Source organism: Streptantibioticus ferralitis, from assembly GCF_029223525.1.
GTDB lineage: Bacteria > Actinomycetota > Actinomycetes > Streptomycetales > Streptomycetaceae > Streptantibioticus_A > Streptantibioticus_A ferralitis.
On the sequence record NZ_JARHTQ010000004.1, the window covers coordinates 229,775 to 287,445 of the forward strand.

Sequence of the window (57,671 nt, forward strand, 5' to 3'; positions counted from 1 at the left end):
CCGCCGACTCACCGCTCGCCGTACTCCCGGTGGTGGCCCACGCGGAGCGCTACCGGGTACTGGCCGGCGCCGGAGTCGAGCCGAGCGACCCCGCCGACTCCCGGCACTGGACCACCCGCCGCGCCCGTCAGGCCATGAAGGCAGCCTTCGACTGGTGGCTGGAATGGGACGACGACCACCACCACCATCCACGGCGCAAGGTCGACCTCAACTACCTGGCGCACGCCAAGTTCCACGAAGGCCGGACCGCCGAAGCGGCCGCGCTGTTCACCCGTATCGGCCCGCACGCCACGCACGCCCCGTGGTCCTACCCGGACCGCGACGCCAAGAAGGCATTCCGTGCCGTGCGCAGCGCCGCGCTCGGCTCCTCGTAACCGTGCCCACCCCCCTCGGAAGGCAGACCACCGCATGTTGACGGGCAGCACGAGCGAGATCAGCACCTATCTGGGCCAGGAGCGACGGCTGCGGGCGGACCGTCTCGGCATGCCCGGGCTGCTGCTGTCAGTGGTCGCGGCCAGCGCGAGCTGGGTTGCGGCCGGTTCGGAACCGCCGGACCACGCCGTGGGGGTTGCTCGCCGCGTCGGCGGTGCCTTTCTTGGGGGCAAGCCCCCACTCCCGCTTGCTCGCGGCGGCTCGTCTTCTTGGGGGCAGGCCCCATTTGCCCGCGGTGGCGGGCTTTCTTGGGGGGCGAGCCCCCCCGGGGTGCCCTCGCCGAATGTGCGCGGCCCGTGCGTGCTGGCCCGCAGGCTGCGGCAAGGCATCGTGAGGCTGGGCGCCGCCGTCAACTGCCCGAACGGTGGACCGGGTGGAGGCCGGACAGGTCGCGCAGCACGGTGTGGTTGCGGTCGGCGGCGGTGCCCAGTGTGTAGTGCGGCCAGGCGCCGAAGTACTCGGCGCGGGTGCGCTGGCTCCACCGGCGGGCCAGCTCGGAGCGGGTCTTGTAGAAGTTGACCTGGTAGCCGCCGGTGTGGCAGCGCACCAGCGCATAGCCGCCCGGGTACTCCTTGGTCGCCGCGACCTCCAGGAACTCGACGGCCTGGCTCTCCTGCGCGAAGGTGCGCTTGTTGCGGTGGGTGTGCCCGGCATGGTGGAAGAAGACACCCGGGGTGCGGTGGTAGAGCGCCTCCAGTTTGCGGGCCTTGCCCTGGTCCAGGTCGAAGGCGGGCCCGGCCGCGGTGGTGACCGCGGACTCGAAGGTGACCGGATGATGGCCGAACAGCAGCGTCGGACGGTCCCGGTCGTGGCGCAACACATGCTGCAGGTCGGCGAGTTGGCTTTCGTCGAGGGTGCCGCCCGCGGCGTCCAGCATCGTCGTGTCCAGCCCGATGACCCGCAAGCCGCCCACCTCATGGCTGGACAGCGTCTGCCGCCGGTACGGGAAGGCGTCGCCCCAGCAGTCGTGATGGTCCGCGGCGCTCGGCACCGGCGCGCACCCGGCGTAGTCCGGACCGACGTGCGGACGGTCGTGGTTGCCGCGCGCCACGAAGTAGTCCCGGTTCAACGTGCCCCAGCCGTCCAGCAGTTGCCGCACCCGGGCGACGTCCCGGGGCTTGGCCTCCGCCGTCAGATCACCGGCGACCAGTAGCACGTCGGCGCCGCGGTCCGGCTTGCGCAGGTCGTCCAGCAGCGCGCCGAGCATGACCTCCGGATACGGCGGCAGGCCCGGGTCCTGCTGGAACGACGGCGGCCAGTCGCCGACGATGATGCCGCTCGTCTGCTCGCCCATGTGGAGGTCGTTGCAGAGCGCGACGGTGAACAGATACCGCCCCGGCGGCGGGACCAGGGTCGTGAACACCCCGGGGGCGTCCATCGACCCGCCGCTGCCCGGGAACTGCAGCATCGACTGCTGTGCGGCCTGTCCGGCCGAGCGGCCCATGAACGCATAGGTACGGCCGGGTTCCAGCCCGTGCACCTCGGCGTAGTGGAACGCGGTCGGACCGGTGTCGTGCAGCACTGTGCGCAGCGAGCCGGGATTGCCCGGCTCGCCCAGCAGCAACTCCGTGTCGGTGGGCACCGGCGCGGGCGCTCCATAGCGGTCCACCTCGGCCTTCGATCCGGTGAACCAGGTGATCACCGCACTGGTGTCGGTGACCGTCACCACTTCCAGGTCCGTCACCAGCAGGGCACCGGAGCGGACATCGGCCGCCGACCGGGTGGCGGCGGAGGCGGTGCCCGCCCCCATGGCCGAGTCGGCGAACGGCAGCGTTGCGACCAGGCCCGCCCACACCAGGGCCTGCCGACGAGAGGAGGGACAGCAGTCCATGGCTGGGAAGTATGCTCCTCGGCCTTGAACAGAGGGAGACGCCGGGATGACGGGAACGGCGATACGACCCGATTGCCGTACGCGGCCGGGCGGTTGCCGGGACGGCCGCGCACCACCGGGGCCCTCCGGTCAACGGCAGCCCGCGGGGTCCGCACCGCCCCCGCGCCAACAGCCCGCGGGCATCGCGACCGCGTCCACCTGGACCCGCGGGCCGTACCGGAAACGCAGTGCGAACCGCACCCGTTGGCCGGTGCGCAACGCCGACGGGACGGTCACGACGAGGTCCCCGGTCATCGGTGCCATCGCCAACTCGCCCCGGGCGGGTACCGGGAGCGCGGCCGTCGCAAGCGAGCGGCCGGCGCTGCCCAGGTGCTGATGCCGGCGCAGTGCCACCGGCCCGGGGAACTGCCAGCTGGCGCCGGTGAGTTGGTCCGAGACGTCACCGGGGTTCCGTACGGTGAAGAACACCGCGGTCTCGGCGCCCGCTCCGCCCGTGGGGATGAGGATCACCCCGTCGGCCACCCGGACCGGCCGGGCCCGTCCGGCGCCGCCCGCCATGACCCATCCGCACAGCAGCGCCAGCGCGGCGGCTCCGGCGATGAGCGGTGCGAGGGCGGTACCCGCCCGGACCGCCCGGCTCACCGCGGGTCCCCGGCGATCGGGGCGCGGCGGCGACCGCCCGCGCGGCCCGGCGCCCGGCGGGGCAACGGCTGCCAGGTACGCAGCCGCAGACTGTTGCCGACCACCAGGAGCGAACTGAGCGACATCGCCAGCGCCGCCAGCATCGGGTTGAGCAGACCGACAGCGGCCAGCGGTATCAGAACGACGTTGTAGCCGAACGCCCACACCAGATTGGCGCGGACGGTCGCCAGGGTGCGCCGGGCCAGCCGCACCGCGTCGATCAGCGCCTCGATCTCGCCGCGTACCAGGGTGAGTCCGGCCGCGCCGATCGCCGCGTCGGTACCGGTGCCCAGGGCGATGCCCAGGTCGGCGGCGGCCAGCGCCGCGGCGTCGTTGACCCCGTCGCCGACCACCGCGGTGGTGTGGCCGGCCGTCCGCAGTGCCGTGACCACCTCGGCCTTGTCCTGCGGCGAGGCCGAGGCATGGACCTGCTCGATGCCCAGCTGCCCGGCCACCGCGTGTGCCGTTCCCGCTCGGTCGCCGGTCAGCAGCACCGTCGCCAGGCCCATGGTGCGCAGCCGGTGGACCGCGCGGTAACTGCCGGGCCGTACGGTGTCGCCCAGCGCGAAGACCGCCGCCGGGCCGCCGTCCACCTCGGCGAGCACCGCCGTGTGGCCCTGCTGCTCCGCGTGGTTCAGCGCCTGTCGCAACTCATCGGGCAGCGCCGCCACACCGTCCGGCCGCAGCACCCGGACCCGCCGCCCCTCCACCACGCCCGCCACCCCGCTGCCCGCGGTGGCCGTGAAGTCCGTCACCTGCGGCAGCGGGGTGCCGTAGCGCTGCCGGGCAGCGGTGGCCAGGGCGCGCCCGAGCGGATGCTCGGAGCGGTGCTCCACCGCTCCGGCCAGCCGCAGCACATCAGCGCTGTGGCCCGAGGCGAGCGCGGTCTCGGCCAGCCGCATCTGACCGGAGGTCAGGGTGCCGGTCTTGTCCAACACCACCGTGTCGACCCGCCGTAGGCTCTCCAGCGCCTCCGGTCCCCGTACCAGCACGCCCAGTTCGGCGCCGCGCCCCGCGGCGGCCATCAGCGCGGTGGGCGTGGCCAGGCCCAGCGCGCACGGGCAGGCCACCACCAGGACGGCGACCGCGGCGGTGACCGCCGCCTGCGCCGCCGCACCGGCGCCCAGCCAGAAGCCCAGTACGCAGACCGCGACGGTCAGCACGCAGGGCACGAACACTCCGGCCACCGCGTCCGCCAGCCGCTGCGACCGGGCCTTGCCCGCCTGGGCCTCGGCAACCAGCGCGGTGATACGGGCGAGTTGGGTGTCGGCGCCGACCGCGGTGGCGCGCACCACCAGCGTGCCGCCGATGTTGAGGGCGGCTCCGATGACCGGATCGCCGGGGCCGGTCTCCCTCGGTGTGCTCTCCCCGGTCAGCAGGGACAGGTCGACGGCCGAACGGCCGTCCAGCACGATGCCGTCGGTGGCGACCTTCTCGCCCGGCCGCACCACGAACTCCTGCCCCGGCAGCAGCCGGTCGACCGGAACGCGTACCTCCGTACCGTCCCGCCGTACCCACACGTCCTTGGCGCCGAGTTCGGCGAGCGCCCGCAGCGCCGAGCCGGTCCGTCGCCGCACCCGTCCTTCGAGGAACCGCCCGTACAGCACGAACAGCGGTACGCCGACCGCCGCCTCCAGATAGACATGCGCCCCGTCGGCGGCGCTCGCGGTGAGCGAGAACGGCATCCGCATGCCCGGTGCTCCGGCGCCGCCCACGAACAACGCGTATGCCGACCAGCCGAACGAGGCCAGCACACCCAGACTGACCAGGGTGTCCATGGTCGCGGTGGCATGTCGCAGACCGCGCCAGGCCCGATCGTGGAACGGGTGGGCGCCCCAGGTCGCCACCGGTGCGGCCAGCATGAAGCACAGCCACTGCCAGTCGCGGAACTGCAGCGACGGCACCATCGACAAGACGATCACGGGTATCGACAGCGCGGCGACCAGCGTCAACCGGATCCGGTCGGCGTCCTCGGCGGGCGGTTCGGCGTCCTCGGCACCGCGGTCCCGTACCAACCGCGCGGTGTAGCCCGCCCGTTCCACACAGGCGATGAGTTCCGCCGCGCCGACGCCCGTGGGATGCACGACCCGTGCTCGGCCGGTGGCGAGGTTGACGCCCGCCGTGACGCCCTCGATCCGCGTCAGCCGCCTCTCGACCCGTGACACGCACGCCGCGCAGGTCATACCGCCGATGGCCAGATCGGTGGTGTACGTCCCGGTCACCGGTGCGTGCCGTCCATCGTCATACCGGGCATGCTCCCGTCACCAGCCGGGGCGCCGCCCGAGGGATTCGGTCCGGGCCGTAGGCCGGGGGCGACCGGTCCGACGGACCTGCCGACCAGGAACGACGCCGCGAAGGCGATCCCCAGGGCGATGGCGAAACCGAGCAGGGCCAGTAGCGGTCGGGTGGTTGGCCGTCCGGCGCCCGCGTCCGGGGCGGCACTGCGGGACGGCGAGTACGTTGCGCTCACCTTCCGGTAGTCGGCCCGATGGTGGCGCTGGTTCCCGGGGTTCGGATACGAGTCGCAGGACGCTGGAACCGGACGGGCGATCGGTCCGACTACTGTCGCGTGGAACTCAGCAGCAAGCAGCCGGGCCAGGTCGCCACGCGGAGCCCGGACAGCGAGGGCGGCCTGGCCCTACGGCTTCGGGACGTGGTGTGCAGGCATGGCCGACTGGCGGCGGTGGGCGGTGTCGACCTCGATGTGGCCGCGGGCCAGCGGGTCGCGCTCACCGGTACCAACGGCTCAGGAAAGACCACGTTGTTGCGCGCGGTGCTCGGGCTGCACCGGCAGGTCGACGGCGAGATCCTGGTCGGCGGCCGGGGGAGCCGCAGCGCGGCCGAGTGGGCCTGGCGGCGCAGAGCGTGTGCGTGGATTCCGCAGCGTCCGGCGGCGGGGCGCTTCCCGCTGCTGGCACATGAGTTGCTCCGCAGCAGCGGAGACGGTGGGCAGGCGCTGAGCGCCGCGGAGCGGTTGGGGGTGGGCGCCCTGGTCGACCGGCCGTTGAGCAGCTTGTCCGGCGGCCAGCTGCAACGTGTGCACCTGGCGCGCGCGGTGGGCTGTGTGGCGGCCGGGGCCGGTGTGGTGCTCGCTGACGAGCCCACCGCGGCACTGGACTTCGCCGGACAGGAGGAGGCCGCCGAACTGCTCACCGGGCTGCCGGTGACCTTGCTGGTGGTGACCCATGACCGGGCGATGGCCGCGCGCTGCGACCGGGTGCTGGAGATGGCGGCGGGCCGACTGCGGGAGGTCGGGTGAGCGCGCTGGACCAGATCGGGGAACTGCTGCGGTTGGTGCCGGTGCAGCGTGCGGGCATCGGACTCGTACTGGCCGCCCTGGGGCTGCCGGTGGTGGGTGTGGTGATCGTCGGCCTGGACATCATGCCGGTGCGCTTCGCGATGATGCATGTGGCGCTGCTGGGTATTGCCGTCGGCGAACTGCTGGGTGTGGACCCGGTGTTGTGCGCGCTGCTGGCGTGCGCCGCGGCGGGTGCGGGCGTGGCGCCGCTGGCCCGTACACCTGAGGCGCTGTCCGGCGCGATGGGTCTGCTGATGAGCCTGGCGATCGCGGCGGCGCTGCTGGTGCTGGCGCTGTCGGGGGTGAACGCCAACGGGGCGTTCGCGCTGCTGTGGGGGTCCATCCTCGCGGTGCGACCGTCCGACCTGGTGGTGCTGGGCACGTTGGCGGTGGCGGTGCCCGCACTGTTCGTCTGGCGGCGCCGGGACCTCGCACTGCTGCTGCACGACCGGGAGTTGGCGGTGTGCTCCGGTGTTCCGGCGCAGCGGCTCACCATGCTGCTGCTGGTCCTGGTGGCGGTCGCGGTGGCGGGTGCCATCCGGCTCACCGGCGCGCTGCTGGTCGACGCGCTCACCTTGCTGCCCGCGCTCGCCGCGCGGCGGCTCGGCCGCTCGCTGGGTGCGATCACCCTGTGGGCGATGGGCATCGGCGTGCTGGTGAACGCCACCGGATTCCTGATCGCGCTGGGCTGGGATCTGCCACCCGGTCCCGTGCTCGTCCTCGCGGCGGGCGCGGTGGCCCTTGTCGCACACCTGCTGCCGGAAAGGGGAGCCAGCTCATGGCGCGTGCTCGATGCCGCCTCGCACGGCGGGGCACCGCACTGACCGCGGTGCGCCGCCGCCGGTGCGCCGCCGACGGTGCCGTGCATGGTTCAGTTGGTTTCCCGGCCGGTCCCCGCGGGCTGGTCGCGCGCCTTGCGTTCGGCTTCGGCGCCACGGGCGAGTACGGCCCGGGCGATGGCGTCGGAGTCGGTGAGCGTCACCGAGTTGACGCCTGGCCGTACCCCGGCGGCGGTCACCCAGTGCACCGCCTCGGTGGGCACACCGAAGGCGAACCGGCGCGGGTGCGCCCGGCCCGCCGCGTCGACGACGTGGTACGGCCGCTCGGTGACCGCCAGACCGCCCGTCTGGTACGTCTCCCCGCCGGGGCCCGCCACGGCGTACGGCCGGCACTGGCCGGTGCGCAGCAGATGTCCGAGCAGCGGGTCGGCGGTGTGCCGGAGGTCGGCCTCCGGCAGCCGCGCCTCGATGAGTACCCGGGCGTGCACCTGCGAACCGGGCACCAGCGGCGATTCGCCACGGTACGTTCCGGTTTCCGGCACCGCGGATATCCGGGTGCCCGGCCCCAGCACCGCCAGCACTCCCGCCTCGATGAGCGCCGCCATCTCCGCGATGCGTCGGGCGGGCGGTCCGATGGACAGGAAGGCGTTGAGCGGGGTGTACCACCGTTCCAGATCGTCCCGTTGGGAACCCGCGGTCAGCCCGCCGTGGTCGACGATCTGGCGTATCTCGTTGCGCAGATCGCGCAGTACGTCGAGGGCGGACTTGAGCGGGCCGCCGACATTGCCCTGCTGGGCGGCGGCCACATCGTCGCGCAGATGGTCCAGCAGCCAGTCGCGGAAGTCCTCGGGACCGGTGAACCGCCGGTCGGTGTAGGGCTGGGCGATCCGCTCCCAGTCCCAGCGCTCGGCCGGGCCGACGCCCACCTCGTCCAGCAGCCGTGCCTCCTCGGCGCTTCCCCATGGCGTGGCCAGGTACCGCTCGCGGAACGACTCGGCGTCGCCGCGCCGGGCGACCAGCGCGGTGTAGTAGACCGTTTCGGTCTCCTTGGCGATCAGCGGCCACACCTCGCGGCGGAAGTCCGTACCGGGGCCGCCGCGGCCCCGGTCCCGCAACTCCGCGACAACCCCTGGGGTCAGCACCTTCGGCTGGTGGCGGCCGTGTGCGCCCTTCTGGTTCTCGCCGCGCGCGTGGTGCGGGACACCGCGCCGGGAACCGGCGTAGAGCCGCGGCTCGCGCCCCGACGGCCGGTAGACCAGCCGATCGCCCTCGGATGCGAAGCGTCCGCCGCGGCCGACCGTCAACAGGGCCATGTGGTCGAAGAAGTTCAGCCCGAGCCCGCGCAGCAGAACGGGTTCGCCGGCCGCGCCGCCGACAGGTCGACATCGGCCGGATTGGCGGGCGGGATGTAGGTGGCCCCGTGCCGCTCGGCGAAGGCGGCCAACTCCGCCTCCGCTCCGGTGGTGCGGGACGCGGTGTGCCCCTGGGCGAGCACCACCGCGTCCAGATCGCGCAGCACGGTGCCGTCGCCGAGCCGCACGGTCTGGCCGCCGTCCGGTGCGTCGTCCAGCGCCACGGCGTGGGCCCGGTGCGTCACGACGCGGACCGTGCCGGGCGTGGTGGCCGCCGTCCGCTGGAAGACCCACTCCAGGTAATGCCCGTAGAACCGGCGGGTCGGATAGGAGTCGGGGCCCAACTCGCGTGCCTCGGCCAGGACATGCCCGTCCAGTTCCTCCAAGGTCCCCATCACCGTGAGGAATCCGGCCCATTCGTAAAGGCTGGGCCCCGGGCGCAGCGGACCTGCCAACTCCACGCTCTCGTCGGTGAACAACGTCACCTGGGAGGCGACGGTGTTCATCAGCAACTCGCCCGACTGGTCGGTGCGCCAGATATTTCCGGCGCCTGGCCGGTGCGGATCCACAAGATGCACGGAAAGTTCCGTATTCGGTTGCTCCGCAGCGGCGTTCGCGCAGATGCGTTCGAAGACCGACAGGCCGCGCGGCCCGGCTCCGATTACGCAGACCGCGAACTGCCGTGTTGTCATCCGGTTTCTCCCAGCGTCGAGGCGTCGGCGATGGCCGACATTAGACCCTGCCGAACTGTGACGCCGCGCACCGGGGTTCGACTCATCGCCAGGTAATGCGAAGGAAAAGCGTTGACTAGAGTCGAACACTAGAGTAGAACTATGGAAAGTGACCTATGGTACGGGGAGCAGCTAAACCGGACATCTGCGATGCCATCCACGGAGCAACGGGAGGGGCTTCATACGAGATGGATGCCAAAACGGGGGAATTTTCAAGGATTTCGTTGTCTTGTGAAGCGGTTGACCGGATCGGCAGGGTGGCGCTCAGCAGCGGCGTCCCCCGCCGCCACCTCGTGCAGGCGGTCGCCCTGGCCGTGCTCGCACGCCAGTCGCCGGACCGGGCGGCCACGGTGCGCCGCGGGTCCGCGAGCCTTTCTTTAGCGCTACACGCCGACGACACCGTGACCGGTGTCGCGCGGCGGATCGCCGATGCCGTCGGGTGCGCTCCAGGGCCGATCGCGATCAGTGCCGCGGGCTCCGGCTCAGGGCTGCCCAGCGGCGGGACCGTGCATGTGATCGAGGGGCCGGGCGACTCCCTGGCCCTCACCACCGACCTGTGCGAACGCCAGATCTCTCGCGTAATCACGGCCGTCGAGTCCTTCGGGCAAGCGGGTGGCGAGGGGCCCCGGATGCGGGAGTTGTGCCTGCGCAGCCCGGCCGACATCAGGGACCTACAGGGGTGGGGGCGGCGCCTCGCCAGCGTGCCCGCCATCTCCCTTGACGAACTGGTCGCACGATGGGCCCGGCAGCGGCCGAACCGTCCCGCCGCCGTCGCCGGTGCGCGCACCCTGACCTACGCCGAGGCCGACCGGCAGGCCACGCTGCTGGCCTCCGCACTGATCCGAAACGATGTGCAGCACGGCGAGCCGGTGATCGTCCGCACAGGCGACCGGCTGGGCACCGTCATCGCCCATGTCGCGGTCCTACGGGCCGGTGCCGTCTGCGTACCGCTGCCCGTCGACCGCGATCCGTGCGAGGCCGTCCAGCTGACCCGGGCCCGACTGGCGCTGTGCGACACGCCGTCGGCCGCCCACCGCGTCCCGCCGGGGCTGCGTGCGCTGTCCATGGACGATCTGCTGGAGGACGGCCGCACCGGCGCCGGTGGGATCGACCGCTCGCTGCCGCGCTCCGGATTCACCGACTGCGCCTATGCGATGGTGCGCTTGGGGGAGCACGGCCGGATCCACGGCGATTTGATCGACCACCATGCCTGGGTCAGTGCCACCACGGCACGCATCAGCCGCGCGGGGACCCCCGCCGAGCGGGTGCTGGTCGACGGCCCGCTGTGCACACCCACCGCCCTCGCGGGCATGTGGTGGGCGCTCCAGTCCGGCGGCACCGTCTGCCTGGCCGACACGGTGGCCCATGGCACGGCTGACCGACTGGCCCAAGGCGGCTTCACCGAGGCCCTGTTGGACCCCGAGGCCTATGTTCGCGCCCTGCGGCTGCTGGACGGAGCGCGGCCCCCGCAGTGCGTCGTGCTGACCGGTGGTCCCTGCCCGCCGGAACTCGTCGCCCGGCACTTCGGCCGACTGCCCGCGACCCGGCTGTTCGTCGAGTACGCGCCGGACGGCGGCCCGTTGCCCTGGGCGGCCGCCGAGGTCAAACCAGGCGACGGCGAATGGCCGGACGCCCGCACCGGACTACTGCCAACGACCAATACCCAGCTGCACGTTGTCGACGAGGAGGGGCACCCACTGGGCCCCGGCCTGGTCGGCGAGGTGTGCGCCGACGGCATGGCGCTGCCCTGCGACCGCATCGCGGGCCCGGCCGGGCCGGCACCGCTGCCGCGGTTCCAGGAGGGCGACGGTCCCGCGGTCCATCGATCGGGGCGGCTGGCCCGCTGGCGGTTCGACGGGACCCTGGAGATTCTAGAGGGCCGCACGGAGTAATTCCCGGCACGTTCCGCAGGACGATCCAATTCCGTTTCCAGGACCGTGCGATGTTCCGCTGATGGCTGGATCCCGGTGCACTCTTCGGCATTCCGCCGCGTCTTGGAAGAAAAGAGCGGCCCACGGCGTGGAAATGCTTGTGGCGCGCCTGGTGATCCATTAGGCCCGCCGTGCTTCGCGGCCGGAACGGCCGTGCGTCGCTTGACAATACGGGGGGTGTTGACGAATAGGGCTGCCGTCTGCGGTCCTAAGCGAATTGCTCGATCGTTTCGATTTCACGCATCGGACCGGCTGGCTGCCGTACCGGCCGCTGGCTCGCCATGCGCCGATTCCCCCCAACAACCCGTATTTACCAGGAGTTCACTGTGCGCAATACAACAGATCTCACCGGACCGATTCCTACCGCATCCGCGGCGGGACGGGCCACGACCATGTCCCTGCCCGGCCCAAGGCGCGCCCACGGCGCCGGAGGAGAACTCATGGCGCCGCTGGCCGGGTTGACCGCCCACGGCGCCGGCCGCAGCCCCGCCGGGCGGGTGGCCCTGCGTCACCTGATCGACCTCGGCGCCACCCCCGGCGCCGCCCGTGCCGGGCGGAACGCGTCGGCCGACGGCGAACTGGTCACCGTCACCCGGTCCGGCACCCAGCAGACCGCCCGCGTCGAGCAGCCGCTGCTCTGCTGTCGCATCGACTGGGCGTGTTCCGGCGGCGCTCCGCTCGTCGACGAGACCACCGTGCAGGCGGCGACCGGGCTGATGGCCGTGCACGGCCGCAACCGGGGCACGCCGCGCCGAATACCCGTGGACTACGCCTCGACCTGCGCCGGAGTCATCGCGGTCCAGGGCGTACTGGCGGCACTGGTGGCGCGGGAGCGGGGCGCCGCGGTGACCAGTGTGGGCACCAGCGTCACTCATGCCGCGCTGCTGACCATCTCCCAGTACCTGGCCGCCGGGACCGCGCAGGAAGAAGAGCACCTCCCGGCCGTCGAGGGCAGGCCCGGGCCGCCGTTCCGCAGCCGGGACGGTGTCTGGTTCGAGATCGAGGCTCTGGACGCGGTCCCGTGGCGGGCCTTCTGGACCGCGCTGGGGGCGCCCGTCAAGGACATCTCGCAGGGCTGGCCGTCGTTCATGCACCGCTATCCCAAGGCGGTGTCCCCGCTGGCGCCGTCACTGCACGAGGCCGTCTCGGTCGTGGACTTCGAACGGATCCTGGGGGTCGCCGAGGCGTCCGGGATGAGCGTCTGCCGTATCCGGACCATGGCGGAGCGCCGTGCCGACCGCGACGCGCTGCGGGCCGGAAGGGTACCGCCGCCCTGGCGGTTCCGGCCGTTCGGCGACCCCGGCCGCCCGGCGCCGCCCGGCACCGCACCGCACCCGGACCAGCCGCTGGCCGGGCTGACCGTGATCGAGGCCGGACGCCGGGTGCAGGCACCGCTCGCCGCGCACATGCTGGCACTGCTCGGCGCCAGGGTCATCCGCATCGAACCCCCGGGCGGCGATCCACTGCGTGGCATGCCGCCGATGATCGACGACTGCTCCGCCCGCTTCCTGGCGCTCAACCGCACCAAGGAGGCGGAGATCGCCGACCTGAAGACCCCGGCCGGGCGGCAGACGGTGCGTGAACTCGTCCGTGAGGCGGATGTGTTCCTGCACAACTGGGCGCCCGGCAAAGCGGCGGCGTTCGAGCTGGACGCGCCGGAACTGGCCGCCGTCAACCCGCGGCTGGTCTACGGCTACGCCTCGGGCTGGGGCGACGCCCTCGGCGAACGGCCACCGCTGGGCACGGACTTCATGGCCCAGGCGCATTCCGGTCTGGCCGACCTGATGGCCGACGGCGGCAGGCCGCGGCCGTCCCTGATGACCCTGCTCGATGTGCTCGGCGGCCTGGTCGCCGCCGAGGGACTGCTGGCCGCACTGGTGGCCAGGGAACGTACCGGGCGCGGTCAGCGGATGGACAGCTCGCTGCTGTCGGCATCCACCGTGCTCCAGTACCAGGCGCTGGAGCGGCCACTCAGGCGCCACGCGCCCGGATGCGGCAACACCGGACTGCCCGCGCTCGAAGGGCCGTACCCCACCGCCGACGGCTGGCTGGCCGTATCGGCCGGCTCCACTACGGCTGTTGGCCGCCTCTGCCGGGAACTCGGCCTGGACCCCGCCGCCCCGGCAGAGCTGCTCCGCCAGGAGGTCGCGGCTCGGCTGCTGGACCGCCCGGCCGCGGAGTGGGTCGGACGCCTCGCCGCCGCCCGGGTGTCCGCCGCCGTGGTGGCGACCGATCTCACCAGGCTCGACACCGCACCCGCGACCGCCCACGCCCTCACCCACGACGGGTGCACCTTCGTCAACTCCCCTTGGAGGTTCGGCGCATGACCACTCAATTCCACGATCTGGTGCCCGGCGAGGTCCGCGCCCAGTGGACCGCCGAGGGCCGCTATCCGGGCAGGCCGTTGTTCACCCTGTTCCAGGAACACGCCGAGCGGCAGCCGCACTTCCCGGCCGTGATCGACGACGAGGGCACCATCAGCTACGGCGAACTGCGGCGGCTGGCGCTCGGGTTGGCCCGTTCGCTCGCCGACGCCGGGACAGCCCCCGGCGAGGTAGTCGCCGTCAACCTGCCCAACGGGCGGCTGGCCTGCGCAATGGACCTGGCGGTGGCCGCGATCGGCGCGATCTGCCTGCCGTACCCGATCGGCAGGCGGCGGCAGGACACCCTGGCGCTGCTGCGCCGCTCCAAGGCCGCCGCAGTGGTGATCACCCGCCACGTCGGTGAGACCGACTACGGCAAGCTGGTGCAGGAGCTGCGCCCCGAACTCCCCTCGCTCCGCGAGGTGTTTGTACACGGCGACCCGCTGCCCGGCCTGCGGAGCCTCGACGCGATACTGGCCGACCTGCCCGAACCGCTCGACAAGACGGCCGAAACCGACCCGGACGCCATCGGGCGGATCCTGGTCTCCTCCGGCTCCGAGGCCGAACCGAAGATGGTCGCCTACTCACACAACGCGCTGTGCGGTGGCCGAGGGGAGTTCCTGCGCTCGCTGCACCGTGGCGACCAGCCGATGCGGAACCTGTATCTGGTGCCGCTCGCCTCGTCGTTCGGCTCCACGGGAACCGCCGTCACCCTCGCGTTCCTGGGCGGAACGCTGGCGGTGATGTCCCGCTTCGACGCCGCCGACGCCGTGACACTGATCGGTCGGCACCGCCCCACGCACATCCTCGGTGTGCCGACGATGTTCCAGATGATGCTCGCCGATCCACGACTGGCCGCCGGGGCGACCGACCGCGTCGACACCTCTTCGCTGGTCGGCGTCGTCTGCGGCGGCGCGGGCGTGGACGCCGCGACGGTGGCGGCCTGCGCGACCAGGTTCGGCTGCGCCTTCGTCAACCTCTACGGTTCCGCGGACGGGGTGAACTGCCACACCCAGATCGAGGACCCGCTGGAGATCGTGCAGACCACCGCGGGACGCCCCAACCCCAAGGTGGCGGCGATCCGCATCGTCGACGCGGACGGCGAGGACCTGCCGCACGGAGCGGAGGGCGAGATCTGGTCCCGCGGCCCGATGAGCCCGCACTGCTACGTCAACGCACCGGAACTCGACGCGCAGTACCGCAGGGAGGGCGGCTGGGTCACCACCGGTGACCTCGGGCGCATCGACCCCGCCGGGCGGCTGCGCATCACCGGACGGAAGAAGGAGATCATCATCCGGGCGGGACTGAACATCAGCCCCGCCGAGGTGGAGGGCCTGGTCACCACCCACCCGGCGGTCAGGTCCGCGGTGTGCCTGGGCGTGCCCGACGACCGGCTGGGCGAGCGGGTGTGCGTCTGGGTCGTCCCGACTCCCGGCGGTACCGCCCCCGACCTGGCCGAGCTGCGCCGCTACCTGTTCGAGGAGATGGGGCTGGAGCGCGCCAAACTCCCCGAAATCCTGCGGGAACTAGCGGAGTTCCCGGTCAGCCCGGCCGGAAAGGTCGACAAGCACGCGCTGCGCGCCTCGCTCGACGCACCGAAGGAGTCAGCCGATGCCCAGTCCTGACCGCGCCCTGGCCACGCCCCTCGATGAGTCCGGTCACCTCCAGGTACTCCGCGATCAAGTGCGGGAGTTCCTCGACGAGGAGGTCATACCCGCGGAGCCGGAGCTGGCGGCCGGCGGACCAGGCGCCCGCGCCACTTTGGCCGCACTGCAGGAGAAGGCCAGGGCCAACGGCCTGTGGGCGCTGCCGCACCCGCGTGAGCTGGGCGGCCACGGGCTGCGCCTCGCCGAGTACCTGTACATCAGCGAGATCGAGGGGCGATCCGCGTACGGCCCGGTCGCGCTCGGCTCCGACAGTCTGCTGGACGCGCTGATGCTCCAGCGGCACGCGGGCGCCGAGACCCGCGAACGCTACCTCGATCCGCTGGTCCGGGGACGGATGACACCGTGCTTCGGCATGACCGAGCCCGGGCGCTCCGGCTCCGACCCCAGCCTGATGATCACCCGGGCGCGTCCGGTGGGCGACGGCTGGGTGATCGACGGCCGCAAGTGGTTCTGCCGGGCCCGTGACGCCGACTTCATCACCGTCATGTGCCGTACCGAACCGCTGGGCGTGCCGCATGCCAAGGCGTTCACCATGTTCCTGGTGCCGCTGCCCAGCGAGGGGTTCAGCATCGTGCAGCCGCTCACTGTGCTCGGCGCCGAGGACGGCCACTGCGAGGTGGCGTTCGACGGAGTACGGGTGACGGCGGAGCAGATGATCGGCGGCCGGGGCGAGGGCTTCCCGGTCTCCGGCGAGCGGCTTTCACTCGGCCGCACCCTGCGCGCGATGCGCTGGTTGGGCCAGGCGCAGCGGGCGTTCGACCTGATGTGCACCCGGCTGCACCAGCGGGAGGCGTTCGGCGGAACGCTGGCCTCCAAGCAGCTGCTCCAGCAGCATGTCTTCGACGCGTACACCGACATCCGGTCGGCACGCTCGCAGGTGCTGCGCGCCGCCGCGATGCTGGACGCCGGTCAGGATGTGTACGTCGAGGTGGCGACCGCCAAGGTCCTCGCCTCCAACGCGCTCTACCAGGTGCTCGATCGGGCGGTGCAGGTCTACGGGGCCGAGGGCCTGTCAGATCGCACTCCGCTCGCCGAGATGTTCCGCTGGGCGCGGGCGACCCGGATCTACGACGGTGCGGACGAACTGCACACCCATATGGTGGCGAAGCGGATCCTCAAGCGGTACGAGCAGCGCGGAAGTTATGACTTCAGCGCTGGGTGAGGTGTTGCCGCGGGCCGCGGTGGTTGGTTGACCGCCGGTCCGCGGTGTGGTGGTTGCTCGCCGTCGCGGCGGGTTCTCTTGGGGGGCAAGCCGCCAAACCCCCGCGCGTTGGGGGTGGTCCCGCCTCAGCGGCGAGCAAGCACCGTGGTGTGGTCCGGCGATGCCGGGCCCGCCGCGATCCGAACGTGGGCGCTCACAGGCAGGGCCACTGGTCCCGCGGTGTGGTCAACTGGGCCAGGGCCAAGGCCAGGAAGAAGTCGCCCCAGATCAGTTCGTGGCCGGTGGCCGTCCCGCTCGCCATGTCGTAGCAGCCGTCCAGCAGCATTCCGGCGGGGCGGCCCACCGCCGACCCGTCCCGGAATCCGGTCAGATGGCCCTCCACCAGCGTCGCCACCAGTCGCCGTGCGGCGGTGCGCTGGTCCCCGTCCGGATCGGCGAGGGCCAGCAGCCCCACGGCGGCGATGGCGGCGGCCGAGGTGTCCCGGGGACCGCCCGGGTCGGTGAAGCTCCACGAAGGGACGGCCGTCGCGGCGTGCTTGGCCCAGTAGCGCGCCGCCTCGCCGGCGGCGCTGGTGAACTCCGGCATGTGCAGCGCTCGGGCCGCGGTGGCGAAGGAGAGGATGCCCCAGGCCTGACCGCGCGACCAACCGCCCGCCGGATGGGCCCCGGACGGCTCCTGGCCCGCCACCGGGGCGAGGGCAACACCGGCCCGCACGCCGCCGTCGTCCATCAGGCACAGGTCCCGATGGCGGACCGCGTTGCCACGTGCCAGATCCAGCAGCCGCGGGCGACCGGCGGTGCGGCTCGCCCAGGACAGCAGCGCGGTCACCGCGGCCACCGAGTCGATGGCGGTCGCTGACCTGCCGTCAGGACCCTGCCCCAGTGCGGTGCCGAGCGGGATGAGGCCCAGCCGCTCGTCGTAGGAGGCGGCGAGCGCCTCGGCGCCTTCTAGTGCCACGGCCAGCGCGGTGTCGTCGCCGCACAGCAGATGGCCCGGCGCGGCCCCGTACCAGAACGTCATGGCCCGGGTGACCGTGTCATCACCGGCCCGCTCCCGTAGCCGGGTCGTCCAGGCGACCGCCCGGCGGCGGTCTTCCGGGGCACCGCTGTGCCAGGCCGCCAGCCAGAGCAGCCCCGTCCAGTACCCCGCGGTCCACGAGCCGCGGCGGGTGCTCGTCCACACACCGGTGCCCGGCTCGGCGTACAGGGGGAAGCGGTCGCCCACCTCCCGGGCGGTGGCCCGTACGCGGTCGAGCATCGCCGTGAGCGCCGCATCCGGAATGAACTCATCGGCGGGTCGCGCCACTTCAGGCCTCCGATACCAGCAGGGTCTGCACCGCGAAGCCGATTCGCCCCCGGTGGTCGAGGAGCGCGGTTTCGGCGGCGCCGCCGCCGGTCGGGCCGGTGCGGGTGACGGCCCGCAGCGCGATCCACTGCCCTGCTGGCGGACGGTGGAGATGGACGGTCAGATCGACATTGACGCAGGTGTACAGATCCGGTGCCAAGGTGGCCCCGGTACCGTAGCCGAACTCCGCGGCGGCGACGGCGCGTTGCTCGGGCCGTACGGCCGTGTCGGCCAGCACCGGGCAGCGCAGTCGTACCCACGCCGTGCCCCCGGCTGGGTGCGACGGATCGTCGACCAGCCGTACCTCGACCGCGTCCCTGTTGAACGAGACCGCCTCGCCCGGATCGCACAGCCGCACGCCCGCCCGCGGTGGTGGCGGGGGGAGTTCGTCCGGCAGGCCGTCCGGGAGCCGCAGCCGTTCCGTACGCAGATAGACGGCGCTGCCGCGGGCCACCGGCGTTCCGGCCGCGGTGACGACAGTGTCAACGACGTCGAAACTGCGCCCGGAGCGCGCCAGTGATGCCACCACGCGCAGCGGCGCGGCCGGAACCGGCCGCAGGAAGTCGACCGACAGTTTGGCCGGCGCGCGGTCCGCGCCGGCTTGGCGCCTGGCGTGTTCGGCGACCAGCATCGCGACGGCCGCGCCGTGCAGTCGCTCGCCGCCCCATGGCCCGCGGGCATGCGCCGCGGCTACGAACTCGCCGCCCCGCTGGGCGAACAGCGGGCCGCTGGTGGCCTCATCCACCGCGGCGACGACGGCCGCGGCGGACGTCATGCACCCGCCTTGGCGGTGGAGCGGCGGCCGCCCCAGGCGCACAGCACCGCGATGGCGAACACCGCGGCCACCAGCGTCCAGCCCACCGGGTACCCGCCCGAGGTGTCGACCAGGAAGCCGAAGGAGAGCGGGCCGACCACGAATCCGGCGAAGAACCCCATGGACACCAGAGCGGACGCATGGCCGGTGCTCCCGAAGCCGCGGCCCTTTATGACGGCCACCATGGAGACCGCGTTCGCCGCCACCGCCGAGCCGCCGAGCCCTATGGCACCGATCCAGATCAGCCAGTGCGCGCCCGAGGCGCTCGGTACCAGCACCGCGAAGCAGACCGCGGCGATCGCCAGCACGATCAACGACGCGGACAGATTGGCCAGTCGGGCGCTGAAACGCGCCCACAGCACGCGCGCGAAGATGCCCGACACGCCCAGGGCGGCGATCAGCGCCCCTGCGGCCTGATCGCCCATGCCGAGGTGCTGGTGGGCGTAGAGCGGCAGATAGGTGTTGAGCGCGGCCAGACCGCTACCGATGCACAGCGAGTAGGCCATCAGCCAGCGGGTCGCGGTGTTGGGCACACCGGGCAGTGTCAGCCGCTTGGCCTGCCCCGCCGCGGCGTCGCGGGGCAGCAGTGCCGTCAGCACCGCGGCCAGCACGGCGACCGGTACCACCAGCGCGAGCGCCCCGCGCCAGGACAGCACCCGGGCCAGCGTCGGCAGCAGCAGCCCCGCGACGAAGGCGCCGAGCTGCACGCCCGACTGCTTGATGCCGACCGCGCCCGCCCTGCGCTCCGCGGGCAGATGCGTCGCTATGAGCTTGTTGGTCGAGGGATTGGCGAGGGCCTGCGGTACCCCGGCCAGTATCAGCGTGCCGAGCAGGAACCAGTACGTCCGGGTGGCCGCCAGCAGGGCGAAGTCCACGGCGATCAGTGCCAGCAGCGCGACCAGCGCCCGGCGGCCGCCTATGACGTCCGTCAGATGGCCCGCGTACAGCGACAAGATGGTGGCGGTGCCGAACGCCACCGCGGTGAGCAGTCCCAGTTGGGACTTGGATATGTGCAGGTCGTCGAGGATGAATGGGCCCAGCGACCCGATCGCGTACAGCACGAGCATGGACAGCCCCATGCCGCTGGTGAGCAGTGGCAGCAGGGTCCTGGGCGGGGAACCCGGTCGGCTGGCGGCCGCTTCCGTCGCGTCAGTGGTCCTTTTTTCAACCGATTCGGTGGCCATCGCTTGCGTCCCCCATTGCTTGGATGCCAATAATGGAGTGGATTTCAATGAAGTCGAACTCTAGATTCACACTATAGTAAGTAGGCGCACGATGGCGATGGCGAAGAAGACCGACGGACGGCGCGCACGGGCGGAGCAGACCAGGGCGCGGATGCTGGACGCGGCCATGCGCCTGTTCGTCGAGAACGGCTACGGGGCGACGACCATCGAGTCCATCGCCCAGGAGGCCGGGGTCGCCGTGCAGACGATGTACTTCTCCTTCGGCAACAAGCAGAAGATCCTCAAGGAGCTCATCGATCTGCATGTCGCCGGTGACGACGACCCGGTGCCCACGTTGGAACGCCCATGGGTGGCCGAGGCGTTGGCCGCCGCCGACCCCGTCGACCAGCTGCGGCTGCAGGCGCAGGGCGCCCGGGCGATCTACGAGCGGGTGGGCGCCGTGCTCGAAGTGCTGCGCAACGCCGCGGTGGTGAGCGGCGACGCGATGGAGCTGTGGCGGACCAACCAGCACCAACGGCTTGTCGTACAGGGGCACTTCGTGGACGCGCTGGCGAAGAAGCGCCCGCTGCCGGAAGGTCTCGGCCGGAAGCGGGCCGTGGACATCTGCTACGGGCTGCTCGGCCCCGAGCTCTACCACCTGCTGGTACACGAGCGCGGCTGGACCCCGCGGCAGTGGGAGCGGTGGGTGTTCGACAGCCTCTGCGATCACCTCATCGACAAGGCGTGACGCCAGCGGCGCCTGACAGGACGGTATCGATCATTCCGAGGAGTGGGGGCATGACGGTGTCCGATGAAGGCCTCGACACACAGGTCGTGATCGTCGGCGGCGGGCCGGTCGGTCTGATCACCGCGCTGCTGCTGGCCCGTTGGGGAGTGCGCACCAAGGTGCTGGAGCGGCGGACGGCGCCCTCTCCACTGCCCAGGGCCAGGGCGCTGACCGCGCGCAGCATGGAGGTGCTGCGCTCGCTGGGGCTTGAGGAGCGGGTGCGCGCGGTGGCGCTGCCCGTCGAAGTCACCGGCCGCCACTACTACTTCGGCCGCTCGCTGACCGATCCGGACTTCCGCCGCCTGGCCCGGTCGAGGGCGTCCCGGCAGACCGAGGCGAGCGCGGTCCCGCCGGCCATCTGCACCCAGGACCGGCTGGAGCCCGTCCTGCGCACCGCCGTTCGCGGCACCCCCGCCATCACCCTGCTCACCGGCGTCGAGGTGACCGCCGTCACCCGCCACGGCGACTCGGTCGAGGTGGGATACCGGCCGGTCGGCTCAGGGCCCGCGCTCAGCTCCCGGGCGTCCTACTGCGTCGCCGCCGACGGCGCGCACAGCCTGGTGCGCGATGCGCTCGGGATCCGGATGAGCGAACCCGAAGAGGCTTCGCACAACCTCAACATCCTCTTCGAAGCGGAGCTCAACCCGCTGCTTGAAGACCGCCGCAGCGCCATCTACTTCCTCGACAGCGGCGAGGTGCACGGCTATGTGATGCCGGGAGACGGCGGACGGCGCTGGCTGTTCAACCAGATCCTGGACGGCCCCTACCGCCCCGGTGCCGATGACACCGACCGGTGTGCGGACGCGGTGCGCCGGATCATCGGCGCCGGCGGTCCCGCCGTCACCGTCGTCGACCGGCAGCGCTGGACCGGGGTCAGCCGACTCGCCGAGCGGTTCGGTGCGGGGCGGGTGCTCCTGGTGGGTGACGCCGCCCATGTCGTCACCCCGTTCAGCGGCATCGGACTCAACCTCGGGGTGCAGGACGCCTGCAACGCCGCCTGGAAGCTCGCCGGTGCGGTCGGCGGCTGGGGCGGGCCCGCCCTGGTCGAGACCTACGGTCCCGAGCGGCGTGCCGTGGCGGCCTGGACCATCGACGAGGACCGCGAGACGATGCGCGCCGCCCGACCGGCGGATCCCGCCCAGGGCGCGGGCACCGGACCCGCCTCCAACGACCAGGCAGGGCTGGGCCGTTGGAGCGCCTGGTACGGCCGGATGCTGGAGCGCCGCAACGACCAGGGCCTGGTCTTCGGCTACCACTACGACTCCACCGCGGTACTGCCGGACGGCACACCGCCGCCGCGCGGCGACGACCCGTTCGGCGAGTACGTACCGACCGGACGCCCGGGGCACCGGGCCCCGCACACCATGGTCGAACCCGCCTCCGGCGCCCGACTGCCGGTCGCCGACCTGTTCGGCCCCTGGTTCACCGTCCTCGCAGCCGACGCCGCGCCCCTGGGCCCGTGCGAGGCGCTGCACGGCGCATCGGGCCTGCCCCCGCTGCGCGTTCACCAGGTGACATCCGCCGATCCGGGCACCGACTGGACGGAGCTGTACGGCATCGCCAAGGACGGTGCCGTGCTGGTCAGGCCGGACGGTCACACGGCCGCCCGGTACCACTCGCTCCCGGCCGACTTCGCCGCCGTCCTGCGGCGCGATCTGCGCCGTCTCACCGACCCGCCCCAGGGGGCGCAGCGGTAGCGGCCGCCCGGCCGCCGGTCCACCATGAGGGCATGAGCCGGTATCCGTACGTCGTCTACGCCTGGGACGGCCACAGCCCCTACCGGCTGGTCATGTTCCCGAACGAGAGCTACCGGCAGGTGCACACCCGAGCCGAGCTGGAGCGACTGGCCAGGGACTGGGGGCTGGACCTCGACGATCCCGACCAGGTGGTCTGGGAGGGCGGCGACCGCTGGCCCCCACCACCGTCAGACCAGTGATCCGCCGGCCGTGGCGGGCGCGTCGTAGCGGACGGCCAGCAGCGCCGCGTCGTCGTTGAGCCCGCCCCCGGTGTAGGCCCGTACATCGGCGATCAGCTCGTCCAGCAGCGCCTCGGGGTCGTCCGCCCGCATACCGGCGACGCGCTCAAGCAGCGGATAGAACCGGTCCGACGCGTCCCGCGCCTCCGAGACGCCGTCCGTGTAGAGCAACAGCAGTTCACCGGGGCCGAAGCCGATGGTGCTGGCGGTGTAGGTACTGCCCACCATGGAGAGCAGCGCGAGGGGCGGGGCGTAGCGGGGCGGATCGAGCTCCTCCGTCCCGCCGGCCGCGTTCCGCAGCAACGGCGGCGGATGCCCGCAGTTGAGGACCGAGGTCGGGCCCTGGTCGGGGACGCTGACCAGCACCGCGGTCACGAACTCCTCGCTGCCGGGCCGCCGGGCGAGCGCTCCGTCCAGTCGGCTCGCCACCGCCGACAGATCCCCCTCGGTCTGCGCGGCGTCCCGGAACACCCCCAGGACATCGACCGCCGCCTCCACCGCGGCCAGCCCCTTGCCCCGCACATCGCCGAGCAGCATCCGCGCCCCGTACGGCGTGGACAGCACCTCGTACAGATCTCCGCCGATCCGGGCCTCGGCAGCGGCGGCCACATAGCGCACGGCGATCCGCAGCGCCCCGAGGCGCCGGGGGACCGGCCGTAGCAGTGCCTGCTGGGCGGCGGCGGCCACGCTGCGCACCTGGGCGAGTTCGCGTTCCCGAGCGGCGACCAGGGCCACGGAGGCGGTGCTGATGAAGGTCACCGCCAGCACGGTGGCGGCGGCGGTGGCGTGCACCACCATGGACACGCCGCTGTTGGCCATGCCCAGGAAGGCGACGCCCAGGACGCTGACCAAGCCGGCCAGCAGGGGGATCGCCGTCCTGCGCGTGCCGATCGCCGCCAGCACCGGAACCGCCGCCAGGACCGGCGAGAACGTCGAACCCGGTCCGGTGAGCAGATCCACCACGATCGCGGCCCCGACCAGCAGGTATGCGGCGCCGACCAGCGCACGCGCACGGGCCGACAGGCGCACCGGCGGCAATTGCGGCTGGGCGACCACGACGTCGGCCATGACTTCCTCCTGCCCGACTCGCCCGGCAGTCATGAGTCATTATCCCGCGGAGCCTTCCCGTCCCGCCTGCTCGCGGTCCCGATCAAGAGCGGAGCCGACCAGCGAGGATTGGCCGAAAGGCCCACCGGGAAACGCGGGGTCCGGCAGCGCGGGATCGGACGCCGCGGGCCGCTCGGGGCGCCGGACCGGTCGGCGGCGGAGACCGGGGCGGGCCGGACCGCCATGACGGAGGCGTGCGTCTGCGGGGTCTGTGCGCCGTCGGGAGCCGACCGCGACGGACCGGGGGGAGCCGAGTACGGGGTGCACGGCCTGCGTGGCCCATCTGCCGTTGTGCGCCGGGGCATTGACCGCTGGGTTCACCGGGCTCGCCACGGCGAGGGCGCGCGTACCGCTCCGCGCGGCCAGGAGGCGGCTGAACGGTCACAGGCCGTACACAGCAGAAGGCCTGCCCGGTGCGACGGGGGATGCACACCGGGCAGGCACATGGATCTTTTTACCGCATCGAGGAGTGGTTATGCATCAAAATCTTGTTCGCTTTGTCGCCCACCAGGCGATGGGGAGCGAATTCAGGCCATGCGTCCGCACCGAAGGGCGCCCCGCCACTCCTGCGGCGCCGCAGCCCGTCGCCGGGCCGGGCCAGGGGCGGCGCCGGACAGTAGCTGCCCGGCGCCGCCCCTGCGGTGCAGGTGGCCCTGACCCCCGTCCGGGGCCACCTCGATATGGGGCCGTGTGAGCACGGCTGGAGGCCTGGGCGCCGTCAGGAGTCCTGGACGCCGGGCGGGTCGGAGGGCAGGTTCATCTCCCGGCGGAACTGGCCGATGATCGTGGTGAGGCAGTCCTGCACATCGGGCGGCAGCCCCACGGCGCGCAGCGCGATGGCGCGGACCCGCTGGTCGCGCATGGCGACGAGGAACCGGACCTCCTCCTCCACGCGCTGGGCCTGGGACGCGGACAGATCGCCCAGCAGATAGCCGACCGGCACGCCGAAGAACTTGGCCACCGCGCGCAGCACATCGGGGCTGGGGTTGGCGCGCTTGCCGTTGCGCAGCATGGACAGGTACTGCTCGGTGAGGCTGACTCCGCCGTACTCCTCGGTGCCCTGGCTGATCTCGGCAGCCACATGGGCGTTGGTGTACGGGGCGCCGGGCGGATGCATGTGCGCGAACAGGTAGTTGAGCCGTTCGGCCAGCGGGCCGCACGTGGTCTTGGGCGGTGTGTCACCCCCGGCTGCCATCTTCACTTCCCTTCCGATGTCTCACCGCCAGTTAAGCCACTTAACTGCACGCTTGGCATTTTGCCATGCAGGCAACGCCATGCACCAGTCCAATTAAGGAACCGGCTGGTCAGGCTACTTAACTGGCGGTGAGGGGTTCCGTCGGACCGGTCAGACCGCTACATCACAGCAGCAGTCCCGGCGCAGTTGCCGCCCGACGGCCAGCCACTCGGCGTCCGATGCCGCCGCCGGGTGGGCCCCGCCGTGCTCGGGTGCCGGGAAGGCGCCCACCAACTCGGCCTGCTCGACGGGAACTCCACCACGCAGCACCGACACAGTCCGTACCAGCGAGTCGAAGTCGGTGAACGGGTCGCCGTCCACCACGGTCAGGTCCGCGAGCTTGCCCTCCTCGACGGTGCCCAACTCCTTGTCCACGCCGAAGACCTGCGCCGGAACGACGGTCGCGGTGCGCAGCGTCTGCGCGGCCGACAGACCGAAGCGGCGCAGCGCGCGCAGCCCCATGTGCAGATGGAGACCCACCGGCACCAGCGGGGAGTCCGTGCCCATCGCCACCAGCCCGCCGCCGGACAGCACCCGGCGGTACACGCCGACCTCCGTCTCCAGGGCGGCCAGTTGAGCCGCCGTCGGCGGCTGGGCGGCGAGCTGGCGGACCACCGCGGTGTCCCACGGCGGCATCAGCGCCGTGACCCGCGGGTCCGACGCGAGCGCCGGTTCCGCGCCCACCAGCGGCGCCGCGGTGAACGGTGTGGCGATCATCCGGAAGTCCGCCGCCGTGTACAGCTCCAGCACGTCCTCGTAGGAGTGGCCGGTGGCGGTCGTGTCATGGCCGAACTCCAGTCGCTGGGTGGCGTGCAGATGTGCCGTCAGGTCCTGGCCGAGCTGAATGCCGGGGGTGCACAGATGGCTGCCGCTGCGTACCCCGAGCCGTTCGTGCGCGAAGCGCGCGGCCGTCTCCATCACCCAACCCGGCGCCCGGACATACGTCTTGACGAAGTCCCAGTCCAGCGCCGCCCCGCGGGCCAGCGAACGCTGCAGCCCCTCAGGGGTGCGATGCGCCCTGCCCATGCTGTAGGCGACACGCGCGCCGTCCAGCAACTCGCCGGTCGCCAGCAGCCGGGGCCCGGCCAACACGCCCGCCGCGACCGCCTCCCGGATCCGCGCCTGCTCGTAGGCGAAACCACCCAGCGAGACGGCCGTGGTGATCCCGTAGGCGAGCTGTGCGGCGGTCTGCCGTCCGCCGTAGGTCGACTGCCAGGGATGCGTGTGTGAATCCCACAGTCCGGGCGTGACGGTGCGCGAGGAGGCGTCGACGCGGCGCTGGGCGGGCCGCCCCGCGCGATGCGGTTCGACGGCGGCTATCCGCCCGTCGCGCAGCACGACGTCCACATCGTGCCGGACGTGCTCGCCGGTGCCGTCCCACAGCTGCCCGGCGTGTACGACGGTGTCAGCGGGCGCCGGGCGACGGTAGGTGAGCGGAACGCGGACCGTACGGGCAGCGCCCGAGTCGGCGTCGATCATCCGCAGCGCACCCGCCGACAGGTACAGCAGGGTGCGTGAGTCCCCGGACCACGACGGATGGTCGGCGGGCTCGTCGGTGAGCTGCCGCGGGGCACCGTCGGGCGTGCCGTCCGGCCCCACCGGCAGCAGCCACAGCGCGGACTCGCAGATCACCGCCATCCACCGGCCGTCCGGCGACCAGACCGGGCCGGAGTCGTAGCGGTCGGAGATCGAGACATGCGGTGCGACAGCGTGCAACCGGGCGGTGCCGTCCGTGGTGTCGACGACGCGGATCAGGTTGTAGCCCTCGCGGAACCGCTGGTTGAGCCGGTTGCGGTCGCAGAACGCCAGATACCGGCCGTCGGGAGACCAACTGGGTCTGCCCGGCAGGCCCCCGCCGCCCAGTGCCGCCGTCAGGACGCGTTCCGCTCCCGTGGCCGGATCGCGGACGACATCGCGGACGACGAGGTTGCCCGACATGTCCACGCAGGCCAGCCGGGTGCCGTCGGGCGACAGTGCGGGGTGCACCCGGCCACCGGAGGCGAGCACGGTCTCCGTCCCGGAGGCGAGGTCGTGGCGGCGCACCGCGTACAGCCCGTCCCGGTCGTCCGCGTACAGCAGTGACCGCCCGTCTCGCGCCCAGACCGGGCCGAGGACGTACCGGGTGGGGTCGGCGTGCACGATCCGCCGCGGGGCACCGCCCGAAGTGCCGCCGATCCACAGCGAGTTGAGCGCCGCGAAGGCCACCTGCCGCCCGTCGGGGGACAGCGCGGGCAGATGCACCCCGCGTACCGGCCGAACGCCGGAGCCGTCCAGGTCGTACTTCTTGACGCGGTAGCGCGGGCGGTCCAGCGACAGCGTGGCGGCGAACGGGATCCGCCGGGCGTCGCCCGGCTGCCGCGGCCGGACGAACTGGAACTGCCCGTCGACGGTGAGCAGCAACTCGTCCCGGGAGGTCCAGCGCGGCGGTGCGGGCGCCACATCCCCGTCGATCGGCACCGGCGCGCCGTCGACCACCAGCGTGCAGGAGGCGGCGGGCGCGGCGGTGGTGCGCAGATAGGCGAGCCGTCCGTCCGGCGAGACGGCGGGCACCATCACCTGGACGCCCGGGGTCGGATCGGTGTGCGCGACCGTGACCGGCCCGGTGCCGTCGGCCCGGACGGAGGCGATCGTCCGGGCGTCGAGCACGGTGCCGCCCGGACCGGTGGACGCCACCGGCTGGGCGCGGACGAACAGCAGGTGTTGGCCGTCCGCCGACCAGGTGGGGTCGAAGTCCTCCCAGGGGCCGTCCTGCAGCGGACCCTGCTGGCCCGCGAGACCGGTGATCCGGGTCAGCCGTCCGGTCGCCACCTCAAGCAGCCAGATCCGGTACGGGCTGCCCGCGACCGGGTCGCCGTCGCGCTCCGAGGCGAAGGCGATCCGGGTGCCGTCCGGTGACCAGGACGGTCCGCGGTCGTCCCAGGGGCCGTCGGTGCGCTGCTTCAGCCCCGAGCCGTCGGGACGCAGCGTCCAGATGTGGAAGCCGCCGCCCCGGTAGGCGCAGACGGCCAGCAGTTTCCCATCGGGGGAGAAGACCGGGCGGGTGGGCTCCAGATCCGGGGTGCTGAGCCGCACGGCGCGGCCGCCGGTGGGCGGCAGCGACCACAGCACGTTCTGCACCTCGGCGACCAGCCGGTCGCCGACGGGGGAGAGGGTGGCCGAGCCGTTGGTGGCGGAGCTGAAGGACAGCGTGGTGCGCCCGGCAGTGCTGGTGGCCGCGGCTTCTCCCGGCAGGCCGAGCACCGCCCCGGCGGCCGCGGCGCCGGCCGCCGCGTGTAAGAAGCCGCGCCGTGAGAGCGCGGAGCCGGTGGTGTCGGAGGGGTCCTGAATGATGTCCAAGAGGGCTCCCTGGTAAGGGTGTTGACAGGCGTTCGGCTTGTCGCGCTGCCGATCGTGGCATAGGCCACACACCCGTGGTGGGCACTCCTGGTGGTGAGTCCCGGACCGCGTTCTGTCGACCGGCCCGGTCCGCCCTGGGCCCGCCGACTAGACATACTCGCGGGCCGGAGTCAAGGTTCGGTCAAGTAGTTGCGCCGATGTGCAAGAAGCAGGCTAGACTTCAAACGAAGTTGCAAGAGGCACCTCGTTCGGTGAGGCGTCTGCACGGACACAGGCCACTGATCCCACCCGTCGAGAGACGCTCCGGATCAGGACAGGTCTCCCCGAGTTAAGGGGTGACCCCAAGTGGCTTCCCGCTCTGGGCGGGACACGCCGTGGAGTGCCAAAGCTCTGACGAGTTGGGGTGAACCGGCCGTTTTCGGGTTGGTCCGCTCCTTGCCGAGTCCGTTTGGCGCGATGCGCCCCGGCCGGGAGGAGGCGAGAGAAATGGATTGCAGTAGCAGTAGTCCGGGCCATAGTCGGCCCCGCATCCGCTTGTCCTCGTTGACCTCCGGCACGCGGTAACCACCTTCCCTGCGCGCACTACAGCACCACTGATCGCGGTCCCGTACGGCCCATGCCGTTTGGCCGCGCTCCGGCGTGCGCTCGCAGGGGGGATTGCTGCTGCGTGCCCCCCTAGCGATGCCCCCGTCGAGGGGGCCTGGGAGGCCCGTCATGACCAACCTGACCACCGCAACGCCGCCCGCCGCGATCGCGGCGCAGCGCTCGACCGCCGTCCTGGACGACGCGCATGTCGGTGACATCCGCGGTGCGCTGGGCACCATCCGACTGGACGACACCGCACCGCGGCTGGGTCTGTCGGCGAAGCTGAAGACCCTGCTGGCCATCGTCGGGCCCGGCCTGATCGTCATGGTCGGTGACAACGACGCCGGTGCGTTCGCCACCTACGGGCAGGCCGGGCAGAACTACGGCACGAAGCTGCTGTGGACCCTGCTGCTGCTCATACCCGTCCTGTACGTCAACCAGGAGATGGTGCTGCGCCTCGGCGCGGTCACCGGGGTCGGGCACGCCCGGCTGATCCTGGAGCGGTTCGGGAAGTTCTGGGGCGCGTTCTCCGTCATCGACCTTTTCCTGCTCAACGCGTTGACGCTGGTGACCGAGTTCATCGGCATCACCCTGGCCGCCGGATACCTCGGTCTGCCGAAGGCCGCCTCGGTGGTGCTGGCCGCCGCGATCATCGTCGCCTCGGCGTTCACCGGCTCGTTCCGCCGCTTCGAGCGGATCGCGATCATCCTGTGTGCGGCGTCGCTGCTGCTGGTGCCGATCTACTTCATCGTCCACCCGGCCACCTCGCAGATGGCGCACGACTTCGTGGTGCCCACCATGCCCGGCGGTTCCGGTGAGCTGGCGACCGTCATGCTGCTGATCATCGGCATCGTCGGTACCACCGTCGCGCCGTGGCAGTTGTTCTTCCAGCAGTCGTACGTCATCGACAAGCGCATCACGCCGCGGTTCATGAAGTACGAGAAGGCCGACCTGTGTATCGGCATCGCGGTCGTGGTCATCGGCGCCGCCGCGATGATGGGCTTCACCGCCGCCGCGTTCGCCGGGACCAAGGGCTTCGGCAACTTCTCCGACGCGGGCGGGATCGCCACCGGTCTGGAGGCGCACGCGGGCAAGCTGGCCGGGGTGCTGTTCGCGATCGCGCTGCTGGACGCATCGATCATCGGCGCCTTCGCCGTGTCGCTGTCCACCGCCTACGCCATCGGCGACGTGTTCGGCATGAAGCACTCGCTGCACCGCGGGGTCAAGGGCGCCAAGGGCTTCTACGCCGTGTACGCCGGTCTGGTCGGCGCCGCGGCCGCCATCGTGCTGATCCCCGGCTCCCCGCTCGGTCTGCTGACCGAGGGCGTGCAGACCCTGGCCGGTGTGCTGCTGCCGTCCGCCTCGGTCTTCCTGCTCCTGCTGTGCAACGACAAGGCCGTCCTCGGGCCCTGGGTCAACGGAGCCAAGACCAACGCCTTCACCTCGGCCGTGGTCGGAGTCCTGGTCACGCTCTCGATCATCTTGACCGCGTCGGTGCTGTTCCCGGACATCTCCGCCAACGCGATCATGAACATCATGGCCGGCTGCGGCGTGGTCGGGGTCGTCGCCATCGGCTATGCGGAGGTGCGCCGCCGCCGCAAGGGCTGGGCACGCGCCGGAGCGGGCATCGACCGCAGCGGACGCGACGAGTGGCGGATGCCGGCGCTGGAGACGCTGACCAAGCCGGTCATGTCCACCGGTCGCAAGATCGGCATGGGTGCGCTGCGCACCTACCTGCTGCTGGCGATGGTCCTCGTGGTCATCAAGATCGTCGAGGTCGCGCTGGGCCAGTGAGGTCCCTCGGTGGCGGCGGGCACGTTCCCGCCGCCACCGGCGTTCACAACGCCGCCTCCGCGCCCGGTTCCAGGCTGAGCACGCCGTCGTCGGCGTCGTAGTCGAACAGCTCGCCGTAGCGGCCCCAGTCGATCGCGATGTCCAGCTGGCGGTGGGCCTCGTCACCGGTGAACCTCCGGCGCAGCAGGTCGAGGAAGAAGCCCTCGCGCAGCTTGTGCCCCTCGGTCGCGGCCAGAGCCTGGATGATGGCGCGAACCAGTGGTGCGCGCTGCGCCGCGTACCGTGCGAACAGCTGCTTGCTGGTGAGGATGTCGGCGGCGGCGAACTCCCTGCCCTGCTCGGTCAGGGTGATCCGTGGCCCCTGGGTGCGGGCCAGGCCCAGCAGAACGGCGGCGTCCACCAGCGGCAGCAGATCGTCGATCTCGAAGCTGAGCTCGTCGGAGATCTCCGCCAGACCGTCCTCGCCGCCGCGCGCCGCCAGGATCTCCAGCAGCCCGGCCAGCCCGCCCACACTGACCTCGGGCAGCGGCACGGCCAACGGTGTGGCGGTGGGCCGCGGCGCCGCGGCCGCCACCGCGGGCACCTGCGCGGCGGCGGCCGCCGCCTCCGCGGCTTCCTCCCGGCCGGTGAGGATCCCGTACACCGTGTCGACCAGCGCCTCGAACTGCGGGGAGCGCCGGTCGCGCGGCCTGGGCAGCCCGACCGTCAACTCGGCCTTGATACGCCCTGGGTTGGAGGACAGCACCAGGATCCGGTCGGCGAGCAGCACCGCCTCCTCGATGTTGTGGGTGACCAGCAGCATCGAGCGCACCGGCGCCTCATGGCCCTCCCACAGGCCGACGATCTCCCGCCGGAGGTTCTCCGCGGTCAGCACGTCCAGCGCGGAGAACGGCTCGTCCATGAACAACGCGTCCGGCTCGACCACCAGCGCCCGCGCGACGCCGACGCGCTGCCGCATGCCGCCGGACAGCTCCTTGGGATACGCGCCCTCGAAACCGTCGAGACCGATCAGGTCGATCGCCTTCAGTGCCCGCTCCCGTCGCAGGTCCTCCGGGACACCACGGGCCTGCAGGCTCAACTCCACGTTCTGCTGGACGGTCAACCACGGCAGCAGCGCGAAGGACTGGAAGACCATCGCGACCCCGGGGTTGGTCGCGGTCAGCGGCGTGCCGCGGTACGAGACGGTGCCCGCCGACGGCGCGATCAGCCCGGCGAGGCACCGCAGCAGCGTGGACTTGCCGGAACCCGACTTGCCGAGCAGTGCCACGATCTCGCCCTCCCCGACCTGCAGGCTGATCGCGTCGAGCACCGGAAGCTCCCGCCCGTCGGGCGTGGTGAACGTCTTGGTCACCGCTTCGGCCTGGACGATCGTCGGCCCGGCGTCGGGGGTACGGGACGTGGTGGTCGTCATCGGCAGCTCCGGGTCACAACGCGTAGCGGGTCTCGGCCAGGCGGTAGAGGCGGCGCCACAGCAGTCGGTTCAGCGCGACGACGTAGACGCTCATCACCGTGACCCCCACCAGGATCTTGGGGAAGTCGCCGGTACCGGTCGCCTTCGCGATGTACGCGCCCAGTCCCGTCGCGGTCAGATGGTGCCCGCCGAAGTTGACGACCTCCGCGACGATCGAGGCGTTCCAGGCGCCGCCCGCCGCGGTGATCCCGCCCGTCACGTAGTACGGGAAGACCGCGGGCAGGATGAAGCAGCGCCAGCGCAGCCGTCCGCCGATGTGGAAGCAGGTCATCGCCTCACGCAGGTCGGAGGGGATCGCCGAGGCGCCCGCGATGACGTTGAACAGGATGTACCACTGCGCGCCCAGCGCCATCAGCAGAACGCTGCCCGCGTTCAGCGAGATGCCCAGCGCCACGAACGCGGCCGTGGCGAACGGGAAGAGGAAGTTCGCCGGGAAGCTGGCGAGTACCTGCACCACCGGCTGGGCGAATCTGGTGACCTTGGGGTTCATACCGATCCACACCCCGATCGGCACCCACACCACCGTCGCGACCACCAGCAGCAGCGCCACCCGTCCGAACGTCGCCGCGCCCAGCGCGAAGGCGTGCCCGAACTCACCGAGCCCCACCGAACCGCGGACATAGCCCAGCGCCTTCCACGCGCCGTAGAGGACCGCCACCGCGAGCGCACCGGCGAAGAACACATCGCCGGTGCGCTCCCGTCCGTCCGGCCTGGTCAGCGGGTGCTCGGCGAGCCCGAACGGCCGCGCGGCCTCGTCCAGCGCCCGGCCCGCCGACCGCAGCGGACGCGCCATCAGGTCCGGCAGCGAGGAGCGGCGCAGCAGATCCAGTACGACGCTGCGGGGCCGCTCCGCCGCCTCCGACTCCTCGACCCGGAACCGCTCCGACCACGCCACCATCGGCCGCCAGAACAGCACGTTCACGCCGATCACCATCACCACCATCACACCGATGGCGATGCCCACCTCGCGAAGGTCGCCCTTGCCGATCGCGGTGGCCGCGTAACTGCCGATGCCCGGCAGCGCGTACTGGTGGTTGAGGACGCTGATGGTCTCCGAGGCGGCCAGGAAGAACCAGGCGCCGCCGAAGCTCATCATCCCGTTCCACACCAGCGGGATCATGCCGCTGGGCACATCGAGCCGCCAGAACCGCTGCCACTTGGTCAGCCGCATCACCCGCGCCGCCTCGTCCAGCTCGCGCGGCTGGCTCATCAGCGAGTGGTAGAAGGCGAACGTCATGTTCCACGCCATCGATGTGAAGATCGCGAAGATGGAGGCGCACTCCAGACCCAGCGTGGAGCCCGGGAAGAAGTTGATGAACGCCGTCACGACGACGGACAGAAAGCCCAGCACCGGCACCGACTGCAGGATGTCCAGCACCGGAAGCAGCACCTTCTCGGCCCTGCGCGCCCGGGCCGCGGCCGTTGCGTAGGCGAAGGTGAACAGCACCGAGAGGACCAGCGCGATGAACATCCGCAGCAGCGAGCGCACCGCGTAGAACGGCAGGTTGGCCGGGTCGGTCGACACCGTCGTCGGTGCCTGGCCGGGCAGGAAGGGCGCGTTGAGCGACGGCGCCAGCTTCAGCAGCCCGTACAGCAGCGCCACCAGCGCCGCCCCCACCAGCACATCCACCCAGCGCAGCCCGGGACGGCGCCAGACACCCCGCGACGGAAACCCGCCCGCGCCCGCCACCGCCTCACCTCCGTCGCCGTGGCACTCAGCGAATCACGGCCCGGCGACGCCGCCGCGGGTTGCGGACGGCAACACCCCGATGCCCACCGGCTTGGACGACAGGGGGCGGCGGCCCGGAATCCGTCAGTGCGGGTGCGGGCCCTCGCGGTGCACCGGGCCGTGCGCGTCCGCGCAGTGGCCGTTGTCCTCCTCGGCGCCTCGGTGGGTGACCGCCAGCAGTTCTTCGGGGGCGTGGTCGACCTGGAGCGTGGTGTGGGTGATGTCGTAGTCGTGGCGCAGCAGTTCCACCAGGTCCCGTTGCACCGCATGGCAGTCCCCGGTCGGTTCCACCAGGATGTGCGCGGACAGCGCGGGCTGACCGGAGGTGATCTGCCAGACGTGCAGATCGTGCACCTCGACCACCGACGAGTGGGCGACCAGCCGGTCGCCGATCGCGTCCGGGTCCACTCCCGCGGGCGCGGCCTCCAGGAAGATCCGACCGGACTCGCGCACCAGGCCCGACCCGGCCTTCAGCATCAGCGCCACCACGACGAGCGAGGCGATGGCGTCCGCGCGGGCGAAACCGGTGAGCAGGACGACCAGTCCGGCGACGGCGGTGGCGAGGAACCCGTACAGATCGGTGAGGATGTGCTGGAAGGCGCCCTCCACGTTGAGCGAGGTGCGGTTGGCCTTGGAGATGCACCAGGCCGCGATCACATTGACCACGATCCCGGCCAGTGCCGTCACCAGCACCAGGGAGCCGGTCACCGCGGGCGGCGAGATCAGCCGCCAGGCCGCCTCGTACGCCAGCCACAGCGACAGCACCAGCAGGGTGATGCCGTTGGCCTGTGCCGAGAGGATCTCCGCGCGCTTCAGCCCGTAGGTGAAACCGCCACGTGCCGGACGTGCGGCGAGCCGCATCGCCACCAGCGCGAGCACGATCGAGGCGGCGTCGGTGAGCATGTGCGCGGCGTCCGACAGCAGCGCGAGTGATTGGGCGAACAGGCCGACGACCACCTCGACCGCCATGAAGCCCACGATCAGGCAGAGCGCGATGGTCAGCCAGCGGCGATCGGCGTCGGCCGCCACACCGTGCGAGTGCCCGCCGTGCCCATGGTCATGGCCGTGCCCGCCGTGATCGTGTCCGTGCTGCTGCTCCGCCTCGTTGCCCATCCCCGATCCCTTCAGCAGTGGACGTCCCCGATCGAGCATCTCGTCGTACCCGGTCCAAGGCAGTAGACCGCGAATCGGCGAAAGATCCAAAGACTGCACTGGCAACCGTTATCGACGCCGGTAAGACCGCTGTGACCTGCGGTTTCTCTGAAGGCTACGGTTCACTCGAACGGAGTAACCGGGATGCCGGCCACCGGATCGAGCCGCCGTCAGGTGCGCTTCGCCGCCACCCACTGCGTGACCGGCATGGCCTGCCGCCACCCGGTGAAGCCGCCGACCGGGACCGCGTGCGAGACCCCGATGCGCACCAACTCGCCCCCGTACCGCCGATACCAGTCGGCCAGCAGTGCCTCGGACTCCAGCGTCACGGTGTTCGCCACCAGACGGCCGCCCGCCGGCAGCGCTTCCCAGCAGGCCTCCAGCAGCCCCGGCACGGTGGCGCCGCCGCCGATGAACACGGCGTCCGGCATGGGGAGTTCGGCGAGCGCGTCCGGTGCGTGTCCGGTGACCACCCGCAGCCCCGGCACGCCGAGCCGCTCCGCGTTGCGCACCACCCGCTCGGCCCGTACGGGGTCGCGTTCCACGGCTACCGCTCGGCAGGTGCGGTGGGTGCGCATCCACTCGATGCCGACGCTGCCGGAGCCCGCGCCGATGTCCCAGAGCAGTTCACCGGGGGTGGGGGCGAGCGCGGCGAGCGTCACCGCCCGTACCTGGCGCTTGGTCAACTGCCCGTCGTGCTCGAAGGCTTCGTCCGGCAGGCCGGGGGTGTTCGGCAGACGCGGTGTGCCCTCGGCCGCCGCGCACTCGATGGCGATCACGTTGAGCGGGTCGCCCGCGGGATGCGACCAGGTGTCGGCGGCGCCGCTGATCCGGCGTTCCCGCTCACCGCCGAGTTGTTCCAGCACCCGTATGCGGCTCGGCCCGTATCCCCGGTCGCGCAGCAGCGCCGCGACCTCGGCGGGGGTCCCGGCGCCCGCGCTGAGCACCAGCAGCCGACGTCGGGCGTGCAGCGCGGCGGCCAGCGACGCCACCGGCCGTCCCACCAGGCTGACCACGTCCGTCTCGTCCAGCGGCCAGCCCAGTCGCGCGCAGGCGTAGCTGACCGACGAGGGGTGCGGCAGCACCCGCAGCCGCTCGGCGCCCGCCACTTCGGTCAGTGTCCGGCCGATGCCGAAGAACATCGGATCGCCGCTGGCCAGCACGCACACCCGGCGCTCGGCGTACTCGGCCAGCAGCCCCGGAACGGCGGGACGCAGCGGGGACGGCCACGCCACCCGCTCGCCGGCGCACTGCGACGGCAGCAGAGCGAGCTGCCGTGGCCCGCCGATCAGCACCTCGGCGGTGCGCAGCGCCTCCCGGGCGGCCGGTGGCAGACCGTCCCAGCCGTCGGCGCCGAGCCCCACGACCGTGACCGGTGCGGCGCCGTTGTCGCTGGCGGATCGGGCGGGACTCACTGGTCACCTCGGTGGTCAGGGGCGGAAACGGAATCCGAACTCTACTGACCCGGCGGACGCGGAAGGCGTCAGGGAGCTTTATTGCATATCATTTGCAACTGCGTCTTACAGGTGGAACCAGAAGGGGGTGCGGGGTGGGCGGTTCGCCGATCGTGCTCGGAATCGAGTCGTCCTGCGATGAGACCGGAGCCGGTCTGGTGCGGGACGGGCGGCTGCTGGGCCACGCGGTGGCGTCGAGCATGGACGAACACGCCCGGTACGGGGGCGTGGTGCCCGAGATCGCCTCCCGCGCGCACGTGCACGCCATGGGCCCGGTGGTACGGGCCGCGCTGGCCGACGCCGGACTCGGGCTCGATGACATCGGCGCGGTCGCGGTGACGACCGGTCCCGGCCTGTCCGGCGCCCTGCACGTCGGCCTGGCGGCGGCCAAGTCCTACGCCTACACGCTGGGCGTGCCGCTCTACGGAGTGCACCACCTCGCCGGGCATGTCGCCGCCGACACCCTGGAGCACGGGCCGCTGCCCGATCCCTGCATGGTGCTGATCGTCTCCGGCGGCCACACCTCCCTGCTGCTGGTACGGGACTTGGCCCGCGACCCGATCGCGCACCTCGGCGACACGTTGGACGACGCGGCGGGGGAGTGCTTCGACAAGGCCGCCCGGCTGCTGGGACTGCCCTACCCGGGCGGACCGGCCATCGACCGGGCGGCGCGGGCGGGCGATCCGCGGGCCATCGCCTTCCCCAGGCCGCTGAGCGGCCCTGGTGACCAGCGGTACGCCTTCTCCTTCTCCGGCTTGAAGACCGCCGTCGCCCGCCATGCGCAGGCCCGCGGCGGCGCGATCGAGGTGGGCGACGCCGCGGCCTCGCTCCAGGAGGCGGTGGCCGACGTACTGACCGCCAAGGCGGTCGCCGCCTGCCGGGAGTACGGGGTGCGCACCCTGGTGGTGGTCGGCGGGGTGGCGGCCAACTCCCGGGTGCGGGCGCTGGCCGCCGAGCGCTGCGCCGCCGCCGGCATCGAACTGCGTGTGCCACCGCCGCGGTTGTGCACGGACAACGGTGCGATGATCGCCGCCGTCGGTGACCTGCTGGTCCGCTCGGGCGCGCCCGCGGCGCCCCTCGACGTCTCGGTGGACCCGTCCGCCCCGCTGGAGTACGCGGCGCTGCACCCGGTACCCGCCCGGCGCGCGGCGGTCGGCTGACCCGGCGCGCTGGCGCCATGACAAAGGTGCCGGTCCCCCGCGAACCGCGGGGGGCCGGCACCTGAATCGATTCAGCTGAGCGGCGGCTTCAGCGCGCTCAGAAGCTGAAGACGTACGCGTTGTTGGCCTTCATGACGCACTCGTTCGGGTACGTGTGCGCGTACGAGATGCGCTGGCCGCCCCAGACACCCTGTGCGGTGACCGTCACCGGGTTCCAGATCATCGGGCATATCGCGTGCGGGGCGTTGGTGCTCAGCTCGGCGAAGTTGCCGCCCACGGCGCCGAGTTCGGCGCAGGCCTGGTACGAGTCCGGGTGGTCGCCGCCAACCGACGGCGAACAGCGGAGGGTTGCCGCGCGCTCTACGGTGGCGGTGTTCGGGTTGGTGCCGTTGGCGATGGTGAGCACCAGGGCCGAGGGCGCCTGCGTCGCCGGTTTGCCGGCGGCGGCCTGCGCGGCGGTGGCCCCGATCCCGGTCAGGCTCAGGGCGAGGGCCGCCACGAGCCCCATGGTCCTCTTGGTGTACCGCATTCCGAACACTCCTTGTCTTGGGGGTGCAGATAGCGGACGGGAGTCTTGCCGAAACCTCCACGAGACGCACATCGAACGAACACTTCTGGTCACCGGATGCGATCAGATGATGGCTCATTGTGGCGAAAGTGCTGCTCGGAGCCCGTTCGGGGCTGTCGTTCGGTGTCGGCTCATACCGGAATGGCGCGGTACGTAACGACAGTTGACACCTCGCCCACCTGTACGAATGTCGAACAGGCCAACTCCTCCCGTTGTGCCGAGTCGGCTGAAAAAGGGCACCTGGGTTGTGCGCGGGGCATAACCACGAACGCGAAAACACCGCGGCCCCGCAGCGAGAAGCTGCGGGGCCGCGGTGTTCGCGGTGCGGGTTCAGCTGTCCCGGCGCAGCCGGGCCAGCGGTGCGGGCGTGGTGATGAAGCCCTCGGCGCGGGCGTTGGCGATGCCGATCCGCGGCAGCTGCGAGGTCTTCTCGAACAACAGGAAGCGCGGCTCCCAGATCGGACGGTACTTGGCGTTCGAGCGGTACAGCGACTCCAACTGCCACCAGCGCGAGAAGAACAGCAACGCCGACCGCCACATCCGCAGGATCGGCCCGGCGCCGAGCCGGGCGCCCTCCTCGAAGACCGAGCGGAACATCGCGAAGTTCAGCGAGATCCGCTCCACGGCCACCTCGGCGGCCTTCTGGATCAGCTCCAGCACCATGAACTCCACCAGACCGTTCTCGGACTCGCGGTCCCGGCGCATCAGGTCCAGGGACAGGCCCTTCGGCCCCCACGGCACGAAGCTCAGCAGCGCCCGCAACTGCCCTTCCCCGTCAACGCACTCGACCATCACGCACTGACCGTCGGCGGGGTCCCCCAGCCGGTTGAGCGCCATGGAGAAGCCGCGCTCGGTCTGCCCGTCGCGCCAGCGGTCGGCCGCGTCCAGCAGTTGGGCCATCTCGTCGGCAGGGATGTCGGCGTGCCGACGGATGCGGGTGGTGTAACCCGCGCGCCTCACCCGGTTGTATGCCTGCCGTACGCCGCGCATCGCGCGGCCGTCAAGGGTGAACTCGCTGGTGTCGACGATCGCCTCGTCGCCCATCTCCAGCGCGTCCAGGCCGTGCCGGGCGTAGACGTTGCCCGCCTCCTCGCTGGCACCGGTCACCGCCGGGATCCAGGCGTGCTCCCGGGCCTCGGCCAGCCAGGCGTCGATCGCGCCCGGCCAGGCCTCCACATCACCGATCGGGTCCGCGGACGCCAGCGACACTCCGCCGATCACCCGGTAGGTCACCGCCGCCTTGCCGGTCGGCGAGAAGATCACCGACTTGTCGCGGCGCAGTGCGAAGTACCCCAGCGAGTCACGGGAGCCGTGCTTGTCCAGCAGGGCCCGCAGCCGGTCCTCGTCGTCCCGGTCGAGCAGCTCGCGTCCGCGCGGCGAGCGGAAGAGCGCGTACAGCACCGCGAGCAGCAGCGCCAGGCCGGTCAGGTTGATACCCGCGCTGACCCAGCGGGCCACATGCAGGGTGCCGAAGTCCTTGTCGTTGGTGAGCGTGGTCAGCCGCAGCGCCACGTACCACACACGGTCGCCGATGCTGGCCTCGTCGGAGCCCACCGCCGTCACAAGGGTCGCGCCGACGAAGACCGAGATCAGCGCACCGACGCCGAGCACCGCGAGGGCGAGCTGCGGATTCGTACGGTCGCCCTTGGCATAGAACTCACGGTGCGAGATGAGCGCGAAGAGCAGCACCAGGCAGGTGACCGCGAAGGAGATCCAGTTGAACGGATGGTCGCGGAACTCCCCCCACGTCACCAGCCACCACGCCGTCAGCGCCGCGTACCCGCCGCAGAGCAGCATGAACACGATCCACGCCATCCGCTTGCGGCGCCCCAGCATCATCGCCATGAACAGCGCGGCCGCGGCCGAACCGAACCCGGCGAACAGCATGAACGGCGTGAACAGCTCACCCGTGTTGTGTTCCTGCACACGCTCGCGGAACGCGAACGACACCGCGGTCAGCAGGTTCAGTACGCCCACCAGCCGCAGGTACCAGATCGGTACCGCCGCGCTGCGTCGCGTCAGGGCGGTGGACTGCCTGCCCGACCGCCGTGACTGCTGCCCTCCGGCCCCCGGCCCGGTGCCTGCATCGGCACGCGGCGCGGCACTGACAGCATTGCTCATGGATGACGCCTCTCAGATCCCTCGAAAACCGCTCGCCGGTGCGCCCCCATTGCCGAACCGCGTTCCGCACCAACCCTCGACTTTACCAATCACACGAAAGGGTGACACCGCTCTGTGCCTGGCCAAACCGGGCGTCTTCTGTGTGGGATCTGTGCGGCAACCATGGGGCGGCAAAGTGGCGTCTGTCTCATAGCTCATTCCACCCTCCTGCTCGGAACACAGGGCACCGCTGGGCGAATTTCGGGTTATTTCCGGGCTATTTTGTGGCGGCGTCGAGCGTGATGACGCCGATAGCGATCGTCATGCTGAGGTCGTACAGCACGCGCTTGGGGTGATGGGCCGGGCGGCTCGCGCAGTGCGCGTAGGCGTGGGCGGCGGCCGTTGCCATGATCGGCGGACCCGCGGCGCGCGGGCATCGACTGTTCGGCCGCGACGCACCGTCTTCCGGCGGATCCTCGACCACACCGGAGGAGTCAGCGGCCGAGGATCAACTTCTCCAGGGCCGCCCGCGCCCTGGCGTCCGACTCCGCGCGCGCCGCGATGGCGCTCGCCAGCGCCTGCACCCACTCGTCGAGCGCGACCGGGCGACGGGAGAGAACCACGCCGCGCACCTCCTTGCACACCTCACCCGTCGGACGTCCGCCCGACAGGTTCAGCACCAGCCGCTGCTCGCCCAGCGAGACGTCCAACCGCTCCACCCGGCCCTCACGGCCCGCCAGCCGGTCCGCCATACCGCGCTTGCGTTCGATCGCGACCGAGCCGGGCGGCAGCGCGTCCGCCAGCGTGCCGGTGAGCACCTGTGCGTACACCTCCAGATCGGCGGCGTCCTGGCGCAGCGCGGCGGCCAGCAGGTCCACGGAGTCGGGCGCACCGCCCGGTTCGTACGGCATCGGGTCGTTGGAGGTCATCGAGAGCCTTGTCTGGAGTGCGTTCTACGGTACTTCCCGGGGGCGCCGCGGCCTAAGCGGCGAACGCCGCGACCCGCCCCCAGGGGCGGTCAGCCGTCCAGGCTGAGCACCATCGTCGGCCGCTCGATGACATGGTCCTCGCGCAGCGGCCGTACCGCGGTACCGATCGCGAAGAACTCCGTGGTGTGGCCGCCCCAGCGGTGGTTGTGCGAGTTGAGCTGGACACCGACGATGCCCTCCGCGTGCAGCTCCTCCGCCTCGTTCTGCATCCGCTCCATCGCCAGCTCACGCGCGTCGTACAGCGCCTGGGTGAACGGCTCGATCTCCACGTTCTTGCCGATGTTGGAGAAGACCGAACCCATCTTCTGATGCGCGATGTGGTAGACGCAGGTGCCCATCACCATGCCGAGCGGCGCGTACCCGGCACGGATCAGCGTCCAGAAGTCCTGGCCGCTCAGGTCGGAGGTGAACGGCTGACCCTTGACGTTGCGCCAGCTGCCGTCGCCGCCCGGTGCCGGGGCGTCCGCCTTGACCGCGGTGCCGATCGCGATGAACTCCGCGATGTCGTTGCCGAATTCACGCGCCTCTACCGACAGCCGCACCCCTACGATGCCGTCCGCGCCGAGCTGCGCCGCCTCCGCCTCCATCCGCGTCATCGCCAGCTCACGGGCGTGGTACATGGCCTGGCTGAGCGTGGTCAGCTCCTGGTTCTTGCCCCAGCGGCCCAGCTGGATCCCGACGTGGTAGATCGAGCTGCCCAGCACCAGGCCGATGGGCCGGAAGCCCGCCTCGCGCACCAGCAGGAACTCGTTGACCGACAGGTCGCTGGTGAAGATCCCGCCCGGCTTGCCCGGCTGCAGCTCGGCCAGCCGTCGCATCGCGTCGGCTGGTACGCCCTGGGCGGTGGGGTCGATGGCGGTCATGATCGGGTTCCCCTCGTTGCTTGGTGATGGGCGGTACGGTCGCGCTGCTGCCAGTCGATCATTCCGTACCGTCCAGTTCCGACAGCTCGGCCAGCATCCGGCGCACCTCGGTCGGATCGCTGCCGTACGAGTCCAGTTCGCGGGCGATGCGCTTGCGCAGCCGCTTCCGCTTGGAGTCCAGCGGCATGACGCTCAGGGTGCGGGGCGGCGCCTGGCGCACCTGGAAGGCGGCCACCGCCGTGCCGACCAGCGTGGCCTCCGCGGCATGGTCCTCGGCGTCGGACTCGCTGTTGCGGTTCCGCGCCCGGATGCAGCGCTCACCCCAGACCCGCAGGTCACTGCTGCCCAGCACCACACCGCCCGCTCCGGCGCCGGCGGCCTGGCCGTACAGCTGGGCCCTGGCGTCGTGCCGGGTGGCGCCCACCAGGTCGGACCAGCCGGTGACCTCCTGGTTGCCCGCACCGAACCAGTTCTGCCGCCGCGTGGTCCAGTCGTTGTGACGTACACCGATCGACAGGCCGATCAACAGTTCGACCGGCACCCAGCCCGCCGAGATCAGCTTGGCGAAGCCCTGTCCGTCCAGATGCGTGGTGAACGGGCGCTTCGGGCGAACCGGCCCCTGCGCCCGCACCGCGGTACCGATCACCTGGAACTCCAGGCAGTTCGACGACGCCGGGAACGGCGCGATGGTCAGATCGGCGGCGACCACGCCGTCCCCGCCCAGCGCCTCGCACTCGGCGGACATCCGGGCCAGCGCCTTGTGCCGGGCGGCCATCAGCACGTCGACCAGCGCCCGCGACGCGGCTCCCTGGCCGGAGACGGCGACCTGCGCCGGGTACGACATCCGGCCCGAGAAGCCCGCGTACTGGTACCCGCAGTCGTAGTAGCCCCAGAAGGGCCCGCTGCGTGACACCTGGTAGACGGCCGAGCCCATCACCTGGCCCACCGGTTCGAAGCCCACCGAGCGGATCGCCGCGAACTCGCCGGTCGACACGGCCGAGGACCAGGTGCCGCTGCGTCGCGCCGCAGCGGTTCTGGCCGCCGCCACCGGGGGCAGGGCCGCTGACTGGGACCACTCCCCGCTCATGGACAACCAACTCCCCGTTCGCGTTAGCGCGCTGGTTTGGGAGGCCGAGTCTAGGACCTCACACCGGCAGCACGCACACGGGTACCGGGGCCGTGAACGGCGGTTGGGCGGCGGACAGTCGGCCGGTGCGCCGGTGCACGCGGAAGACGGTGACCGAGGCCGATTTCTGGTTGGCGGCGAACAGCAGCCGTCGCGCCGGGTCGACGGCGATATGGCGCGGGAAGTCACCGCCGACCGGCACGCTGTCCAGCAGCCGCAGGGCGGCGCCGCCCGATTCGACCGCATAGCGGGTGATCGTGTTGTGCCCCCGGTTGGCGAGGTACGCGACCGGGCCGTCCGCGGTCACCAGCACCTCGGCCGGATAGTTGCGACCGGTGCCGCTCCCGGTGGCCTGCGGTGTTCCGGGGGTCAGCCGGCCGGTACGGCGGTGGTAGCGGCACACCACGATCGTGTCGTCGACCTCGTTGGCGAGGTAGGCGAAGCCGCCGCCGGGGTGGAAGGCGAGGTGGCGCGGCCCGGCGCCGGGCCGCAGCGACGCGTAGCCGACCTGGCCCAGCGTGCCGCTCCGCTGATCGAGGCGGTACGTGTAGACCGTGTCGTTGCCGAGGTCGACGGCGAGTACATGGCCGCCGTCCGGGCTGGTGATGATCTGGTGGGCGTGCGGGCCGTCCTGCCCGGGGCCCGGCGGGGGCCATGAGTGGTGGACCAGGTCGGTGCGCTCGCCGAGTGAGCCGTCCGGCTCGATGGGGTGGACGGCCACACTGCCGGAGTCGTAGTTGGCGCTCAGCAGGTGGCGGCCGCCGGGGTGGACGGACAGATGGGTGGGGCCGTCGCCGCCGGTGGACCGCGCGTTGAGCACCCGCAGCGTCCCGTCGGTCCCGAGGCGAGGGCGGTCACGCTGCCGTTCGGCTGCTCGTTGACCGCGTACAGCGTGCGGCCGGTGGGGGACAGGGCCAGGAACGAGGGGTTGTCCAGCGGTAGCGTCGCGATGCCGGTGATGCCGCCGGTGCGCGTGTCGTACGCGGCGAGGCCGATACCGGTTCCGGCCCCGGCGCCCGTGGTGTACGTGCCGAGGTACAGCGGGCGGGACGCGTCGTGCGGCCCGGAGGGCAGGCCGGCCGTCGCCGCCCCGGCCGCCGTCGCGGCGAGGAACCGCCGGCGGTCCCACCGCCCGCTGAGGACACCCATGCCGCTCTCCCGCCTGTCGAAGCCCGAAGCGGAGACCTGCCAGGGACACAGTGGCCCTGATCACAGCAAGTGACAAGACGTGCAACGGGGGTTGCATATGATGCAACGTCCGACTGTGACTCCCGGGACAGTGGCAGGGCTCCAGCCGACAGGCCGATACTGTGCTGACATGGCGATCAACGGGGCGGCAGACCACGGGGAACACGGTTGTGCGCTGCTGCTGACCTCCGCACCTCCCGGCAGACACCGCGTGTTGGACACCGCCTCGGCGCTGCCGCTGCTCGCGGCCGTCCCGCCACACGTCCTCACCGGCAGCCAATCCGGCGGCAGCGTCGTGCAGTTGGTGGACCCGGTGGACGCCAACACCGTGACCACCCATCTGCGCACCGCGGCGGCCGTGCCGGGTCCGCTGCTGGTCTATGTGTGCGGACAGGTCACCATCGACCGCAAGCAGCGCCTGCCGCATCTGGTCCTCGGCCGGACCACGGCGGACACGGTGCGCTACACCGCGCTCCCGTGGCACTGGCTCGCCGTCGCGTTCCAGCAACGCCCGCCCGGCACCACGGCGGTGGTGTGCGATCTCGTCGCCGACGAGACGGCGTGGCGGCAGATATCCGGCCGGCCGGAGCAGTTGACCGCCGGTCTGACGCTCTACGGAGTGCTGGCACCGCCGCCGCCCAAGCGCGAGATCGTGGCCTGTTCCTACAGCCGGGCCCTCGCCGATCTGCTGCGGGCCGCCACGGCACGTCCGCCCATGGCGCGGTTGCACCAGGAGGCCGTCGCGGCCGCCGGGGCAACGGGCGGGCGCCAACTGCTGTTCGGAGCACCGGACTTCGCGTCGGCACCGCGGGTGGCGGAACGGGAGCCGCAGGGATGGGCCGCCCATCCGGTGCCGCAACAGCCCTACGGCGCCGGTCAGTCCGTCGGCGCCGAGCACACCGGTGCCGGGGCCGTGGTGCCGCAGCGCACGCCGTCGGCGGCCCAACTGGTCGTACCCGGGGGCGTGCCGTCCCAGCCCGAGACGCCGCGCGGCGGTGGAGCGCCGCAGTCCGGTACCTGGCCGGCGGCGCTCGCCGCACCGCAACCCAGGGCTTCCATAGCCGCCCCGCTCCAGGCCACTGACAGCGAGCCCCCGACGCCTCAACCCGTTGACGGCGAACCCGCGGTGCCGGAAAACGCCGACGCGCCGCCCATCTCGCCCGAGCCGGATGAACCGGCACCGCCCGCGGCAGCGTCAGCCCATCTGGACGTCCCCAGCGCCCCTGCCGCGCAACGGGCCGACAGCCGTCCGACGACGCTGGACACGCCCCCACCGGCCGTGCCCGCCCCTGTCCCGCTGTCATCCTTCGACGCGCCGCCCCCCGTCCCGTCGCCCCCCGACCCGTCGCCGTCCGCCGATGCCGCACCGCCAGCGGCACCCCGGTTCGTGCCGCCGCAGTCCGGTATGCCAGCGTCACCACCACCGCTGCCTCCGGCCGCCCCTGCCCGTTGGCAGCCTCGGCCGCCCGCCGTGGCCGACCCGCACGACGCCATCCGTGACGCCGCCCGCGCCGGTCGCCACACCGAGGCCGCCGCCATCGCGGCGGCGTGGGAACAGGCCGCACTACGGGCCGCGGGACCCTCCTCCGCGGAGGCGGTCCACTGGGTCGAGGTCCGCGCCGACCTGGCCATGCTGGCCCAGGACACCGGGCGCGCCTGCGAGTTGTGGCTGACCGCCGCGAGCGCCCGGCTTACGGGTGGCCAGGACACCGAGAGCGAGGACGTGATCAAGGCGGTCGACCGCGCGCACCACTGCTGGTCGCGCATAACGGACCCGGCCCGGGCCCGGCAACTCGCCCCGGACCTGGTCAGGTTGCGCCGCCGGGTGGTCGGCCGCCAGCCCGACGCCCTGAGCGCCCTCCAACAGCGCCTGGCCACCCTGGGCGCAGTCCCCACCGACGGCCACGCCCCGAACTAGGTCCCGCGCGGCGGCGCTTCGCGCGGGGGCAGTCAGTCGCTGACGCCCGCCGCAGCCCGATGCGGATCCCTTTGGGTTGCGGCTCGCTTGACACGCCGATCGTCGCCGTGCGGTTGCTCGCCGTCGCGGCGGTAGGAGAATTCCGCCGCGACGGCGAGCAATCACGAGAGTGCGGACCGGCGGTGATGGAACAACCGCGACTCGCGGTGGTCAGGACCCGTTTGGGCTGGCTCTGGGTCTTGCCGGGGACGATTCCGCCGCGACGGCGAGCAACCGCCAGAGTTCGGACCGGCGGTCACATGACCGCCGCAATCCGTCGGCCAGGCGCTAGCCGTCCCTGCGGGGGCGTTCCAGGGTGAAGCGGTCGACCGGCTTCATCGTCCCGCCCGGGCCCGTCACCGCGTAGTACGTGACATGGATCCGTGTCCGGCCGCCAGGCTCCCCGGGGTCGACGTCGAACGCGCAGAAACCGTACGGGTTCTCCTTGTCGCGGAACGCCGACCACGGCGCGTCCTCATGCGCGTAAACGGGCTGGTAGTGGCCGTTAGCCTTGGTGTCGCCGCGGGCGACGATCACCTTGGCGGTCCGTCCGTCGCCCAGCCTGCCGTTGGACGTGAAGCCCATGCCGCCGCCGCCGATCACCATGTGCACGGTGCCCTTGCTGGTGTCGGCCACCGCGAGGTCGGTGGAGACCGGGATGGGCGTGGCCGTCGAGTTGCCCTGCTGTCCGCGAATGGGCAGCGAACGCTCGTAGTGGTGTTCATGACCGCAGACGACCAGGTCGACCCCGTACCGGTCGAACAGCGGCAGCCAGGCCTTGCGGACTCCGAGGTCGGCGCCGTTGAAGTCGGCGGTGGAGATGACCACCTGGTGCATGCACACCACGATCCAGTCGATGTCCTTGTCCGCCCTGGTGCGCCGCAACTCCTGTTCCAGCCAGCGCTGCTGGGCACCGCCGGAGTAGCCGTTGACATACGACCCGCCCGCGTCCTGGTAGGCCACGTCATCGTTCTGCAGCATGATGACGCGCACCGATCCGGCGGTGAACGCGTACCACAGGCCCTTGAACTCGTCCTCCGCTCCGCTGTCGGGAAGGTTGAAGTACGTCTGGTAGCCGCGGAACCCGATGGGTCCGTTGCCCAGTTCGTTCTCGTGGTTTCCCGCGGCGGGCATCCAGGGGCGGTTTCGCGCGCTGCGGCCGTTGTTGATGAACCAGTCCCGCCACACCCGGGTCGGGTTGGCCGACAACTGCGCGTAGCACAGGTCACCGTTGAGCAGATGGAACAGCGGAGCCACCCGTTCCACGGCGGACGTGGTGTCGCCCGCGTACGGCGAACCGAAGTTGTCCTGGCCCCAAAGTCCGCCCGATTGCGCCTTGTTGACCTGCGGGGTGGCCTGGTCCCCGAAGCTGGTGAAGGTGAAGGGGTGCCGTCCGCGCGGTGCGGTGCGGAAGGTGCCCGCCTCCGGCGTCGCACCGTCGTGCACCGCCATGTACAGATACTCGCCACCGGGCCGCAGCCCGCGGATACGGGCGTGGTGGGCGAGCACCTCCTCGCCGGTGACCGGGTCGCGGTATGTCCGGGTCTCGGCCGGATAGGTGGTGCCGACACCATGTTCGACCGTGCCGAGCATCACCCGGGGGCGGCGCACGGAGACATCCGTCTGCCAGGAGACCGTCACCTCGCGGGAGGCGTCGGCACCGAACTGCAGATGCACCCCGGCGAGCGCCGGAGCGTCCAGCGCGCTCGGGGGGCTCAGCAGCATGGGGGAGGGGGCGGGCAGGGCGCTGGCCCGGCCGCCGTCGACGGCGATGAGGGAGACACCCGCTCCGGCCGCGGTGAGCAGGCCCCGGCGGGTCACGGAGGACCGGGACGTGGGAGGTTCGGTGCGACTCATGAGGGCCGACGATGCACCTTCGACGTGTCGTTGCGGATGTGACACGGCGAAGAATGGCCGACGACCGACCGAACGGGGCCGAAACGCTCATGCCGTAGGCCCGGGCGGGCGGCGGTGAACTCGCCTGCCCGGCCCGGGCCTACGGCGTCCCGTACCCCGTTGTCAGCGATCCAGCGATCCAGCGATCCAGCGATCCAGCGATCCAGCGATCCAGCGATTGAGCGATCCAGCGATTAAGTGATGAAGCGGTCCAGCCGTTCAGCGGGAAGCGTGCGAACCGTATGTGCGGCGCCTGCGGCCCATCAGGAACAGTCCGCCACCGGCGGTCAGGACGGCGACCGCCACACCGGCGATCACCGGTGTGGAACTGGAGCCACCGGTCTCGGCGAGGTTCGGTCCCGACTTCGAGGGCGACGGAACGGGAGCGACGGCAGAGGCGCTGATGGTGGCGCTGACGCCGGGCACCGGGGTGCTCGACGAGGACGGAGTGCTGGACGGCGTGGGGCTCGGGGCGGGTGAGGTGCTCGCGCACACCGGAGCTGTCTTGGTCTGGTCGGAGCTGTACCTCTGGTCGTCACCGGCGTGCACGACCAGCTCCACCTGCAACGGGCTGCTGTGCGCGGGGAGTTCGAGGGTCTTGCTGAACGCGTCGGGGAACGTGGTCGTCGGCAGCAGGTCCTTGCCGTCGGCCTTGACCGTCACCGTGTTCGTGGCGTGTGCGTTGTAGTACGTGAGGTCGATCGAGACCTTGTCGCAGGTCACCGACCACCCCGGGACGTGAGCTGAGGCGGGAGCGGCGAGTATGCCGGTCCCGAGCAGGGCCGTGAAAGCGGCAGCGGCGATGACGCCCGTTCTTCTGCGGCCCCGGCTCGCTCTGGTCATGTGCTCTCCTTCAACTTCCCCTGGCGGCGCCCCCGTTGCGCCGCGAATCTGTGAGAGGGGCGGCACACTACTCCAGTCCCATGGTGCGCTGAAAACCATGGCCATTGACAAAATGTTGAATTCGGGGGTTCCCTGCCGTGGGCGCGGCAGGGAAATCGGAGAACCCCATGCGGATACGCATCCTGTGGCCGGCGGGACAGGCCACCGCCACGCTTTCCGAGACGCCCACGGCCAGGGCCGTGTGGGAGGTGCTGCCGATCACCTCCTCGGCTGGCACCTGGGGCGCGGAGGTGTACTTCACCACGCCCCTCGGCGTGCCGCGTGAGCCCGGCGCCCGTCAGGTCGTCGAGCCGGGCACGGTCGCCTTCTGGACCGACGGCGACTCCCTGGCCCTCCCGTACGGCCCCACGCCGGTCTCCCAGGGGGACGAGTGCCGGCTCGCCTCGCCCTGCAACGTCCTCGGCACCCTTGACGGCGATCCCCAGGTGCTGCGCACGGTGCGCGATGGGGACGCCATCCGGGTCGAGCGCCGCGCTTCCCGCGAGGGCTGACCGCTCCGCGCCCGTCTTGTAGGCCGCCTGGCCGGGGAACGCGTCCCCGGCCAGGCGGTCGCGTTGTTATGACATCTTCACTCCCCGCGTGCGGGGATGCGCCCGGAGCGGGTTAGGGTAGCTTGCTGGATACAAGCAATACACTTCGGAGGCGGAAGGCGATGGGCGAGGGGACGGTCCACAGTGACGGCCCAGCGGCTACAGAGGCCACGGACCGGTCGGGGCTCGCCGAAGCCGCGGCCGGTCTCGGTACGGAACTGGTACGGCTCACCCGGCTGATCGCGGCCTGGAAGCAGCGGGCCAAGCACGAGCCGGGCGCAGCCGACCGGGTACTGCTCGCCAGGCTGGTGATCGGCGGTGAGCGCAGGGCGACCGATCTGGCCGCGGACGCCTTCCTCGACCTGTCGACGGTCAGTCGTCAGGTGCGCTCCCTGGTGGAGCGAGGTCTGGTCGAGCGCCGTCCGGACCCGGAGGACCGGCGAGGGTCGCTGCTGACCGCGACCGAGGCCGGGCGTGCGGCGTTCGAGCAGTACCAGCGCCAGCGCGACGCGGAGCTGGCCGAGCTCCTCAAGCCCTGGCCGGCGGAGGACCGCCGTCAGCTGATCCGGCTGATGGCGCGACTCAACGACGACTTGGTGGAACAACAACAGGCGCGGCTCTGCCCCGGGGGGCACGCGGGCACCGCGGCGAAGCAGGGAGAAACACAGATATGAGCACGTCCGCGTCTCCGCCGACCGTGGAGTCCAAGCCGATAACCTCGCCTGGCGGCCTTAGCCACCGGCAGATCCTCACCATCCTCAGCGGCCTGATGCTGGGCATGTTCCTGGCCGCACTCGACCAGACCATCGTCAGCACGTCCATCCGGACCATCGCCGACGATCTGCACGGCCTCAGCCAGCAGGCCTGGGCAACCACGGCGTACCTGATCACCTCGACGATCGCCACGCCGCTGTACGGCAAGCTGTCCGACCTGCACGGCCGCAAGCCGTACTACCTCACCGCGATCGGCGTCTTCATCGTCGGCTCCGCGGCGTGCACCTTCTCCACCTCGATGACCGAACTGGCCGCCTTCCGGGCGTTCCAGGGCATCGGCGCGGGTGGTCTGATGTCGCTGGCCCTGGCGATCCTCGGTGACATCGTGCCGCCCCGCGAGCGGGCCCGCTACCAGGGCTACATGCTGGGCACCTTCGCCACCTCCAGCGTCGCCGGACCGCTGATCGGCGGCTTCCTGGCCGGCCAGAGCAGCCTGCTGGGCATCACCGGATGGCGCTGGGTCTTCCTGGTCAACGTGCCGATCGGCATCATCGCGCTGTTCGTCGTCGCCAAGGTGCTCAACCTCCCGCACACCCGTCGTGACCACCGGATCGACTGGTGGGGCGCGATCACCATCGCCATCGGCGTGGTGCCGCTGCTGATCGTCGCCGAGCAGGGCCGGGACTGGGGCTGGGGCTCCACGCGGTCCATCGCCTGCTACGCGATCGGCGTGGTCGGCATCATCGCCTGGGTCTTCGTCGAGCGGTGGATCGGCGATGACGCGCTGATCCCGATGCGGCTGTTCCGCAACGGCACGTTCAGCAAGACCAGCCTGCTCTCCGTGCTCGTCGGTATGGGCATGTTCGGCGGCATGCTGATGATCCCGCAGTACCTCCAGATCGTGAAGGGCGCCAGCCCCACCAAGTCCGGTCTGGAAATGCTGCCGTTGATGGTCGGCATGATCATCGCCTCGGTCGTGTCCGGTCAGATCACCTCCAAGACCGGGCGTTACAAGATCTTCCCCATCATCGGCACCGTGCTGATGGTCGCGGCGATGCTGCTGTTCCACTTCAGGGTCCAGTGGGACACGGCGCTGTGGGAGACCATGGTCTTCATGCTGGTCTTCGGCCTCGGCCTGGGCGGCTGCATGCAGACGCTGGTGCTCGCGGTGCAGAACGCGGTGCCGCCGAAGGACATGGGCGTGGCGACCGCCTCGTCCACCTTCTTCCGGCAGATGGGTGCCACCGCCGGTACCGCGATCTTCCTGTCGGTACTGTTCAGCAACGTCGGCGGCAAGATCTCCTCGGCGTTCCAGTCCGCTGCCCACACCCACCGGTTCCAGGCGGCGCTGCACGACCCTGCGGTGCTGTCGAACCCCGACAACCAGCCGGTGCTCAGCATGCTGAAGCACCCCGGTGCGGCCGGCGGCTCCGGCGTGCTCAGCGACTCGTCGTTCATCCAGAAGTTGGACCCGCGGCTCGCCGAGCCCTTCAAGCAGGGCTTCGCCGACTCGATGCACTCGGTCTTCCTGCTGGCCGCGGCCGTGTGCGCGGCGGCCTTCCTGCTGGTGCTGTTCATCAAGGAGGTGCCGCTGCGGCAGGTCTCCGGTCTGGAGGCCCGCGCCGCCGAGGCCGCCGAGTCGGACGGGACGGCCGCACAGCCCGCCGAGCCGACCGAGCCCGTCGTGGAGCAGGCCGTGGCCGTCGAGTCCGGCACCGGCGGCCATCAGCGGGACGACACACCGGTGGACGCCGTCGAACTGGCCGCCACCACGGCCGTGTTGGAGCGTGCCGGTTCCCCGGTACGCGGTGTGGTCATGGACGGCGACGGCGCACCGGTGCCGCAGGCCGTGGTCACCCTCATCGACGTCGGCGGGCGCCAGCTCGGCCGCACCACCACCCAGGCCGACGGCCGGTACGTACTCGACACGCCCGGCAGTGGCACCTACGTCCTCATCGGCTCGGCGGGTGCCCGCCAGCCGCAGGCGGCCACCGTGGTGGTCGGCGACGCCCCGGTCGACTTCGACCTCACGTTGAGCGGCGCCGCCGGACTGACCGGTGCGGTACGGGACGCCGTGGGCGGCGACCCGCTGCCCGGCGCGCTGGTGGTGGCCACCGATGTGCGCGGTGAGGTCGTGGCCTCCGGCGCCGCCGGGGTGGAGGGCGACTTCGCCTTCGGTGAACTCGTCCCGGGCTCCTACACGCTCGCCGTCAGCGCCGACGGCCACCGCCCGGCCGCGCTGCCGGTCGAGGTCGCGACCGGTACGCCCAACTGGTACGAGGTACGGCTCGCTCCGGGCGTCGGCATCCGCGGCACGGTGCGCACCGCGGGGGGTGTGCCGCTGGACGACGCCAGGGTGACCCTGCTCGATCCCGCCGGAAACGTGGTCGGCACCTCGACCACCGGCGCCGACGGCGAATACGGGTTCACCGACCTGGACGGCGGTCAGTACACGGTGATCGCCAGCGGGTATCCGCCGGTCGCCACCCCGGTCCGGCTGGACCCCAGTGGTCAGGACGACTTCGACGTGGACCTGAGCCACGACCGCTGACCGCCCGCGTGGTGGCCGCCCCCCGCGGCCCCCACCCCCCCCCCCCGCGACCCTCAGGCGTGATCCCGGCGCCGGGTGATCGCCCCGGTCGTGGCTCCCGCGAGAGCCGCGACCAGCAGTACCGCGAGACCGGCGCGGTCCGTCGACCGCCAGGCCAGCTCGCCCTGGCTGTTGACCATGAACCCGTCCAGGAACAGCCAGCAGACCACCGCCACGGCCGGAGCCCACACCACCCGGGTCTGCGCGGAGAAGACCGCGGTGAGCACCGCGAAGACCGCGACCGAGAACCACAGGTGGTCGCGCCCGCCGCCCAACTCCAGGACCGCGGCCAGGACCGCGGCCGACGCGTAGCCGAGGGGCAGTACGAGATCACTGACCAGCTTGTGCGGCCGGGCATCATGCCGTACCGAGCGCGACCAGTGGACCGAAGCCATGGGCCACCTGCCGCGAGCACTTCCGCTCTCCATACTCGTAGCCTGTCCGGCACGGTGCGGGCCGCGACCGCGGTCCGGCGGGACGTTAGCGCTGCCCGTATCCGAAACCCGCTGATATTTACGGCCTGTTGACACCCTGCCCGGTGTCGGTGGGGTGCCGCCGCGCTTTTCCGGGGGCGGCCCCCGGGCCCGGGTTCGTGGGCGTGTCGCCTTGGTCGGCGTGGTGTCGGGGGGGCTGGGTTCTGGTGGGGTCTGTTGCCAGCTTCCGGGGATGCTTACGGCCTGCTGACGGCCGATGGACTATCAGTAGAAGGGCGGGCGGGTGCCAACACGGGGGTCTGGCACCCGCCCGCCCAATGTTCGTCCGCGTGCTCAGCGCGCCGTCGCGGCGGCCACGGTGTGCCGGAGCAGCAGGGCCGTGGTGACCGGGCCCACGCCGCCGGGGACCGGGGTCAGGGCTCCGGCCCGGCCGGCGAGCGAGGCGGCGTCCGCGTCGCCGGTCAGGCCGCCGTCGGGAGTGGGGTTGGTGCCGACGTCCACCACGACCGCTCCGGGGCGCACATGGTCGGCGGTGATCAGCCCTGGCCGCCCCACCGCGGCCACGACCACGTCGGCGGTCGAGGTGACGGTGGCGAGGTCGGTGGTGCGCGAATGGCAGACGGTGACCGTGGCGTTCCGGTCCAGCAGCAGATGTGCCGCCGGTTTGCCCACCACCGTGGAGCGGCCGACCACCGCGACCCGCCGTCCGGCCAGTTCGATCCCGTAGTGGTCCAAGATCGCCACCACGGCCTCGGCGGTCGCGGGCGGATGGGCGGGCAGCCCGGCCGCAAGCCGCCCGAGGCTGAGCGGATTGGCGCCGTCCACGTCCTTGCCGAAAGCGATGGCGGACGCCAGATCCTGCAACGCGGCGCCGCCCGGCAGCGGCGTCTGCAGCAAGACCCCGTGCACGGTGTCATCGGCGCTGAGCCCGCGCAGCCGCGCCACGATCGCCTCCGCGTCGGCGTCCGGCCCGAGGTCGACGATGTCGCAGGTGATACCCGTCTGCCCGGCCGCCTTGGCGATGGACCGCACGTACCAGGCACTGGACTCGTCGTCCGTCGCCACCACCACCGCCAGTTTCGGCGGGCGCCCGGAAGTGGCGAGGATCGCGGCGCGTTCGGCGGTCTCGGCACGGATGGCCGCGGCGAGTTCCTTGCCGTACAGGGGAGTTGCGGTCACTTGGCGATCTCCTCGCGGACGGCGGCGGTGACCCGGTCGGCGCGTGCGGCGATGCCGTCCACCTCGCCCGCCACCTCGGCCAGTTCGGCGCGTGCCCGGTCATCCGTGATGCCACCCAGGTTGATCTCGATGTTGACGCGGGCGGTGGTGGCCGCCGCCCGGGCGGCCTCGACGGCGGCGGCCACATCGGAGATGACATTGCGATTGCCGACCGGCAGCAGCCCCTCGGCAGCGGTCACCACCTGTTCGGCCACGCCGATGACCTCGGAGGGCGGCCAGGCGGCGCCGACCAGCGCCTCGCCGATGGCGGCCGAACGAGCCGCCTTCTCCTGCTCGGTGCCCTTGGGCAATCGGTACGCGTCCGCGACGGCGCCGAAGGCCGCCGCGTCATCCTGCGCGAGTTGCACAGCCGCCGCCCGCAGTTCGTCGGTGGCGGTGATGATCCGGTCGATGGCCTCGTGGTGTGCCGCGTACTTCTCGCCGGTCGTGTAACGGGCCACCATGCCCAGCAGGGCCGCTCCCTGCGCCGCGTGCAGCGCGGCCGACGCACCGCCGCCGGGGGCTGGTTGCCGAGCGGCCAGTCGCTCCAGGAATCCGCTGATCGTCTCGTCACGCACAGTCGCTCGTCCTCCGGGACGTGTGAGGTGGGAGGGGCCAGGACTCTGCGAAGATCCTAGTCCCGGACGGGACCCGGACCGGGCTGGAACACCGGCGTGGACGGCGACCGCTGGACCGGCGGAACGAACCCGTAAAATCGCCGCGAATGCCATCCGGCGCTGCCCGCCAGCCGGACCGCCGGATATCTCGCGGCCCGGCTGCCGGGTGGGAAGAATCCAGCCGCCCGGTGACTTGTACGAGGACATGAAGTCGATCGTCTACACCCAGCACGGCGGTTCGGATGTCCTCTCCCTCGTCGAGCGGCCGGTTCCCGAGCCCGGTCCGGGCGAGGTACGCGTCAAGGTGCATGTCTCCGGGGTGAACCCCACCGACTGGAAGGTGCGCACGGCCCCGGTGTGGGGCCCGCTCGGCGAGCAGGGGCAGGTGCCCGACCAGGACGGCGCCGGTGTCATCGACGCGGTGGGCGAAGGCGTGCCCGGCGAGCGGATCGGCGAGCGGGTGTGGCTGTGGGAGGCGGCCTGGCAGCGCGCCGACGGCACCGCGCAGGAGTACCTCACCATCGCGCAGCACCAGGCCGTCGCACTGCCCGACCATGCCTCGTTCGAACTCGGCGCCAGCCTCGGCGTCCCCGCGCTGACCGCGCACCGCTGCCTGACCGTCGCCGACGGCGGTCCCACCCGGCTGACGCCGGGGAGCCTCGCGGGCCGTACCGTGCTGGTCGCCGGTGGCGCGGGCGCGGTCGGCAACGCCGCGATCCAGCTGGCCCGTTGGGCCGGGGCGACGGTGATCACCACGGTGAGCGGACCGCGCAAGGCGGAGCTGGCCAAGGCCGCGGGCGCCCACCACGTGGTCAACTACCGTGAGCAGGACGCCGCTTCGGTGATCCGCGAGGCGGCACCGGCGGGTGTCGACATCATCGTCGAGGTCGCCCCGGCGGCCAACGCGGAGCTGGACCACGCGGTCGCCGCGCAGAACGCGGTCATCGCCTACTACGCGGGCAACCCCGAGGACGAGCTGCGGATTCCGGTACGCGTGGCGATGACCGCCAATCTGCGCTGGCAGGGCGTGCTGCTGTACTTCTTCCCCGAGGAGGCGAAGAAGCACGCCGTCGCCGACGTCTCGGCGGCGGTGGCCGACGGGGCGTTCCGGGTCGGCGCGGACGCCGGACTGCCACTGCACCGCTTCCCGTTGGACAAGACCGCCGACGCGCACGACGCCGTGCGGGACAATGCGGTGGGCAAGGTGCTGATCGAGGTGGAACAGGCCGCCGGATAGTCGTGTTGCCCCAGTGGGGCAAAGGGATGTCCCGTAGCGCACCGGGATCTCCAGATGTGCAGAGGGATGAGGAGGCGCAATGACAGAACGTGTCCACGGCCACCGCGTAGCGGCGGTGCCCAGTTCGCAGCACGTCAGAGTGGAGATCGACGGCCGTGTGGTGGCCGAGACCCGCCGTCCGGTCCTGGTGTACGAGACCGGTATGAAGGTCCGCTACTACCTGCCGCCGGAGGATGTGGATCTCACTCTGTTCGAGCCGACCGACAGCCACACCACCTGCCCGTTCAAGGGCGTCGCGTCCTACTGGACCTATGTGGGCGACGGCGAGCGGAGCAAGGCGCACACCGATGTGGTCTGGGCGTACCAGGATCCGATCCCGAACGTCGAGCAGATCAAGGGCCATCTGTCGTTCTACGACACGGTGGCGCTGGTAGCCGTCGAGGGAGAGGCGCCCGCCGACCCCGCGGTGTGACGTGTTCCGCGGGCGCGTCACTTCGCGTCCGCGTAGCACTCCACGACGCAGGTCTGCAGCGGGAAGCACACCGGCGTGTCACCGAAGACCAGTCGGCTCGCTTCCCGCGCCGCTTCGGTGACCGCTTCGGCGACCGCCTCGGCGAACTCGACGGGGGTGTGCACCATCACCTCGTCGTGCTGGAAGAACACCAGCCGAGGCGGTGCGCCGCCGTCCGGCCCGAGCGCCGCGAGCCGGCGGCGCAGCGCCGCCAGTACCGCCAACGCCCAGTCGGCGGCGCTGGCCTGGATGGTGAAGTTGCGGGTGAAGCGCCCCCACGCGCGCGCCGCCCGCAGCGCCGGAGACGCGCCGTCCGCCGTCTCCTCGTCGTCCTGCGGCCACAGCGCCGACGGCCGCGGGGAGGTACGGCCCAGCTGGGACCGGACGACGCCGCCCGCCTCACCGACGCGCGCGGCCTCCTCGACCAGTCCCATGGCGGCTGGGAAACGGCGGCGCAGTATCGCGAGCAGTTGCCCGGCCTCGCCACTGGTCTGCCCGTACATCGCGGCCAGCAGCGCGATCTTGGCGCGTCCCCGGTCGCCGTCGAACGCGGTGCCGGCCAGGTCGGCGTACATGTCTCCGCCCGCGGCGGCCGCGCACAGTCCCCGGTCGCCGGACATGGCCGCGAGCACCCTGGGCTCCAACTGCCCGGCGTCGGCGACCACCAGGCGGTGTCCCGGATCGGCGACCACCGCCGAACGCAGCAGCCGCGGGATCTGCAGCGCGCCGCCGCCGCGCGTCGCCCACCGGCCGGACACCACCCCGCCGACCACGTACTCCGGACGGAACCTGCCGCCACCTACCCACTGCTCGCGCCATGCCCAGCCGTGCGCCGAGTGGATGCGGGAGAGTTCCTTGTAGCGCAGCAGGATCGCGGCGGCCGGATGACCGGCATCC

44 protein-coding genes, 2 pseudogenes and 1 riboswitch (2 of these 47 running past the window's edge) are annotated in these 57,671 nt (G+C 71.8%); of the genes and pseudogenes, 18 read left to right on the top strand and 28 right to left on the bottom strand.

What is annotated here, in order from left to right; translation table 11 throughout:
* Positions 1–374 carry the 3' end of a hypothetical protein gene (locus tag P2L57_RS08310; RefSeq protein ID WP_275810723.1) on the top strand. It extends 583 nt beyond the left edge of the window, so the window shows 374 of its 957 coding nt (coding positions 584–957); its start codon lies off the left edge, out of view; its stop codon occupies positions 372–374.
* 407 nt (positions 375–781) lie between these two features.
* Here P2L57_RS08310 and P2L57_RS08315 read toward each other — a convergent pair whose 3' ends face one another.
* The 4 genes from P2L57_RS08315 to P2L57_RS08330 all read right to left on the bottom strand — a co-directional run bounded on the left by P2L57_RS08315 (position 782) and on the right by P2L57_RS08330 (position 5,414).
* On the bottom strand, positions 782–2,263 hold the full coding sequence (locus tag P2L57_RS08315; RefSeq protein WP_275810725.1) for a metallophosphoesterase: 1,482 nt from the start codon (positions 2,261–2,263) through the stop codon (positions 782–784).
* A gap of 129 nt (positions 2,264–2,392) precedes the next feature.
* Positions 2,393–2,905 (bottom strand): copper chaperone PCu(A)C, encoded by a 513-nt coding sequence (locus tag P2L57_RS08320; protein ID WP_275810727.1) that lies wholly within the window; start codon positions 2,903–2,905, stop codon positions 2,393–2,395.
* A complete protein-coding gene (locus P2L57_RS08325; protein ID WP_344184890.1) occupies positions 2,902–5,166 on the bottom strand; it encodes a heavy metal translocating P-type ATPase in 2,265 nt (754 codons plus the stop codon). Before P2L57_RS08325 ends, P2L57_RS08320 begins: the two co-directional genes overlap by 4 nt.
* Entirely contained in the window at positions 5,163–5,414 is a 252-nt protein-coding gene (locus tag P2L57_RS08330) for a hypothetical protein (protein WP_275810729.1), read from the bottom strand. Before P2L57_RS08330 ends, P2L57_RS08325 begins: the two co-directional genes overlap by 4 nt.
* 204 nt (positions 5,415–5,618) lie before the next feature.
* Here P2L57_RS08330 and P2L57_RS08335 point away from each other — a divergent pair, with 204 nt between their 5' ends.
* A complete protein-coding gene (locus P2L57_RS08335; protein WP_303656094.1) occupies positions 5,619–6,203 on the top strand; it encodes an ATP-binding cassette domain-containing protein in 585 nt (194 codons plus the stop codon).
* The gene (locus tag P2L57_RS08340) at positions 6,200–7,066 is read left to right on the top strand and encodes a metal ABC transporter permease (RefSeq protein ID WP_275810731.1); all 867 of its coding nucleotides are present in this window, start codon (positions 6,200–6,202) and stop codon (positions 7,064–7,066) included. Before P2L57_RS08335 ends, P2L57_RS08340 begins: the two co-directional genes overlap by 4 nt.
* A 47-nt stretch (positions 7,067–7,113) precedes the next feature.
* On the opposite strand, the pseudogene P2L57_RS08345 reads toward P2L57_RS08340, so the two are convergent.
* Positions 7,114–9,065: pseudogene (locus P2L57_RS08345) on the bottom strand (FAD/NAD(P)-binding protein).
* Positions 9,066–9,328: 263 nt separating this feature from the next.
* Between P2L57_RS08345 and P2L57_RS08350 the strand changes: the two are divergent.
* From P2L57_RS08350 to P2L57_RS08365, 4 genes are all read left to right on the top strand, one after another.
* Positions 9,329–10,996 carry an AMP-binding protein gene (locus P2L57_RS08350; protein ID WP_275810734.1) on the top strand — a complete coding sequence of 556 codons (1,668 nt, stop codon included), beginning with the start codon at positions 9,329–9,331 and terminating at the stop codon, positions 10,994–10,996.
* A 479-nt stretch (positions 10,997–11,475) separates the two neighbouring features.
* Positions 11,476–13,362 carry a CaiB/BaiF CoA-transferase family protein gene (locus P2L57_RS08355; RefSeq protein ID WP_275810737.1) on the top strand — a complete coding sequence of 629 codons (1,887 nt, stop codon included), beginning with the start codon at positions 11,476–11,478 and terminating at the stop codon, positions 13,360–13,362.
* Positions 13,359–15,023 carry a class I adenylate-forming enzyme family protein gene (locus tag P2L57_RS08360; protein WP_275810740.1) on the top strand — a complete coding sequence of 555 codons (1,665 nt, stop codon included), beginning with the start codon at positions 13,359–13,361 and terminating at the stop codon, positions 15,021–15,023. Before P2L57_RS08355 ends, P2L57_RS08360 begins: the two co-directional genes overlap by 4 nt.
* On the top strand, positions 15,010–16,227 hold the full coding sequence (locus P2L57_RS08365; RefSeq protein ID WP_275810743.1) for an acyl-CoA dehydrogenase family protein: 1,218 nt from the start codon (positions 15,010–15,012) through the stop codon (positions 16,225–16,227). The genes P2L57_RS08360 and P2L57_RS08365 overlap by 14 nt, the downstream gene beginning before the upstream one ends.
* A 193-nt stretch (positions 16,228–16,420) precedes the next feature.
* On the opposite strand, the gene P2L57_RS08370 is transcribed toward P2L57_RS08365, so the two are convergent.
* Genes P2L57_RS08370 through P2L57_RS08380 form a run of 3 tightly spaced genes read right to left on the bottom strand, consistent with a single transcriptional unit; the run spans position 16,421 to position 19,570 of the window.
* Positions 16,421–17,533 (bottom strand): sugar ABC transporter permease, encoded by a 1,113-nt coding sequence (locus P2L57_RS08370; RefSeq protein ID WP_275810746.1) that lies wholly within the window; start codon positions 17,531–17,533, stop codon positions 16,421–16,423.
* A gap of 1 nt (position 17,534) precedes the next feature.
* Complete coding sequence (locus P2L57_RS08375) at positions 17,535–18,347, bottom strand: thioesterase family protein (protein WP_275810749.1); 813 nt, start codon at positions 18,345–18,347, stop codon at positions 17,535–17,537.
* Positions 18,344–19,570 carry an MFS transporter gene (locus P2L57_RS08380; protein ID WP_275810752.1) on the bottom strand — a complete coding sequence of 409 codons (1,227 nt, stop codon included), beginning with the start codon at positions 19,568–19,570 and terminating at the stop codon, positions 18,344–18,346. The genes P2L57_RS08375 and P2L57_RS08380 overlap by 4 nt, the downstream gene beginning before the upstream one ends.
* Before the next feature lie 91 nt (positions 19,571–19,661).
* Between P2L57_RS08380 and P2L57_RS08385 the strand changes: the two genes are divergently transcribed.
* The 3 genes from P2L57_RS08385 to P2L57_RS08395 are packed head-to-tail and all read left to right on the top strand — an operon-like array spanning position 19,662 to position 22,272.
* Positions 19,662–20,297, top strand: a complete 636-nt coding sequence (locus P2L57_RS08385) for a TetR/AcrR family transcriptional regulator (RefSeq protein ID WP_275810754.1) — start codon at positions 19,662–19,664, stop codon at positions 20,295–20,297.
* Positions 20,298–20,347: 50 nt separating this feature from the next.
* Positions 20,348–22,033 carry an FAD-dependent monooxygenase gene (locus tag P2L57_RS08390; RefSeq protein ID WP_275810757.1) on the top strand — a complete coding sequence of 562 codons (1,686 nt, stop codon included), beginning with the start codon at positions 20,348–20,350 and terminating at the stop codon, positions 22,031–22,033.
* A 32-nt stretch (positions 22,034–22,065) separates the two neighbouring features.
* A complete protein-coding gene (locus P2L57_RS08395) occupies positions 22,066–22,272 on the top strand; it encodes a hypothetical protein (protein ID WP_275810760.1) in 207 nt (68 codons plus the stop codon).
* Here P2L57_RS08395 and P2L57_RS08400 read toward each other — a convergent pair.
* The 3 genes from P2L57_RS08400 to P2L57_RS08410 all read right to left on the bottom strand — a co-directional run bounded on the left by P2L57_RS08400 (position 22,261) and on the right by P2L57_RS08410 (position 27,988).
* Positions 22,261–23,379 carry a PP2C family protein-serine/threonine phosphatase gene (locus P2L57_RS08400; RefSeq protein ID WP_275810764.1) on the bottom strand — a complete coding sequence of 373 codons (1,119 nt, stop codon included), beginning with the start codon at positions 23,377–23,379 and terminating at the stop codon, positions 22,261–22,263. The genes P2L57_RS08395 and P2L57_RS08400 overlap by 12 nt on opposite strands.
* Before the next feature lie 757 nt (positions 23,380–24,136).
* Complete coding sequence (locus tag P2L57_RS08405; RefSeq protein WP_275810767.1) at positions 24,137–24,613, bottom strand: helix-turn-helix domain-containing protein; 477 nt, start codon at positions 24,611–24,613, stop codon at positions 24,137–24,139.
* Between the two features lie 150 nt (positions 24,614–24,763).
* Positions 24,764–27,988 carry an amidohydrolase family protein gene (locus P2L57_RS08410; protein WP_275810770.1) on the bottom strand — a complete coding sequence of 1,075 codons (3,225 nt, stop codon included), beginning with the start codon at positions 27,986–27,988 and terminating at the stop codon, positions 24,764–24,766.
* 236 nt (positions 27,989–28,224) lie between these two features.
* Positions 28,225–28,398: riboswitch (M-box (ykoK) riboswitch) on the top strand.
* Positions 28,399–28,702: 304 nt separating this feature from the next.
* On the opposite strand from P2L57_RS08410, the gene P2L57_RS08415 reads away from it, so the two are divergent.
* Positions 28,703–30,367: an NRAMP family divalent metal transporter gene (locus P2L57_RS08415; protein WP_275810773.1), complete on the top strand. Its 1,665-nt coding sequence runs from the start codon at positions 28,703–28,705 to the stop codon at positions 30,365–30,367.
* A 43-nt stretch (positions 30,368–30,410) separates the two neighbouring features.
* Here P2L57_RS08415 and P2L57_RS08420 read toward each other — a convergent pair whose 3' ends face one another.
* The 4 genes from P2L57_RS08420 to cbiE form a co-directional block, all read right to left on the bottom strand.
* Complete coding sequence (locus P2L57_RS08420) at positions 30,411–31,778, bottom strand: ABC transporter ATP-binding protein (protein WP_275810776.1); 1,368 nt, start codon at positions 31,776–31,778, stop codon at positions 30,411–30,413.
* 13 nt (positions 31,779–31,791) lie between these two features.
* The gene (locus P2L57_RS08425; protein ID WP_275810779.1) at positions 31,792–33,528 is read right to left on the bottom strand and encodes an ABC transporter permease; all 1,737 of its coding nucleotides are present in this window, start codon (positions 33,526–33,528) and stop codon (positions 31,792–31,794) included.
* Positions 33,529–33,651: 123 nt separating this feature from the next.
* A complete protein-coding gene (locus P2L57_RS08430) occupies positions 33,652–34,680 on the bottom strand; it encodes a cation diffusion facilitator family transporter (protein ID WP_275810782.1) in 1,029 nt (342 codons plus the stop codon).
* 209 nt (positions 34,681–34,889) lie between these two features.
* On the bottom strand, positions 34,890–36,134 hold the full coding sequence (cbiE, locus tag P2L57_RS08435; protein ID WP_275810785.1) for a precorrin-6y C5,15-methyltransferase (decarboxylating) subunit CbiE: 1,245 nt from the start codon (positions 36,132–36,134) through the stop codon (positions 34,890–34,892).
* Positions 36,135–36,268: 134 nt separating this feature from the next.
* Between cbiE and tsaD the strand changes: the two genes are divergently transcribed.
* Positions 36,269–37,333 carry a tRNA (adenosine(37)-N6)-threonylcarbamoyltransferase complex transferase subunit TsaD gene (gene tsaD, locus P2L57_RS08440; RefSeq protein WP_275810788.1) on the top strand — a complete coding sequence of 355 codons (1,065 nt, stop codon included), beginning with the start codon at positions 36,269–36,271 and terminating at the stop codon, positions 37,331–37,333.
* Positions 37,334–37,430: 97 nt separating this feature from the next.
* Here tsaD and P2L57_RS08445 read toward each other — a convergent pair whose 3' ends face one another.
* The 7 genes and pseudogenes from P2L57_RS08445 to P2L57_RS08475 form a co-directional block, all read right to left on the bottom strand.
* A complete protein-coding gene (locus tag P2L57_RS08445; RefSeq protein ID WP_275810791.1) occupies positions 37,431–37,862 on the bottom strand; it encodes a subtilase-type protease inhibitor in 432 nt (143 codons plus the stop codon).
* A 369-nt stretch (positions 37,863–38,231) separates the two neighbouring features.
* Complete coding sequence (locus P2L57_RS08450; protein ID WP_275810794.1) at positions 38,232–40,022, bottom strand: phosphatidylglycerol lysyltransferase domain-containing protein; 1,791 nt, start codon at positions 40,020–40,022, stop codon at positions 38,232–38,234.
* A gap of 256 nt (positions 40,023–40,278) precedes the next feature.
* Positions 40,279–40,485 (bottom strand): hypothetical protein, encoded by a 207-nt coding sequence (locus P2L57_RS08455; RefSeq protein WP_275810797.1) that lies wholly within the window; start codon positions 40,483–40,485, stop codon positions 40,279–40,281.
* A 10-nt stretch (positions 40,486–40,495) separates the two neighbouring features.
* Complete coding sequence (locus P2L57_RS08460) at positions 40,496–40,930, bottom strand: hypothetical protein (protein WP_275810799.1); 435 nt, start codon at positions 40,928–40,930, stop codon at positions 40,496–40,498.
* Positions 40,931–41,019: 89 nt separating this feature from the next.
* Positions 41,020–41,853 (bottom strand): heavy metal-binding domain-containing protein, encoded by an 834-nt coding sequence (locus P2L57_RS08465; protein WP_275810802.1) that lies wholly within the window; start codon positions 41,851–41,853, stop codon positions 41,020–41,022.
* Positions 41,854–41,911: 58 nt separating this feature from the next.
* Positions 41,912–42,940 (bottom strand): heavy metal-binding domain-containing protein, encoded by a 1,029-nt coding sequence (locus P2L57_RS08470; protein WP_275810805.1) that lies wholly within the window; start codon positions 42,938–42,940, stop codon positions 41,912–41,914.
* Between the two features lie 58 nt (positions 42,941–42,998).
* A pseudogene (locus tag P2L57_RS08475) lies at positions 42,999–44,128 on the bottom strand (lactonase family protein).
* A gap of 169 nt (positions 44,129–44,297) precedes the next feature.
* On the opposite strand from P2L57_RS08475, the gene P2L57_RS08480 reads away from it, so the two are divergent.
* A complete protein-coding gene (locus P2L57_RS08480; protein ID WP_275810809.1) occupies positions 44,298–46,085 on the top strand; it encodes a hypothetical protein in 1,788 nt (595 codons plus the stop codon).
* Between the two features lie 327 nt (positions 46,086–46,412).
* Here the strand turns inward: P2L57_RS08480 and P2L57_RS08485 are convergent, their stop codons facing one another.
* Both P2L57_RS08485 and P2L57_RS08490 read right to left on the bottom strand, forming a co-directional pair.
* Entirely contained in the window at positions 46,413–47,981 is a 1,569-nt protein-coding gene (locus tag P2L57_RS08485; protein WP_275810812.1) for a purple acid phosphatase family protein, read from the bottom strand.
* Positions 47,982–48,239: 258 nt separating this feature from the next.
* On the bottom strand, positions 48,240–48,863 hold the full coding sequence (locus tag P2L57_RS08490; RefSeq protein ID WP_275810815.1) for an LAETG motif-containing sortase-dependent surface protein: 624 nt from the start codon (positions 48,861–48,863) through the stop codon (positions 48,240–48,242).
* A gap of 167 nt (positions 48,864–49,030) precedes the next feature.
* Between P2L57_RS08490 and P2L57_RS08495 the strand changes: the two genes are divergently transcribed.
* From P2L57_RS08495 to P2L57_RS08505, 3 genes are all read left to right on the top strand, one after another.
* Positions 49,031–49,414 (top strand): cyclophilin-like fold protein, encoded by a 384-nt coding sequence (locus tag P2L57_RS08495; protein WP_275810818.1) that lies wholly within the window; start codon positions 49,031–49,033, stop codon positions 49,412–49,414.
* A 161-nt stretch (positions 49,415–49,575) separates the two neighbouring features.
* The gene (locus tag P2L57_RS08500; RefSeq protein ID WP_275810821.1) at positions 49,576–50,127 is read left to right on the top strand and encodes a MarR family winged helix-turn-helix transcriptional regulator; all 552 of its coding nucleotides are present in this window, start codon (positions 49,576–49,578) and stop codon (positions 50,125–50,127) included.
* Positions 50,124–52,718, top strand: coding sequence for an MFS transporter (locus tag P2L57_RS08505; protein WP_275810823.1), 2,595 nt, complete (start codon positions 50,124–50,126; stop codon positions 52,716–52,718). The genes P2L57_RS08500 and P2L57_RS08505 overlap by 4 nt, the downstream gene beginning before the upstream one ends.
* A gap of 53 nt (positions 52,719–52,771) precedes the next feature.
* On the opposite strand, the gene P2L57_RS08510 is transcribed toward P2L57_RS08505, so the two are convergent.
* The 3 genes from P2L57_RS08510 to P2L57_RS08520 all read right to left on the bottom strand — a co-directional run bounded on the left by P2L57_RS08510 (position 52,772) and on the right by P2L57_RS08520 (position 54,987).
* The gene (locus P2L57_RS08510) at positions 52,772–53,152 is read right to left on the bottom strand and encodes a DUF4118 domain-containing protein (protein WP_275810826.1); all 381 of its coding nucleotides are present in this window, start codon (positions 53,150–53,152) and stop codon (positions 52,772–52,774) included.
* Positions 53,153–53,524: 372 nt separating this feature from the next.
* The gene (locus tag P2L57_RS08515; RefSeq protein ID WP_275810828.1) at positions 53,525–54,370 is read right to left on the bottom strand and encodes a bifunctional 5,10-methylenetetrahydrofolate dehydrogenase/5,10-methenyltetrahydrofolate cyclohydrolase; all 846 of its coding nucleotides are present in this window, start codon (positions 54,368–54,370) and stop codon (positions 53,525–53,527) included.
* A complete protein-coding gene (locus tag P2L57_RS08520; protein WP_275810830.1) occupies positions 54,367–54,987 on the bottom strand; it encodes a cyclodeaminase/cyclohydrolase family protein in 621 nt (206 codons plus the stop codon). Before P2L57_RS08520 ends, P2L57_RS08515 begins: the two co-directional genes overlap by 4 nt.
* 205 nt (positions 54,988–55,192) lie before the next feature.
* Here P2L57_RS08520 and P2L57_RS08525 point away from each other — a divergent pair, with 205 nt between their 5' ends.
* Together P2L57_RS08525 and P2L57_RS08530 are read left to right on the top strand one after the other, a co-directional pair.
* Positions 55,193–56,263: an NADPH:quinone reductase gene (locus P2L57_RS08525; RefSeq protein WP_308292443.1), complete on the top strand. Its 1,071-nt coding sequence runs from the start codon at positions 55,193–55,195 to the stop codon at positions 56,261–56,263.
* Between the two features lie 79 nt (positions 56,264–56,342).
* Positions 56,343–56,735: a DUF427 domain-containing protein gene (locus P2L57_RS08530; RefSeq protein ID WP_275810832.1), complete on the top strand. Its 393-nt coding sequence runs from the start codon at positions 56,343–56,345 to the stop codon at positions 56,733–56,735.
* Positions 56,736–56,752: 17 nt separating this feature from the next.
* On the opposite strand, the gene P2L57_RS08535 is transcribed toward P2L57_RS08530, so the two are convergent.
* Positions 56,753–57,671, bottom strand: partial view of a bifunctional 3'-5' exonuclease/DNA polymerase gene (locus P2L57_RS08535; RefSeq protein ID WP_275810834.1) — the 3' portion only. 767 nt of this gene lie beyond the right edge of the window; the window shows 919 of its 1,686 coding nt (coding positions 768–1,686); its start codon lies beyond the right edge, outside the window; it ends in the stop codon at positions 56,753–56,755.

Bases quoted from the DNA above. Each gene is read 5' to 3' on its own strand.
- P2L57_RS08315 (WP_275810725.1), bottom strand. From the start codon at position 2,263: ATGGACTGCTGTCCCTCCTCTCGTCGGCAGGCCCTGGTGTGGGCGGGC.
- P2L57_RS08355 (WP_275810737.1), top strand. From the start codon at position 11,476: ATGGCGCCGCTGGCCGGGTTGACCGCCCACGGCGCCGGCCGCAGCCCC.
- P2L57_RS08360 (WP_275810740.1), top strand. From the start codon at position 13,359: ATGACCACTCAATTCCACGATCTGGTGCCCGGCGAGGTCCGCGCCCAG.
- P2L57_RS08365 (WP_275810743.1), top strand. From the start codon at position 15,010: ATGCCCAGTCCTGACCGCGCCCTGGCCACGCCCCTCGATGAGTCCGGT.
- P2L57_RS08375 (WP_275810749.1), bottom strand. From the start codon at position 18,347: ATGACGTCCGCCGCGGCCGTCGTCGCCGCGGTGGATGAGGCCACCAGC.
- P2L57_RS08380 (WP_275810752.1), bottom strand. From the start codon at position 19,570: ATGGCCACCGAATCGGTTGAAAAAAGGACCACTGACGCGACGGAAGCG.
- P2L57_RS08385 (WP_275810754.1), top strand. From the start codon at position 19,662: ATGGCGATGGCGAAGAAGACCGACGGACGGCGCGCACGGGCGGAGCAG.
- P2L57_RS08390 (WP_275810757.1), top strand. From the start codon at position 20,348: ATGACGGTGTCCGATGAAGGCCTCGACACACAGGTCGTGATCGTCGGC.
- P2L57_RS08395 (WP_275810760.1), top strand. From the start codon at position 22,066: ATGAGCCGGTATCCGTACGTCGTCTACGCCTGGGACGGCCACAGCCCC.
- P2L57_RS08400 (WP_275810764.1), bottom strand. From the start codon at position 23,379: ATGGCCGACGTCGTGGTCGCCCAGCCGCAATTGCCGCCGGTGCGCCTG.
- P2L57_RS08405 (WP_275810767.1), bottom strand. From the start codon at position 24,613: ATGGCAGCCGGGGGTGACACACCGCCCAAGACCACGTGCGGCCCGCTG.
- P2L57_RS08415 (WP_275810773.1), top strand. From the start codon at position 28,703: ATGACCAACCTGACCACCGCAACGCCGCCCGCCGCGATCGCGGCGCAG.
- P2L57_RS08420 (WP_275810776.1), bottom strand. From the start codon at position 31,778: ATGACGACCACCACGTCCCGTACCCCCGACGCCGGGCCGACGATCGTC.
- P2L57_RS08430 (WP_275810782.1), bottom strand. From the start codon at position 34,680: ATGGGCAACGAGGCGGAGCAGCAGCACGGACACGATCACGGCGGGCAC.
- P2L57_RS08445 (WP_275810791.1), bottom strand. From the start codon at position 37,862: ATGCGGTACACCAAGAGGACCATGGGGCTCGTGGCGGCCCTCGCCCTG.
- P2L57_RS08450 (WP_275810794.1), bottom strand. From the start codon at position 40,022: ATGAGCAATGCTGTCAGTGCCGCGCCGCGTGCCGATGCAGGCACCGGG.
- P2L57_RS08460 (WP_275810799.1), bottom strand. From the start codon at position 40,930: ATGACCTCCAACGACCCGATGCCGTACGAACCGGGCGGTGCGCCCGAC.
- P2L57_RS08465 (WP_275810802.1), bottom strand. From the start codon at position 41,853: ATGACCGCCATCGACCCCACCGCCCAGGGCGTACCAGCCGACGCGATG.
- P2L57_RS08470 (WP_275810805.1), bottom strand. From the start codon at position 42,940: ATGAGCGGGGAGTGGTCCCAGTCAGCGGCCCTGCCCCCGGTGGCGGCG.
- P2L57_RS08480 (WP_275810809.1), top strand. From the start codon at position 44,298: ATGGCGATCAACGGGGCGGCAGACCACGGGGAACACGGTTGTGCGCTG.
- P2L57_RS08485 (WP_275810812.1), bottom strand. From the start codon at position 47,981: ATGAGTCGCACCGAACCTCCCACGTCCCGGTCCTCCGTGACCCGCCGG.
- P2L57_RS08490 (WP_275810815.1), bottom strand. From the start codon at position 48,863: ATGACCAGAGCGAGCCGGGGCCGCAGAAGAACGGGCGTCATCGCCGCT.
- P2L57_RS08495 (WP_275810818.1), top strand. From the start codon at position 49,031: ATGCGGATACGCATCCTGTGGCCGGCGGGACAGGCCACCGCCACGCTT.
- P2L57_RS08500 (WP_275810821.1), top strand. From the start codon at position 49,576: ATGGGCGAGGGGACGGTCCACAGTGACGGCCCAGCGGCTACAGAGGCC.
- P2L57_RS08505 (WP_275810823.1), top strand. From the start codon at position 50,124: ATGAGCACGTCCGCGTCTCCGCCGACCGTGGAGTCCAAGCCGATAACC.
- P2L57_RS08510 (WP_275810826.1), bottom strand. From the start codon at position 53,152: ATGGCTTCGGTCCACTGGTCGCGCTCGGTACGGCATGATGCCCGGCCG.
- P2L57_RS08530 (WP_275810832.1), top strand. From the start codon at position 56,343: ATGACAGAACGTGTCCACGGCCACCGCGTAGCGGCGGTGCCCAGTTCG.